The organism is Bradyrhizobium sp. (assembly GCF_027307225.1).
In the GTDB taxonomy this organism is placed as follows: Bacteria; Pseudomonadota; Alphaproteobacteria; order Rhizobiales; family Xanthobacteraceae; genus Bradyrhizobium.
The window spans coordinates 1-56,273 of record NZ_DAHUXJ010000086.1; the positions used below are offsets into that span (position 1 = coordinate 1).

General features: G+C 61.7%; 57 protein-coding genes (1 of these 57 running past the window's edge). 31 read left to right on the forward strand and 26 right to left on the reverse strand.

Annotated elements, in window-relative coordinates:
* The first annotated feature begins 413 nt into the window (after positions 1–413).
* Entirely contained in the window at positions 414–1,232 is an 819-nt protein-coding gene (locus tag M6D32_RS14905) for a tetratricopeptide repeat protein (protein ID WP_298257448.1), read from the forward strand.
* 62 nt (positions 1,233–1,294) lie between these two features.
* Here M6D32_RS14905 and M6D32_RS14910 read toward each other — a convergent pair whose 3' ends face one another.
* From M6D32_RS14910 to M6D32_RS14955, 10 genes are all read right to left on the reverse strand, one after another.
* Positions 1,295–2,269: a type II secretion system F family protein gene (locus M6D32_RS14910; RefSeq protein WP_298257450.1), complete on the reverse strand. Its 975-nt coding sequence runs from the start codon at positions 2,267–2,269 to the stop codon at positions 1,295–1,297.
* Between the two features lie 9 nt (positions 2,270–2,278).
* Positions 2,279–3,256, reverse strand: coding sequence for a type II secretion system F family protein (locus tag M6D32_RS14915; protein ID WP_298257452.1), 978 nt, complete (start codon positions 3,254–3,256; stop codon positions 2,279–2,281).
* A gap of 10 nt (positions 3,257–3,266) precedes the next feature.
* Positions 3,267–4,733, reverse strand: coding sequence for a CpaF family protein (locus M6D32_RS14920; protein WP_298257454.1), 1,467 nt, complete (start codon positions 4,731–4,733; stop codon positions 3,267–3,269).
* A gap of 23 nt (positions 4,734–4,756) precedes the next feature.
* A complete protein-coding gene (locus M6D32_RS14925) occupies positions 4,757–6,022 on the reverse strand; it encodes an AAA family ATPase (RefSeq protein ID WP_298257456.1) in 1,266 nt (421 codons plus the stop codon).
* Positions 6,019–6,765, reverse strand: coding sequence for a CpaD family pilus assembly protein (locus tag M6D32_RS14930; RefSeq protein WP_298257458.1), 747 nt, complete (start codon positions 6,763–6,765; stop codon positions 6,019–6,021). The genes M6D32_RS14925 and M6D32_RS14930 overlap by 4 nt, the downstream gene beginning before the upstream one ends.
* 18 nt (positions 6,766–6,783) lie before the next feature.
* On the reverse strand, positions 6,784–8,253 hold the full coding sequence (locus tag M6D32_RS14935; protein ID WP_298257459.1) for a type II and III secretion system protein family protein: 1,470 nt from the start codon (positions 8,251–8,253) through the stop codon (positions 6,784–6,786).
* A 17-nt stretch (positions 8,254–8,270) separates the two neighbouring features.
* Positions 8,271–9,062, reverse strand: coding sequence for a Flp pilus assembly protein CpaB (cpaB, locus tag M6D32_RS14940; protein WP_298257461.1), 792 nt, complete (start codon positions 9,060–9,062; stop codon positions 8,271–8,273).
* 127 nt (positions 9,063–9,189) lie between these two features.
* On the reverse strand, positions 9,190–9,714 hold the full coding sequence (locus M6D32_RS14945) for a prepilin peptidase (RefSeq protein ID WP_298257463.1): 525 nt from the start codon (positions 9,712–9,714) through the stop codon (positions 9,190–9,192).
* A 150-nt stretch (positions 9,715–9,864) separates the two neighbouring features.
* Complete coding sequence (locus tag M6D32_RS14950; RefSeq protein ID WP_298257465.1) at positions 9,865–10,023, reverse strand: hypothetical protein; 159 nt, start codon at positions 10,021–10,023, stop codon at positions 9,865–9,867.
* 76 nt (positions 10,024–10,099) lie between these two features.
* The gene (locus M6D32_RS14955) at positions 10,100–10,264 is read right to left on the reverse strand and encodes a Flp family type IVb pilin (RefSeq protein WP_298103890.1); all 165 of its coding nucleotides are present in this window, start codon (positions 10,262–10,264) and stop codon (positions 10,100–10,102) included.
* 312 nt (positions 10,265–10,576) lie between these two features.
* Between M6D32_RS14955 and M6D32_RS14960 the strand changes: the two genes are divergently transcribed.
* Both M6D32_RS14960 and M6D32_RS14965 read left to right on the forward strand, forming a co-directional pair.
* Entirely contained in the window at positions 10,577–11,404 is an 828-nt protein-coding gene (locus tag M6D32_RS14960) for a sterol desaturase family protein (protein ID WP_298257467.1), read from the forward strand.
* A 156-nt stretch (positions 11,405–11,560) separates the two neighbouring features.
* Positions 11,561–12,031 (forward strand): pilus assembly protein N-terminal domain-containing protein, encoded by a 471-nt coding sequence (locus tag M6D32_RS14965; RefSeq protein ID WP_298257469.1) that lies wholly within the window; start codon positions 11,561–11,563, stop codon positions 12,029–12,031.
* A gap of 201 nt (positions 12,032–12,232) precedes the next feature.
* Here the strand turns inward: M6D32_RS14965 and M6D32_RS14970 are convergent, their stop codons facing one another.
* From M6D32_RS14970 to M6D32_RS14980, 3 genes are all read right to left on the reverse strand, one after another.
* Complete coding sequence (locus M6D32_RS14970; protein ID WP_002714433.1) at positions 12,233–12,445, reverse strand: cold-shock protein; 213 nt, start codon at positions 12,443–12,445, stop codon at positions 12,233–12,235.
* A 258-nt stretch (positions 12,446–12,703) separates the two neighbouring features.
* Positions 12,704–12,994, reverse strand: coding sequence for a translation initiation factor IF-1 (gene infA / locus M6D32_RS14975; protein ID WP_298257471.1), 291 nt, complete (start codon positions 12,992–12,994; stop codon positions 12,704–12,706).
* Positions 12,995–13,017: 23 nt separating this feature from the next.
* Positions 13,018–14,442 (reverse strand): DEAD/DEAH box helicase, encoded by a 1,425-nt coding sequence (locus M6D32_RS14980; protein WP_298257473.1) that lies wholly within the window; start codon positions 14,440–14,442, stop codon positions 13,018–13,020.
* 572 nt (positions 14,443–15,014) lie between these two features.
* Here M6D32_RS14980 and urtA point away from each other — a divergent pair.
* The 14 genes from urtA to M6D32_RS15050 all read left to right on the forward strand — a co-directional run bounded on the left by urtA (position 15,015) and on the right by M6D32_RS15050 (position 28,839).
* On the forward strand, positions 15,015–16,334 hold the full coding sequence (gene urtA, locus M6D32_RS14985) for an urea ABC transporter substrate-binding protein (RefSeq protein ID WP_298257475.1): 1,320 nt from the start codon (positions 15,015–15,017) through the stop codon (positions 16,332–16,334).
* Between the two features lie 625 nt (positions 16,335–16,959).
* On the forward strand, positions 16,960–18,570 hold the full coding sequence (urtB, locus tag M6D32_RS14990; protein ID WP_298257477.1) for an urea ABC transporter permease subunit UrtB: 1,611 nt from the start codon (positions 16,960–16,962) through the stop codon (positions 18,568–18,570).
* Positions 18,567–19,736: an urea ABC transporter permease subunit UrtC gene (gene urtC, locus M6D32_RS14995; protein ID WP_298257479.1), complete on the forward strand. Its 1,170-nt coding sequence runs from the start codon at positions 18,567–18,569 to the stop codon at positions 19,734–19,736. Before urtB ends, urtC begins: the two co-directional genes overlap by 4 nt.
* Positions 19,733–20,494, forward strand: coding sequence for an urea ABC transporter ATP-binding protein UrtD (gene urtD, locus M6D32_RS15000; RefSeq protein WP_298257481.1), 762 nt, complete (start codon positions 19,733–19,735; stop codon positions 20,492–20,494). The genes urtC and urtD overlap by 4 nt, the downstream gene beginning before the upstream one ends.
* Before the next feature lie 3 nt (positions 20,495–20,497).
* On the forward strand, positions 20,498–21,193 hold the full coding sequence (gene urtE / locus M6D32_RS15005) for an urea ABC transporter ATP-binding subunit UrtE (protein WP_298257483.1): 696 nt from the start codon (positions 20,498–20,500) through the stop codon (positions 21,191–21,193).
* 41 nt (positions 21,194–21,234) lie between these two features.
* Positions 21,235–22,071: an urease accessory protein UreD gene (locus tag M6D32_RS15010; RefSeq protein WP_298257485.1), complete on the forward strand. Its 837-nt coding sequence runs from the start codon at positions 21,235–21,237 to the stop codon at positions 22,069–22,071.
* Between the two features lie 41 nt (positions 22,072–22,112).
* On the forward strand, positions 22,113–22,415 hold the full coding sequence (locus M6D32_RS15015; protein ID WP_298257487.1) for an urease subunit gamma: 303 nt from the start codon (positions 22,113–22,115) through the stop codon (positions 22,413–22,415).
* 95 nt (positions 22,416–22,510) lie between these two features.
* Complete coding sequence (locus M6D32_RS15020; RefSeq protein WP_298257489.1) at positions 22,511–22,816, forward strand: urease subunit beta; 306 nt, start codon at positions 22,511–22,513, stop codon at positions 22,814–22,816.
* A gap of 27 nt (positions 22,817–22,843) precedes the next feature.
* Complete coding sequence (ureC, locus tag M6D32_RS15025) at positions 22,844–24,559, forward strand: urease subunit alpha (RefSeq protein WP_298257492.1); 1,716 nt, start codon at positions 22,844–22,846, stop codon at positions 24,557–24,559.
* A gap of 48 nt (positions 24,560–24,607) precedes the next feature.
* Complete coding sequence (locus M6D32_RS15030; RefSeq protein ID WP_298257494.1) at positions 24,608–24,904, forward strand: putative quinol monooxygenase; 297 nt, start codon at positions 24,608–24,610, stop codon at positions 24,902–24,904.
* A gap of 12 nt (positions 24,905–24,916) precedes the next feature.
* Complete coding sequence (locus M6D32_RS15035) at positions 24,917–25,501, forward strand: urease accessory protein UreE (protein ID WP_298257496.1); 585 nt, start codon at positions 24,917–24,919, stop codon at positions 25,499–25,501.
* Between the two features lie 112 nt (positions 25,502–25,613).
* A complete protein-coding gene (locus M6D32_RS15040) occupies positions 25,614–26,267 on the forward strand; it encodes an urease accessory protein UreF (RefSeq protein WP_298257607.1) in 654 nt (217 codons plus the stop codon).
* A gap of 33 nt (positions 26,268–26,300) precedes the next feature.
* Positions 26,301–26,924 (forward strand): urease accessory protein UreG, encoded by a 624-nt coding sequence (ureG, locus tag M6D32_RS15045; RefSeq protein ID WP_298257609.1) that lies wholly within the window; start codon positions 26,301–26,303, stop codon positions 26,922–26,924.
* Positions 26,925–27,186: 262 nt separating this feature from the next.
* Positions 27,187–28,839, forward strand: a complete 1,653-nt coding sequence (locus M6D32_RS15050) for an HWE histidine kinase domain-containing protein (protein ID WP_298257611.1) — start codon at positions 27,187–27,189, stop codon at positions 28,837–28,839.
* Between the two features lie 87 nt (positions 28,840–28,926).
* On the opposite strand, the gene M6D32_RS15055 is transcribed toward M6D32_RS15050, so the two are convergent.
* Both M6D32_RS15055 and M6D32_RS15060 read right to left on the reverse strand, forming a co-directional pair.
* Positions 28,927–29,472: a sigma-70 family RNA polymerase sigma factor gene (locus M6D32_RS15055; protein WP_298257498.1), complete on the reverse strand. Its 546-nt coding sequence runs from the start codon at positions 29,470–29,472 to the stop codon at positions 28,927–28,929.
* Positions 29,472–29,669, reverse strand: a complete 198-nt coding sequence (locus M6D32_RS15060) for a NepR family anti-sigma factor (RefSeq protein WP_298257500.1) — start codon at positions 29,667–29,669, stop codon at positions 29,472–29,474. The genes M6D32_RS15055 and M6D32_RS15060 overlap by 1 nt, the downstream gene beginning before the upstream one ends.
* Before the next feature lie 224 nt (positions 29,670–29,893).
* On the opposite strand from M6D32_RS15060, the gene M6D32_RS15065 reads away from it, so the two are divergent.
* Entirely contained in the window at positions 29,894–30,694 is an 801-nt protein-coding gene (locus M6D32_RS15065; RefSeq protein ID WP_298257502.1) for a response regulator, read from the forward strand.
* Between the two features lie 96 nt (positions 30,695–30,790).
* On the opposite strand, the gene M6D32_RS15070 is transcribed toward M6D32_RS15065, so the two are convergent.
* Both M6D32_RS15070 and M6D32_RS15075 read right to left on the reverse strand, forming a co-directional pair.
* Positions 30,791–31,732 (reverse strand): hypothetical protein, encoded by a 942-nt coding sequence (locus tag M6D32_RS15070; protein ID WP_298257504.1) that lies wholly within the window; start codon positions 31,730–31,732, stop codon positions 30,791–30,793.
* 190 nt (positions 31,733–31,922) lie between these two features.
* Positions 31,923–32,267, reverse strand: a complete 345-nt coding sequence (locus M6D32_RS15075) for a hypothetical protein (protein ID WP_298257507.1) — start codon at positions 32,265–32,267, stop codon at positions 31,923–31,925.
* Positions 32,268–32,601: 334 nt separating this feature from the next.
* Here M6D32_RS15075 and M6D32_RS15080 point away from each other — a divergent pair, with 334 nt between their 5' ends.
* Positions 32,602–35,001 (forward strand): EAL domain-containing protein, encoded by a 2,400-nt coding sequence (locus tag M6D32_RS15080; protein ID WP_298257509.1) that lies wholly within the window; start codon positions 32,602–32,604, stop codon positions 34,999–35,001.
* A gap of 35 nt (positions 35,002–35,036) precedes the next feature.
* Here the strand turns inward: M6D32_RS15080 and ftsH are convergent, their stop codons facing one another.
* Positions 35,037–36,914 (reverse strand): ATP-dependent zinc metalloprotease FtsH, encoded by a 1,878-nt coding sequence (ftsH, locus tag M6D32_RS15085; protein WP_298257511.1) that lies wholly within the window; start codon positions 36,912–36,914, stop codon positions 35,037–35,039.
* Positions 36,915–37,482: 568 nt separating this feature from the next.
* On the opposite strand from ftsH, the gene M6D32_RS15090 reads away from it, so the two are divergent.
* Complete coding sequence (locus tag M6D32_RS15090) at positions 37,483–37,929, forward strand: hypothetical protein (protein ID WP_298257513.1); 447 nt, start codon at positions 37,483–37,485, stop codon at positions 37,927–37,929.
* 14 nt (positions 37,930–37,943) lie between these two features.
* On the opposite strand, the gene M6D32_RS15095 is transcribed toward M6D32_RS15090, so the two are convergent.
* The 3 genes from M6D32_RS15095 to M6D32_RS15105 form a co-directional block, all read right to left on the reverse strand.
* Entirely contained in the window at positions 37,944–38,375 is a 432-nt protein-coding gene (locus tag M6D32_RS15095) for a hypothetical protein (RefSeq protein WP_298257514.1), read from the reverse strand.
* Between the two features lie 358 nt (positions 38,376–38,733).
* Positions 38,734–39,084 (reverse strand): DUF883 domain-containing protein, encoded by a 351-nt coding sequence (locus tag M6D32_RS15100; RefSeq protein WP_298257516.1) that lies wholly within the window; start codon positions 39,082–39,084, stop codon positions 38,734–38,736.
* Positions 39,085–39,183: 99 nt separating this feature from the next.
* Positions 39,184–40,296, reverse strand: a complete 1,113-nt coding sequence (locus M6D32_RS15105; RefSeq protein WP_298257518.1) for an AI-2E family transporter — start codon at positions 40,294–40,296, stop codon at positions 39,184–39,186.
* Between the two features lie 196 nt (positions 40,297–40,492).
* Here M6D32_RS15105 and M6D32_RS15110 point away from each other — a divergent pair, with 196 nt between their 5' ends.
* The 3 genes from M6D32_RS15110 to M6D32_RS15120 all read left to right on the forward strand — a co-directional run bounded on the left by M6D32_RS15110 (position 40,493) and on the right by M6D32_RS15120 (position 42,250).
* The gene (locus tag M6D32_RS15110; RefSeq protein WP_298257520.1) at positions 40,493–41,311 is read left to right on the forward strand and encodes a L,D-transpeptidase; all 819 of its coding nucleotides are present in this window, start codon (positions 40,493–40,495) and stop codon (positions 41,309–41,311) included.
* Between the two features lie 28 nt (positions 41,312–41,339).
* Positions 41,340–41,918 carry a DUF2865 domain-containing protein gene (locus tag M6D32_RS15115; protein ID WP_298257522.1) on the forward strand — a complete coding sequence of 193 codons (579 nt, stop codon included), beginning with the start codon at positions 41,340–41,342 and terminating at the stop codon, positions 41,916–41,918.
* Positions 41,919–42,094: 176 nt separating this feature from the next.
* Positions 42,095–42,250 (forward strand): Thivi_2564 family membrane protein, encoded by a 156-nt coding sequence (locus M6D32_RS15120; protein WP_298257524.1) that lies wholly within the window; start codon positions 42,095–42,097, stop codon positions 42,248–42,250.
* Positions 42,251–42,509: 259 nt separating this feature from the next.
* Here the strand turns inward: M6D32_RS15120 and M6D32_RS15125 are convergent, their stop codons facing one another.
* The 4 genes from M6D32_RS15125 to cysD all read right to left on the reverse strand — a co-directional run bounded on the left by M6D32_RS15125 (position 42,510) and on the right by cysD (position 47,864).
* On the reverse strand, positions 42,510–42,710 hold the full coding sequence (locus M6D32_RS15125; protein ID WP_298257526.1) for a CsbD family protein: 201 nt from the start codon (positions 42,708–42,710) through the stop codon (positions 42,510–42,512).
* Positions 42,711–42,809: 99 nt separating this feature from the next.
* On the reverse strand, positions 42,810–44,972 hold the full coding sequence (locus M6D32_RS15130) for a malate synthase G (RefSeq protein WP_298257528.1): 2,163 nt from the start codon (positions 44,970–44,972) through the stop codon (positions 42,810–42,812).
* Between the two features lie 160 nt (positions 44,973–45,132).
* Positions 45,133–47,049, reverse strand: coding sequence for an adenylyl-sulfate kinase (gene cysC / locus M6D32_RS15135; RefSeq protein WP_298257530.1), 1,917 nt, complete (start codon positions 47,047–47,049; stop codon positions 45,133–45,135).
* Positions 47,050–47,069: 20 nt separating this feature from the next.
* Positions 47,070–47,864, reverse strand: a complete 795-nt coding sequence (gene cysD / locus M6D32_RS15140; RefSeq protein ID WP_298257613.1) for a sulfate adenylyltransferase subunit CysD — start codon at positions 47,862–47,864, stop codon at positions 47,070–47,072.
* 254 nt (positions 47,865–48,118) lie between these two features.
* On the opposite strand from cysD, the gene cysG reads away from it, so the two are divergent.
* The 8 genes from cysG (at position 48,119) to M6D32_RS15180 (ending at position 55,612) form a co-directional block, all read left to right on the forward strand.
* Positions 48,119–49,555: a siroheme synthase CysG gene (cysG, locus tag M6D32_RS15145; protein ID WP_298257532.1), complete on the forward strand. Its 1,437-nt coding sequence runs from the start codon at positions 48,119–48,121 to the stop codon at positions 49,553–49,555.
* Positions 49,552–49,869, forward strand: a complete 318-nt coding sequence (locus M6D32_RS15150; RefSeq protein WP_298257534.1) for a DUF2849 domain-containing protein — start codon at positions 49,552–49,554, stop codon at positions 49,867–49,869. Before cysG ends, M6D32_RS15150 begins: the two co-directional genes overlap by 4 nt.
* Before the next feature lie 12 nt (positions 49,870–49,881).
* Complete coding sequence (locus M6D32_RS15155) at positions 49,882–51,537, forward strand: nitrite/sulfite reductase (RefSeq protein ID WP_298257536.1); 1,656 nt, start codon at positions 49,882–49,884, stop codon at positions 51,535–51,537.
* On the forward strand, positions 51,524–52,036 hold the full coding sequence (locus tag M6D32_RS15160) for a DUF934 domain-containing protein (protein WP_298257538.1): 513 nt from the start codon (positions 51,524–51,526) through the stop codon (positions 52,034–52,036). Before M6D32_RS15155 ends, M6D32_RS15160 begins: the two co-directional genes overlap by 14 nt.
* Positions 52,037–52,071: 35 nt before the next feature.
* Positions 52,072–52,776, forward strand: coding sequence for a phosphoadenylyl-sulfate reductase (locus M6D32_RS15165; RefSeq protein ID WP_298257540.1), 705 nt, complete (start codon positions 52,072–52,074; stop codon positions 52,774–52,776).
* Between the two features lie 249 nt (positions 52,777–53,025).
* Positions 53,026–53,586, forward strand: a complete 561-nt coding sequence (locus tag M6D32_RS15170) for a CAP domain-containing protein (RefSeq protein ID WP_298257615.1) — start codon at positions 53,026–53,028, stop codon at positions 53,584–53,586.
* Between the two features lie 56 nt (positions 53,587–53,642).
* Positions 53,643–54,827, forward strand: a complete 1,185-nt coding sequence (locus M6D32_RS15175; protein ID WP_298257542.1) for a patatin-like phospholipase family protein — start codon at positions 53,643–53,645, stop codon at positions 54,825–54,827.
* A complete protein-coding gene (locus M6D32_RS15180) occupies positions 54,824–55,612 on the forward strand; it encodes a 3-hydroxybutyrate dehydrogenase (protein ID WP_298257543.1) in 789 nt (262 codons plus the stop codon). Before M6D32_RS15175 ends, M6D32_RS15180 begins: the two co-directional genes overlap by 4 nt.
* A 133-nt stretch (positions 55,613–55,745) precedes the next feature.
* Here M6D32_RS15180 and M6D32_RS15185 read toward each other — a convergent pair whose 3' ends face one another.
* Positions 55,746–56,273, reverse strand: the 3' end of a protein-coding gene (locus tag M6D32_RS15185) for an oligosaccharide flippase family protein (protein ID WP_298257545.1). The gene runs 855 nt beyond the window's last position; only the last 528 of its 1,383 coding nucleotides appear in the window; its start codon lies beyond the right edge, outside the window; its stop codon occupies positions 55,746–55,748.

Genomic DNA, 56,273 nt, shown 5'->3' on the forward strand with positions numbered 1-56,273 from the left:
GTTTCGCGGTAACCTCGTCATAGGAACTTCAAATTCTAAACCGCACTAGAATCATATAATTGGCTAGTGCTCCTTTGATTCCGAAGTTCGTAAACGTGGAGCCGCAATATGATACGAACTTCGGAATCGGAGCACTAGTGCGGCGAATTTGAAGTTCCTATCAGTTTCGCCGTGAGTTCGTCGGCGAGGCCATGGTGCCGATATCGCTTGTCGGTCCGAAGTCTCTCGAAGAGTTGGACGCGCGCTGGCCGCTCGAGAGCCAGTCGCCTGCTGCGATCCGATGGACTCTGGGGAAAATCACGGCGGTGGAGGGGGCGACCCGCACGGCAGCGTTAACCCGGCATTAGGGTTAACAGACTATTGCTGGGTCAATCTGGCGGGTTCCGCCGTCCACCCCCGTGAGTCATATCCCCATGCGTCAGCGATACCATGCCGCTCATTGTGCCCGGCTACTTGCATCCGTGGCCGTGACGGCGATTTTCGCGGCTGGGCTTGGCGGCTGTCAGACCATGTCCGATATCACCGGATCGATATCGCCGAAGACCTCGGCCAGCGCCGGGGCTGATCCGCGTCAAGAGGCGGAAGTCACGGGCGAACGCTACCGTGCCGATCCCAAAAATGCCGAAGCCGCGCTGGCCTATGGCCAGGCGCTACGCGCCTCCGGACAACGCAGCCAGGCGGCGGCGGTGCTTGAGCAGGCCACCATCGCCCATCCGAGCGACAAGGCGCTGCTTGCGGCGTGGGGCCGCGCGCTGGTCGACAACGGCAACTTCCAGGAGGGCTTTGACGTGCTCGGCCGCGCCCACTCGCCCGCCAATCCCGACTGGCGCATTCTCTCGGTGCAGGGAACCGCACTCGATCAACTCGGCCGTCACGAGGACGCCCGCCGCTATTACGAGAGCGCGCTCAAGATCGTGCCGGACGAGCCGACGGTGCTGTCGAATCTCGGCCTGTCCTACATGCTGTCGAAGAACCTGCCGCAAGCGGAGGAGGCGCTGCGCCGGGCCTATGCCAGCAGCCGGGCCGACGCGCGGGTGCGGCAGAATCTGGCGCTGGTGATCGGCCTGCAAGGCCGTTTTGCCGAGGCCGAGCAAATCGTGCGCGCCGATCTTCCTCCCGACGAGGCGACCGCCAACGTCGCCTATCTCAAGCAGATGCTGAACCGGAAGGGCGATCCGCGCGTCGGCAGCGCGGGCAAAATGCCCGTGGCCTCGCTCAGCCGTCCGGAGTGACGGCGTCTCCCTTTTCGGATTTCTGACTGAACCGCCGGGACGCGTTCCGCGCCCCGATCGGCCTACTGCATCGCTGCGATCTTGATGCCGGTCGGTCCGAGAATGACCACGAACAGCACCGGCAGGAAGAACAGGATCATCGGCACCGTCAGCTTCGGCGGCAGTGCGGCGGCCTTCTTCTCGGCCTCGTTCATGCGCATGTCGCGATTTTCCTGCGCCATGACGCGCAGGCTCTGGCCGAGCGGCGTGCCGTAACGCTCCGACTGTTGCAACGCGAGGCAGACCGACTTGACGCCCTCGACGCCGGTACGCCGGGCCAGGTTTTCATAGGCGACCTTGCGGTCCTGCAAATAAGAAAGCTCGGCGGTGGTGAGTGTAAATTCCTCCGCCAGTGCGACCGACTGGGTCACGATCTCGATGCTGACCTTGCGAAAGGCGGCTTCGATCGACATGCCGGACTCGATGCAGATCAGCAGCAGGTCAAGTGAATCCGGGAAGGCGCGGCGGATCGACAACTGACGCTTCGAGATCGCGTTCTTCAGGAAAAGCATCGGGGCCTGCAGGCCGAGCCAGGCCGCGCCGACGCAGATGCCGATCTTGACCGGGACTGATTTCTGCATATGCGAGATAACGAAAACGTACAGAATGGACGCAATGAACAGCACGATCGGCGTTACCAGCCGGAAAAACAGGAACGTGATATAGGGGGCCTGACCGCGATAACCAGCCTGGGTAAGCTTGTCGCGCGCAGTCTCCTGCGCAAGATATTTTGTGAGATTGAAGTCCTCGACTACCCTGGAGATGAGTTGTTTCGGCGTCTGGCGGAGCGTCACCTTCTCGGTCTTGTTGAGGCGCTCGCGCTCCCGCGCCCGGATCCGCTCGCGCTCGTTGGCGACCGCCTTCATGCGCTTGGCCAGTCCCTCGCCGGCAAACAGCGGCATAACCAGCGTATAGGCCGTGGCGCTTGCCGCGATGGCGGCGAGCAGCATGGTCATGAAATGAGCGTCGTGGAGTTTTTCGACCAGAAAGCTAATCATGCGGCACCGTCAGAAATCGAAATTGATCATTTTTTTCATTACCAGGATGCCGATCGTCATCCAGACCGCGCAACCCACCAGCATCAGCTGGCCTGTCGGATGCGTCCACAGCAGCGAGATGTAGGCGGGCGTCGTCATGTAGACGAGCAGCATGACAATCGGCGGCAACGAGCCGATGATGCCGGCCGAGGCCTTCGCTTCCATCGACATCGCCTGAATCTTCTCGGCCATCTTCTTGCGGTCGCGCAGCACCTTGGAGAGGTTGCCGAGCGCTTCGGAGAGATTGCCGCCGGACTTCTGCTGGATCGAAATGACGATGCCGAAGAAGTTTGCCTCCGGCACCGGCATACGTTCGAACAGGCGCCCGCAGGCATCGCCAAGCGGCATCCCGATCGCCTGGGTTTCGATGATGGCGTTGAATTCCGATCTCAGCGGCTCCGGCGAGTCGGCCGCAACCACCTTGAGCGATTCAAACAGCGGCAGGCCGGCCTTGATGCCGCGCACGATGACGTCAACGGCATCGGGCAGGGCGCGCAAAAAGGCCTTTTCGCGCCGCTTCTTCAGAAAGCTCAATAGCCAGCGAGGCAGCCCGAAACCGGCGGCAAAAGCCATGCCGACGGCGCCCAACAGGCCGCCCTTCACCAACATCACGCCGCCAAAGGCGACGACGGCAAGAACGCCGGATACAATCATGAATTTCTGCGGCGTCCAGTCGAGCCCGGCCTGGGTGAGGCGGGCGGTCAACGTGACCTTGGAGTCCTTCGCGCGCCGGGCTTCGGCTTCCTTGAGCGTTCCCTCAACCTGTTCGCGGCGGGATCGCTGTTCCTTTTGCGACTGGCGGGCGGCTACCGGCTCCGACTTGGCGACGGAGGCGCGCCGGCTCTCCGCCTTTCGCTCTCCTGACAGCAGCGGATAGATAAAGACCCAGGCGATGCCGCCGATTGCGGCGGCAGCGAGAAAGGCCAGCGGCAGTACTTGCATTTTCATGGCGCTCTCCTCAGTTCGGCGGGGCGGCTTCGGCCGCGTCGATGGCGGCGGCGAGCCGTTTCTCTTCGCCGTAGTAACGCGCGCGCTCCCAGAAGCGCGGCCGGCCGATGCCGGTCGAGCGGTGACGGCCGATGATCTTGCCGTTCGCGTCTTCGCCGACCAAGTCGTACAGGAAAAGATCCTGGGTGATGATGGTTTCGCCTTCCATGCCCATCACCTCGGTGATGTGCGTGATGCGCCGCGAACCGTCGCGCAGGCGGGCGGCCTGGATGATCACGTCGATCGAGGCGCAGATCATTTCGCGGATGGTTCGCGAGGGCAGCGAGAAGCCGCCCATGGTGATCATGGATTCGCAGCGCGACAGGGCTTCGCGAGGATTGTTGGCGTGCAGCGTGCCCATCGATCCGTCGTGGCCCGTGTTCATGGCCTGCAGGAGGTCGAACGCCTCCGGTCCGCGGACTTCGCCGACGATAATGCGTTCGGGCCGCATGCGCAGACAGTTGCGGACCAGCTCGCGCATGGTGATCTGGCCTTCGCCTTCAATGTTTGGCGGGCGTGTTTCCAGCCGCACCACATGCGGCTGCTGGAGCTGAAGTTCGGCGGCGTCTTCGCAGGTGATGACGCGTTCTTCGTCGTCGATATAGTTGGTCATGCAATTGAGAAGCGTCGTCTTGCCTGAACCGGTACCGCCGGAAATCAGCACATTGCAACGGACCCGGCCGATGATCTGGAGGATCTCCGCGCCCTCGGGCGAAATCGCGCCGAACTTGACCAACTGGTCGAGCGTCAGCTTGTCCTTCTTGAATTTGCGGATCGTGAGTGCGGGGCCGTCAAGGGAGAGCGGCGGCACGATGGCGTTGACGCGCGAGCCGTCGGCGAGGCGCGCGTCGCAGATCGGCGAGGATTCGTCGACGCGCCGGCCGACCTGGCTGACGATGCGCTGGCAGATATTGAGCAGCTGCTGATTGTCGCGGAAGCGGATTCCGGTGCGCTGGATCTTGCCCGCGACTTCGATGTAGACCGTGCCGGCGCCGTTGACCATGATATCGGCGATATCGTCGCGGGCGAGAAGCGGCTCGAGAGGACCGTAACCCAGAACGTCGTTGCAGATGTCGTCGAGCAGCTCTTCCTGCTCTGCAATCGACATCACGATGTTCTTGATCGCGATGATCTCGTTGACGATGTCGCGGATTTCCTCACGCGCCGATTCGCCGTCGAGCTTGGCCAGCTGGGCAAGGTCGATGGCTTCGATCAGCGCACCGAAGATCGTCGCCTTGACCTGGTAATAGTTGTCGGATTTCCGCGATTCCGCCGGTGGCGGCGGAGCCGATGGCTTGGCGGGGACGATCGGCGGTGAAGCCACGGTGGGCGGCGTTGCAGCGCGCGGAGCCGCCGCTGCGACGGCCGGCGCCTCCGGCGCGGCCGCCGGGGCCCGCATGCTTCTCGGATCGTCTGTTCCGCTACGCTTACCAAACACGACTGCACTCCAGACGGGTCAGACTACTTTGCCCGCAATTTCTCGATCAGAGGTGACAGGAACGAAGTCCGCGGCTTCTTGGTCTCGCCGCGGCCGGTGAGCCGCTGCGCGATCTGCCGGAACATCTCGGTGCTGCGGTGATTTTCGGAAATTTCCGCGATCATCTGGCCGTTATTGGCGGCCGCGCCGAACATCTGGGGATCGAACGGGATCGACACGATCGCCTCGCTTTCGATCGCCTTGGCGAACTCACCAGCGTTGATCTCCGGCCGCTTCGGAACGCCGACCTGGTTGAGGCAATAAAGCGGCGCCCGGTCGTTGGGCCTTGCCGCCTTCAGGAGATCGAAGATGTTCTTGGTATTGCGCAGATTGGCGAGATCGGGTGCCGCGACGATCAGGATGTCGTCGGCGGCGATCAGCGCACGCCTGGTCCAGCCCGACCATTGATGCGGGATATCGAGCACGATGCAAGGCATCGAGGTGCGGAGAGTGTCGAAGATGGCGTCGAAAGCTTCCGCGCCGAAATCATAGACCCGATCGAGCGTCGCCGGCGCCGCCAGCAGGCTGAGGTGGTCGGTGCATTTCGACAGCAGGCGGTCGAGAAAGGCCGTATCGACGCGGTCGGGCGAAAATACCGCGTCCGCGATGCCTTGCGGCGGATCCTGGTTGTAGTCGAGGCCGGCGGTGCCGAACGCAAGATCGAGATCCGCCACCACCGAGTCCAGCGCCAGGTCGCGCGCGATCGCCCAGGCCACGTTATGGGCGACGGTCGAGGCACCGACGCCGCCCTTGGCGCCGACGACGGCAATGATTCGACCCACAGCCTTGGCTTCCGGCGAGGAAAACAGGCCGCAGACCGACCGCACCACGTCCAGCGTATTGATGGGGGTGATCACATAGTCGCTGACGCCCCGGCGCACCAGCTCGCGATACAGCGTGACGTCGTTGATCCGGCCGATCACAACCACTCGAGTGCCGGAATCGCATACGGAAGCAAGCTGGTCGAGGCCGGCGAGAATGTCGTTGCGGCCCTCGGTCTCCAGAATGATCACGTTCGGCGTCGGCGCAGTGCGATAGGCTTCGATCGCGGCCGCCATGCCGCCCATCTGGATCTTCAGATGCGCCTTGGCGAGCCGGCGATCCTCGCCCGCCGACTGCACCGCAGCCGCGGTCTCGACCGTCTCGCAAAAGGCCTGCACCGACACCCGTGGTGCGGGCGCGATGTGATCCTCCGCGAGCGGTGTTGCCTCTGGCTGTTCTTCTGGGGTCTGACGCGCGTAACTGATCATTTGCCCGTGTCGCTGAGTTTGGCCTTATCTGCATCGGGATATTCGGTCGCGGTGCTCGTGCCCTTGCGGTATTTTTCAAAGCCTTCGGCGCGACGCGGCGCGTAAGCAGGCGTTTCCGGACGCGGCTGTACGAGGTCAGCGGGATTGTCGATCATCGCGGCCATGTTGCGCTGATAGGCGCAGCCGAAATTGTAGTAGGGTTTGTTCTCCAGATAGCCCCTGTCCTTGATCGAGGGGCCGAGGTCATCGGGCCACAATCCGCATGGGCCGGCCACTGCCGTGATCTTAGGATAGCTCAGGCGCAGCGTCGCCATCTGGCGCGGATCGCTCGGACGATAGTTGTGCATGACGATGCCGTGAGGCGGCACACCGGCGGCCGAAAGCAGCGACCGCGCTTCCCGGAACGCGTCGGCGGCGGCCCGCGCATTGGGCGTGCCGACCGGCACATCGGCCACGATCGCACCGGTGCTCTCCTGCAGCCAGACCTGGGCCAAGCCCATCACGTCGGCGCGTTGCTCTGCCGACAGGCCGCCGCGAGCCCGGCCGACGAAGATCACCACGGAGCGATTGGCTTCCTGGATCGCGATCGGATGCCTGAGACGATAGTCATCGGGGATACTCGACGTCGTCGAAGCAACCTCATCGGTGTGCATACAGGCGCCAAGCGAGGTTGCGATACCCAGAAGCGCCGCAGCGATGCGGAGGGCGCGCCGGTATCCGACGGGTGTCCTGGCTGTGATCATCTTCGTCCTTGTCCCGCCTTAGTCCGTGATAAAGCCATAGGTGCCGCGATAGTTCTGGACGGGCTCGTTGCGGCCAGGAACGCCATAGATTCGGTTGATGTTGCCGAGCAGATCGGCCTGCGGATCGGACGCCGAGGCAAATCCGTCGTCCGGACGCGACAGATCTTTTTGCGCAACTGCGCGAACGATGTACGGCGTCACAATGACCATCAGCTCGGTCTGGTTGTTTTGGTAGTCCCGGCTGCGGAACAACGTGCCCAAGACGGGCAGCTGCGAAAGCCCCGGGAGGCCGTTAATCGCGTGTTTGGTCTGGTCCTGAATCAAACCAGCCATCGCCATCGAGCCACCCGAGGGAATTTCCAGCGTCGTTTCCGCGCGGCGGGTCTTGACCGAAGGAATCGTCGTACCGCCGGAGCCGCCCTGGAGCGCATTTTCGTTGGAGACTTCGGAAACTTCGGTCATCACTCGCAGGCTGATCCGCCCTTGGGTCAGCACAACGGGCGTGAAGTTCAGTGAAATGCCGAATTTCTTGAAGCTAACGGTCTGGACGCATTGTCCGATCGCGCCCGACGTTGTCGTTTGGCAGGTGACGCCGGTCGGAATTGGAAATTCGCCGCCCGAAATAAACGTCGCGGATTCACCGGAGATCGCCGTCAAGTTCGGCTCCGCCAGCGTCCTCACCACGCCCGCGCTCTCCATCGCGTGAAGCGTCGCGGTGACCGAGGGAGTCCCTCCGAAAGAGGTCGTAATGGCATTGCCAGCAACGAGCGGCGCGTTGTTGGCGGTAAAGGGGTTGGCATTGTTGAAGTTCACGACCGCGGTGCCGTAGTTGAACTGGCCGGAGAGATCGATGCCCAATTGCTTGATGATCGACCGAGCGACTTCGGCGACCGTCACTTTAAGCATCACCTGGTCGCGGCCGCGGACCACGATGGAGTTCACTACCTTGTCGGCTCCGCCCGCCAGCCGCGCGGCGAGATCGACGGCCTGCTGCGCCTCGATCGGGTTCGCCGCCGTGCCGCTGAGAATCACGCCGTCGGCAAGGCCGTCGATCTGAATGTCGGAATTCGGCAGCATCTGCCTGAGTGCGGCGCGTGCGCCGTTGAGGTCGCGTTTGACGGCGATGTCATAGGCAGCAATCTGCTGACCCGCCGAATCGAAGAACACGATGTTGGTCTGGCCGATCGCCGCACCGATGATGTAGGCGCGCTGCGCCGAACGTACGACGGCGTTGGCAATCTTCGGATCGGCGACGAGCACGTCCTTGATGTCGCGCGGCAGGTCGATCACGATCGACTTGCCAACGCCGAGCGAAAGAAACTTCGCGTTCATCTGCCCCTCGGCAGCGGAAACTTGCGGAATCGGGCGGGAGTCGGCGGCCACAGCCGGAATCAGCGCGGGATCGAGCACCATCGCCGCCGCGGCTGAAAACGACAGGGCGCGGACCCAGACCGTTCGCATCCGAAGCTGATTTTCCCTGCATTTCATCTCGCCTGGTCCCTTGATCACTTTTCAACCGCCGTGTGGTTGCTCACCCCGTAGCGAACCACATTGATGGTGCCGGTCCGGCGAAGGTCGTCGACGGCGACTGCAACCTGGTTGACGTCGGCGATGCTGCGCAGCGCCAGCGAGAGCGTGCCGGCCTGACGCGCGCCCGCCAGCAGCGTCGCCTGTTCGGGCTTCAGTTCGAGCGTGACGGTCTTGCCAATCACGGAATTCTGGCCGTCCTTTTCCTTCGGTGCCTGGTCGATGGCGAGAACGCGAACGTTTGAAAGAAGTATCGAAGGAACGATGAGGTCGCCGGTTGCTTTGGGATCCGGGTTTTTTTCGTGGCGGGTCAGGATCACGTCCACGCGGTCGTTAGGCAGGATGAAGCCGCCGGCGCCGGTCTCCGCCGAGATTTCGGTCGACACCGCGCGCATTCCCTGCGGCAGGATCGCGGCCATGAAGCCTGATCCATCGGCCTTGATCAGTTTCGGTTCGCGGATCGGCTCGCCTGCGATGAAGGGCGATCGCGCGATCGAGCCGGTAATTTCCTTGGTTGCGTCGGGGCGCTCGTTGCGGCGGATAAAGGATTTGCTGGCCGTGGCTGCCGGCCAGGTTTGCCACGTCATGTCCTCAGGCGTGACTCTCTGGCCGAGGTTGATGTCGGCTTTGGCCACGAGAACATCGACGGTCGGAAGCTGCGCAGCCGGCGCGGCTACAGGCGGCTTGCTGTCCGATCCACTGGCGAGGTAGGCCGCCACTCCGCCGGCGCCAAGAGCGATGGTCAGGACAATTATGCGTGCCCTATTCATACGCGTCACTTTCCACATTACACCGCGACGCTTCCGCCGCCGTGACGGGAGTTGACCAGTTATTCGTCAAAGCATGGTTAATGAGGCGTATCTAAATCGCGTTAATGAGAGTTTACCTCTCTGGCGATCAGCCGATCATCAGGCGCGCCAGGTCGACGGCCCTGATCCATTCGGTCTCGGGATAGACCACCAGCGCGCCAACGGCGAGTGCGATGCCGTAGGGAATTCCGCTCTCCTTGGCGTGCAGCTTGAGCAGCCAGGTCTGACCCGCGAGCGCATAGGGCAGAGGCCATTGCCTGAATTGAAGCAACAGCAGCGTCAGGGCGCCCCCGAAGAGTGAGGCATAGACCAGATAGTTGAGCAGATGGGCGAAGCCGAACCAGAGTGCGGCTGCGGCTGCCACCTTGGCATCGCCGCCGCCGATCCATCCGAACGCGAAACAGGCAAAGGCCGCGACCAGTATCAGGCTGCCCGCCGCCAAGTGCATCAGGATATCCGACGGCGCCATGCCGCTGGCGAACGCGAGCACAAGGAAACCGGCTGCGAGCGCGAGCGAGACGCGATTGGAAATCGTCATGGTGAAGAGGTCGCTTGCGGCTGCGAACGCCATCAGGGCCGGGAACAGCGTCAGGCGGGCGATATCGATGATCATGGATGGGGGTGGCCCGCGCTGATTTCAGGGGTCGGACAGCTGCCGCCGACGCTATCGCCGATAAATGAACAATCGGGAAACGCCGAAGGATTCGTGGCGCTTCGGATTTGGCATTCGCATCGCGAACGCGCATCTACAGCGTGGCGAATGTCAAATCCACGCGACCAGCCCGCCGGCAATCTGGAAGGCGAGAAAGACGAGCGCCAGTATCAGCGCAGCACAGACAATCGCCGTTGGCGAAGCAAACCCGCTGCCCGGGCGAACCGATATCGGCCTTGCGGGAGCCGGCACGGCCGGAACGCTACGCATATGTTACGCAACTACCTGTCAGACGAAAAAAAGGCCCCGGATCGACCGGGGCCTGACGTTCAAAGTCAACCGACGCTTATTTCAGCGAGCTGTTGATCGAGCTGAACTTGGTGTTCAGGTTGCTGCCGAGGCCGTTGACGACGGCAATAATGGCCAGCGAAATGCCAGCGGCGATGAGGCCATACTCGATGGCGGTCGCGCCGGACTGGTCCTTCACAAAACGCGCAATCAGATTCTTCATAGATAACTCCATGTGACACGTGGCTGGTCGAACTAACTGTGGTCTCGCCGGCGTTCTCAGCACCGTGACCGTGGGGCACGCTACGAGGGAACCGATTTCGGCACGGTTAATTCGACTGCGCAAAACGCCGCATACGGCGCTGTTCTTGAGCACAGTAAATTTGGCATTAAGCGGCCTGCAAAGTTTCGAACAAAATAGGCCTGCGCTGATCACACCTAATTAAAGAGAGAGTTGAATGGACCAGACGCCTCATTTTACGGCTCCTTAAGCCGCAAGGCGTACGCCTTGGACAGTTGATGAAATGAGGTCGTCATGTTCAACCCAGCGATGGAAGTCGTCGAAATGCTTGGCCAGACGATCGCCAAGGTCGTTCCGATCACCATCGTTCTGGCGCTGGTGTTTTCGGTGTTGACGCATTTCTGGGCCTGCAATCCCGGAACGCCCTGGTGGCGCAAGCGGGAGATCGTCACCGACGTCTGCTACTGGTTCTTCGTGCCGATGTTTGCCCGGGTGCTGCGGATCGGCCTGCTTGTGCTCGGCGCGGGCGTGGTCTTCAACATTCATGACGCCGACGGTCTGATCGCGTTCTATGACAATGGGCACGGTCCGCTCGCGCAGCTGCCGCTCTGGATCCAGGGGCTGCTGTTTCTCGTGCTCTCGGACTTCATGCTGTACTGGCTGCACCGGCTATTTCACGGCGGCGCGTTCTGGAAGTACCACGCGATCCATCACTCGTCGGAGGAACTGGACTGGATTTCCGCGGCGCGCTTCCATCCGGTCAATCTGTTCCTGGGAACGATTGCGGTTGACGTCATCTTGCTGATGGCCGGCATCTCGCCGAACATCATGCTGTGGGTCGGCCCGTTCACCACCTTCCATTCTGCCTTCGTGCACGCCAACCTGAGCTGGACGTTGGGGCCGTTCAGATATGTGCTGGCGACACCAGTGTTTCACCGCTGGCATCACACGGCGCTCGAGGAAGGCGGCGATACCAACTTCGCGGGCACCTTTCCGATCTGGGATATTCTGTTCGGGACGTTCCGGATGCCGGACGGCCGGCTGCCGCAGGACTACGGGCAGGACGATCCGCGCATTCCTAATGAAATTGTTGGGCAACTCGCTTACCCTTTTCGCCAGTAGGCGCGCGACGTCCGGCAAAGCCGGCCTCCATTTGCAGTTCATTCACTATTTGACGTCAGATTTGCCCTGTCGGGCGCCGGCTCCGCCGCGTGTCGCTTAAGCCGGCTCGTTCGTGTCCCGGGGTATCGTATGTCGTCTCAGTTCTTGCGTTTTTCAATGCGTTCCGCGTTCCTCTCGCTTGCGGCGGGAACACTGATGTGGCCGATGGCGGCCATGGCGGAGCCCTCAATCAATACCATCTCGGTGAATGTCGACCAGGCCAGGCTCGTGAAGCTGCCGGCCCGCGTCGCCACCATCGTCGTCGGCAATCCGCTGATCGCGGATGTCGCGCTGCAACCCGGCGGCGTCCTGGTCGTCACTGGAAAAGGCTACGGCGCTACCAATTTCATTGCGATGGATCGCTCGGGCGAGGTTCTGGTGGATCGCCAGATCCAGGTCGAGGGACCGACCGATCAGCTCATCACCGTCTATCGCGGTGTGGACCGCGAGTCCTATAGCTGCATGCCGATCTGCCAGCGCCGCGTTACCCTTGGCGACGGCGATACCTTCTTCAAGACGGCGATCGACCAGGCCGGGAATCTGAGCGGCCAGGCCGCCGGCAGCGCCGCGCCAAAGCAATCGAATTGAGAATAGCGGGGGCGGACTGCGTCGCCTCGCTCAATGCGATGGGGTTACCGAAAGACTATAAGGTCGCGCCTGCCGGGCTCGGTGGCCCGTCGCGAAAACAAAAAGGCCGCGCAACGGGCGCGGCCTTTTCGTACAAGGTAGCTTCAACACACCGTGTCCGGCGGCAAGTCGTACCGCCGGGGTCTCGACGCAGGGCCGAATTCAGCCGGCTGCGCGCAGGTTGTCGGCGGAAGACTTGCCGGAACGGCGATCGGCGACGATTTCGTAGCTGATCTTTTGGCCTTCACGCAGGGTGCCAAGGCCGGCGCGCTCGACAGCGCTGATGTGCACGAACACGTCATTGCCGCCGTCATCCGGTTGGATGAAGCCGTAACCCTTGGTTGCGTTAAACCACTTCACTGTTCCCATGCTCACGGGATAGTCCCTTCTCAAGATAGACATAACGAAGCCCACTAACGCGGGCTGGTGAGATCGAATTTTTGGAAGGGTCGTCTCAGCGTCTAAACCGGCTGTACCGGTGGATAGCTAATGTCGTCCGGCCGAAAATCGATACGTCATATTATTCCAAAGTAGCGCCTCAAACAATCCTCAAGGCGCGATTTTTGACCGTGCCCGGGCAGGCGCTGGCTGGCGCGCGGCGCTGGCATGATGCTGTCAAAATTGCGGCAGGCGTTATCTGCGGCGGAACTGGCCACGCGGCGGCGCGCCGCGGGCACCTGCGCCAGGGCCAGCGCCGGGGCGCTCGTCCTTGTGGCGGAAGATCAGCCGGCCCTTTTCCAGATCGTAGGGCGACATTTCGATCGTGACACGGTCACCGGCCAGCGTCTTGATCCGGTTTTTCTTCATTTTGCCCGCGGTATAGGCAACGATCTCGTGGCCCGCATCGAGCTGAACCCGGTAGCGGGCATCGGGGAGGATTTCGGTGACCAGTCCTTCGAACTGGATTAGCTCTTCTTTAGCCATGTCTATCTCCAGGTCGATCGGCGTTAGCGCGACCGTTGGTTGCGGTTGGGTTGGGATTTCGGGCGGCTTTCGCGGTACAGAAAGGAGACGCCCTGCAACCCTTCGGCCTTGCCGCCGCCGCGTGAAGGGCGGTTCGGCTGCTGCCGATTGACCTCGTTCCCGTTGGTTTTTGAAGCGCCATTGTTACCACCGCCGCGGTGGTGTCGGCGAGGGCCTTTCGATCCTCCTCCGGCATCATTTGCGCGCGCCGCATGTGCGCGGGGCGCAGACCGCCCGCCGCGATGGGGTGCCGGGGACGGAGCCGCGTCGCGCTGGCCGGGCGTGCGTCGATCCTCTCGCGGCAATGCGATGCGGATCAGCTTTTCGATGTCGCGCAGATAGCCAAGTTCCTCACCACCGGCGACCAGCGAGATGGCAACGCCTTCGGCGCCGGCACGCGCGGTGCGACCGATACGGTGGACATAGGTCTCGGGAATGTTGGGGAGGTCGAAATTCACCACATGCGAGATGCCGTCGACATCGATGCCGCGGGCGGCGATGTCAGTCGCGACCAACGTGCGGATCTGCCCGGTGCGGAATGCCGCCAGCACCCGCTCGCGATGATTTTGCGACTTGTTGCCATGGATGGCATCGGCAGTGATGCCGGCCCGTGCGAGGCCCTTCACCACCTTGTCGGCGCCGTGTTTGGTCCGGGTAAAGACCAGTGACCGATCGACCGGCTCCTGTTTCAGAAGTTGGGCGAGAACCGCGGGCTTGGCCGAGTGGTCGACCTGGATGATGCGCTGGGTAATGCGCTCGACTGTCGAGGCCACCGGCGTTACGGCAACCCGCGCGGGATCGCGCAGCATGGCCTCTGCAAGTTCGGCGATATCCTTGGGCATGGTCGCGGAGAAGAACAGCGTTTGCCGCCGGACGGGCAATTTGGCGACGATCTTCCGGATGTCGTTGATGAAGCCCATGTCGAGCATGCGATCGGCTTCGTCGAGCACGAGAAACTCAACCTGGCCGAGCTTGAGCCCGTTGCTTTGTACGAGATCGAGCAGGCGGCCGGGCGTAGCCACCATGACTTCGACGCCTTGCATGACCGAGCGGACCTGACGTCCCATCGGAACGCCGCCGATCGCCAGCGCCGAAGTCAGACGGATATGCCGGCCATAGGCGTTGAAGCTATCGAGAATCTGACCGGACAATTCACGGGTGGGGCTGAGGACAAGCACGCGGCAGGTCTTGGGCTGCGGCTTGATGCGGTTGGCCAGAATGCGGTGCAGGATCGGCAGCGCGAAGGCAGCCGTCTTGCCGGTGCCGGTCTGGGCGATGCCGACCACATCACGGCCGGAGAGTGCGAGGGGAATGGTTTGAGCCTGGATGGGCGTGGGCGTCAGATAATTTTCTTCCTTGAGCGCACGGGAAATGGGATCGGCGAGGCCGAAATCCTGAAAGGAGGTCAAAATAGGGTACTTTCCATTGTGAGACGCCAGCTGCCCGGCCTTGCGGGGCCAGCAACGCGCCAATTGCCTAGAGACGCCCGCGTGCATGGGGCGTCGGTTTTAGGGGGTGAAGGGGCAAGCCTGAAGCCGTTGCAGTATCGCAAGGGCCAAAGAAACACGCAGCTCGCGCAGGCCCGATGATTCGGGCTTCCTGACGCTGATATGGCCTATCGACGCGGCGCTTTCAAGGTCGATCGAGGCTGTTTCGCTGCATTGCCGAAAATCACCTCGAAAAAGGTTGATGAAGCCTGCCGTCCGAAAAGCAGCCATCTGCCAAAATTTTGTGCCAGTACCCGACCATGGCGCCAAGTATGCCTATAAATTAATCAATTTGTAGAAAACGCATACATTTGTTCTGCATAAAACTTAGTCGCGGGTGGCACTTCCCGCGGACCGGAATGTCATATTTTCTAATGAAACCATCAGTTTAACCCTCGAAAAGGGCGTGGCACGGTTCTTGCGATTCCCTTAACGCAGGCGGCCGTGGGGCCGTTTCGCAAGCGTCAACGCCTGCGTCAGGGAGATGACATTTCATGCCTACACACTTTACGCACGATATCGCGACGCTGAGCCGTCGCCGGTGGCTCGCAGCAGCCGCGGGACTGGTTCTGGGTCTGGCTGGATTTTCCAACGCGAAAGCTGCCGACGACACCATCAAGGTCGGCATTCTTCATTCGCTCTCCGGTACCATGGCTATCAGCGAAACCACGCTGAAGGACACGATCCTCTTCTTGATCGACGAGCAGAACAAGAAGGGCGGCTTGCTCGGCAAGAAGCTCGAGCCCGTCGTCGTCGATCCCGCATCGAACTGGCCGCTGTTTGCGGAAAAGGCGCGCGAACTGATCACCAAGGACAAGGTTGCCGTCGTGTTCGGCTGCTGGACCTCGGTCTCGCGCAAATCCGTGCTCCCGGTGTTCAAGGAGCTGAACAACATCCTGTTCTATCCGGTGCAGTATGAGGGCGAAGAGAGCGAGCGCAACGTGTTCTACACCGGTGCGGCGCCGAACCAGCAGGCGATACCGGCCGTCGATTACCTCATGAAGGAAGAGAAGGTGAAGCGCTGGGTGCTGGAAGGCACCGACTACGTTTATCCGCGCACCACCAACAAGATTCTCGAAGCCTATCTGAAGTCGAAAGGCGTCGCGCCCGAAGACATCATGATAAACTATACGCCGTTCGGCTTCTCCGACTGGCAGACCGAGGTTTCCAAGATCAAGACCTTCGGCTCGGCCGGCAAGAAGACCGCGGTGGTCTCCACCATCAACGGCGACGCCAACGTTCCCTTCTACAAGGAGCTCGGCAACCAGGGCGTCAAGGCGACCGATATTCCGGTTGTCGCATTCTCGGTCGGTGAGGAAGAACTCGCCGGCCTCGATACCAAGCCGCTGCTCGGCCATCTCGCGGCCTGGAACTACTTCGAATCGATCAAGACGCCGGCCAATGAGAAGTTCATCAAGGAATGGCAGGCCTACACCAAGAATCCGAAGCGCGTGACCAACGACCCGATGGAAGCCCACTATATCGGCTTCAACATGTGGGTGAAGGCAGTTGAGAAGGCGAAGTCGACCGATCCTGACAAGGTGATCGACGCGCTGCCCGGCATCGAGACGCCGAACCTGACCGGCGGCGTCGCCAAGATGCTGCCCAACCACCACATCACCAAGCCGGTGTTCATCGGGGAGATCAAGGGCAACGGCCAGTTCGACGTGGTGTGGAAGACGCCTGGCCTCGTCGCTGGCGATGCCTGGTCGAAGGAGCTTCCGGGCTCCAAGGACCTGATCGGCGACTGGGTCGGCAAGAAGTGCGGCAACTTCAACACCAAGACCAACAAGTGCCTCGGTTCGCAGTCTTGACCTCCGAGCGGTGATCTGACCGGGCGGCTTGCTCAAGAAGAGCGCGGCTCGCCCGGCCGATCATGCTGGTACCAGCGAGGCGGAAAGGCGGCGCCGCCGCCGCCTTTCACTAGTGCTCCGATTCCGAAGTTCGTATCATATTGCGGCTCCACGTTTACGAACTTCGGAATCAAAGGAGCACTAGCCAATTGTATGATTTCTAGTGCGGTTTAGAATTTGAAGTTCCTATGACGAGGTTACCGCGAAACTGATAGGAACTTCAAATTCACCGCACTAGTGTCCCGGTTCTGACATTCGTACGCTGTCGCGGCGGGTTTCCTTTACGAATGTCAGAACCAAAGGGACACTAGCAAATATAGATATGTAATGCGGTTTTGGATTTGACATTCGCTTGGAGGAGTTGCGGCGCTGCTGAAGCGAATGTCAAATCCACCGTACAATTTATTTTCTGCCGGGGTTGTCTAGTGCGGTGAATTTGAAGTTCCTATCAATGTCGCGGCAAGTTCGTAATAGGAACTTCAAATTCAAAGCAGCACTAGAATCATAAGTTGCTGGAGCTCCCTTGATTCCGAAGTTCGCATCAGAGGCGCCGCGAAAGCTTGCGAACTTCGGAATCGGAGCTCCAGTGGCCGCTAACGCCTTCGACCGTCTTCGTTCGATCGTTCTCTCTGTCTTCCTGATTGTCGTCCTGACTTTGCCGGCATTCGCCGGCGCCTTCGACGATGCGGTCGCCAAATTCGCCAACGACGAGTTTTCCGATACCGAAGAGGCGATCGGCATGGTCGCGAGCTCCGGCAATCCGCTGGCCTTTCCCATCATCAGCGCGCTTCACGATGATCGGCTGTCGGCCGATCCGGACACCAAGAAGGTCTACATCACCCAGCAGGATGGCAAGATCATCGATGCGGCAACGGGGACTCCGGTCGCCAAGCTGCCGGACAACGCCGCCTCCGTTCGGCTCAATAACCGTCTGCGACGCAGCGTCGAGGCCGCGCTCGGCAGCCTGACCTTGCTGTCACCCGATCCCGCCAAACGGATTGCGGCAGCACAAACCGTTTTCAAGTCGCACGAGGAAAGCGCTCTGCCGGTCGTCGAAGGGGCGCTGGCGAAAGAGACCAACAACGCGGTGAAGGCCGCGTTTGCCGAGGCGCGCGCGGCGATCCTGCTCAACAAGTCCGGCACCAGCGATGCCGACAGACTGGAGGCCATCGCCACGATCAAGGCGAGGGGCGATCAGGAAGCCCTTGCCTTGCTCACCGACCTTTCCGATCAGTCGCCATTGGTGGCCAAGGCGGCGGCGACCGCAGTGTCCTCGATCCAGAGCCGGCTTGCGATCTGGTCCGCGGTTCAGAACGCCTGGTACGGCCTGTCGCTTGGCTCGGTTCTGCTACTCGCTGCCATTGGCCTTGCCATCACCTTCGGCGTCATGGGCGTCATCAACATGGCGCATGGTGAGATGGTGATGCTCGGCGCCTACACCACCTTCGTGGTGCAGGACATCATCCGCACGAGTTTTCCTGGTCTGTTCGATTATTCGCTTTTCATCGCCGTGCCGCTGGCCTTTCTGGTAGCGGGCGCGATCGGCGTCTTGATCGAGCGGACGATCATTCGTTTTCTCTACGGACGGCCGCTCGAGACGTTGCTTGCGACCTGGGGCATTTCGCTGGTGCTGCAACAGGCGGTGCGCACGGCGTTCGGTCCCACCAACCGCGAAGTCGGCAATCCCTCCTGGATGAGCGGCGCGTTCGAGCTTGGCCAGATCACCATCACCTATAACCGGCTATGGATTCTGTGTTTCACGCTTGCAGTGTTTGCAATCCTGCTGGCGATGCTGCGTTACACTGCCCTCGGGCTCGAGATGCGGGCGGTGACGCAGAACCGCCGCATGGCGGCCTCGATGGGGATCGCGACCTCGCGGGTCGATGCGCTGACCTTCGGACTTGGTTCAGGCATTGCCGGAATAGCCGGCGTGGCGCTGTCGCAGATCGACAACGTCAGTCCCAATCTCGGCCAGAGCTACATCATCGATTCCTTCATGGTCGTGGTGTTCGGCGGCGTCGGCAATTTGTGGGGCACGCTGGTCGGCGCCTTCACGCTCGGCATCGCCAACAAGTTCCTTGAGCCCGTTGCGGGCGCCGTGCTCGCCAAGATTGCCATTCTGGTCCTGATCATTCTCTTCATCCAGAAGCGGCCGCGCGGCCTGTTCGCGCTCAAGGGACGGGCGGTGGAAGCATGATGCCGCACGTCCTCACGCGCTCGCTGGATCGCGGCACGACGCTATTCGTCATCCTGGTCGCTGCTTGTGGCGTTCTGATTCCGCTGTCGAACCTGTTGTTGCCAACCGGCTCGATGCTGCAGGTGCCGACCTATCTGGTGGCGTTGTTTGGCAAATATGCCTGCTACGCGGTACTCGCGCTCTCGATCGATTTGATCTGGGGCTATTGCGGCATTCTCTCACTCGGCCACGGCGCATTCTTTGCACTTGGCGGCTACGCGATGGGCATGTACCTGATGCGCCAGATCGGCAGCCGCGGCGTATACGGCAATCCGGTCCTGCCCGACTTCATGGTGTTTCTGAACTATCCGAAACTGCCTTGGTACTGGCACGGCTTCGACATGTTCTGGTTTGCCGCGTTAATGGTCGTTGTGGTGCCGGGGCTGCTCGCGTTCTGCTTCGGATGGCTGGCGTTCCGCTCCCGCGTCACCGGCGTATACCTCTCGATCATCACCCAGGCGATGACGTACGCCTTGCTGCTGGCGTTCTTCCGTAACGATTTCGGATTCGGCGGCAACAACGGACTGACCGACTTCAAGGATATCCTGGGTTTCAACGTGCAGGCGGAGGGCACCCGCGCTGCGTTGTTCGCGCTGAGCTGTCTCGCCATCATCGTCGCGTTCCTGACCTGCCGCGCCGTCGTCACCTCCAAGCTCGGCAAGGTGCTGATCGCGGTGCGCGATGCAGAATCTCGTACGCGGTTTCTCGGTTACCGTGTCGAGTCCTACAAGCTGTTCGTTTTCACCCTTTCGGCCTGCATGGCGGGCGTGGCGGGAGCGCTCTACGTGCCGCAGGTCGGCATCATCAACCCGTCAGAATTTGCGCCCGCCAACTCCATCGAGGCCGTGATCTGGGTCGCGGTCGGTGGTCGCGGCACGCTGATCGGCGCCGCGATCGGCGCGGTGGTGGTCAACTACGCCAAGACCTACTTCACATCCGGTCCGCTTGCGCCCTACTGGCTGTTCATGCTCGGCGCGCTTTTCATTCTGGTGACGTTGCTACTGCCCAAGGGCATCGTCGGCACCTTCAATCCGTGGTCGGAGCGGTGGAAGGCGGATCGCCTGACGGCGAATAGCGAAAGCGCGGCAGCCGAAGACGGCGTCAGCGAACCTCGTTTGGCGGAGTGAGAGCGATGGACGTCAGAGCCACTTCCGCATTGCTTTATCTCGACGGCGTGCACGTCTCTTTCGACGGCTTTCACGCGATCAACAATCTATCGCTGACGCTCGAGCCCGGCGAAATGCGCGCGATCATCGGACCGAACGGCGCCGGCAAGACGACGATGATGGATATTATCACCGGCAAGACCAAGCCGGATGAAGGCACCGTGCTGTTCGACGGCGTGACGGATCTGACGCGACTCGACGAGACGCGAATTGCCGAACTCGGGATCGGCCGCAAATTCCAGAAGCCGACTGTGTTCGAAAGCCAGTCCGTCGAAGACAATCTTCTGCTTGCACTCAATGTCGATCATAGCGTCAAGGGGACGCTGTTCTGGCGCGGCGGCAAGGCCGAGGCCGAACGGATCGAGCGTGTGCTCGAGACCATCCGCCTGAAGGACGCGCGCCGCCGATTGGCCGAAAGCCTGTCGCACGGCCAGAAGCAGTGGCTCGAGATCGGGATGCTGCTGGCGCAGGATCCGAAGCTGCTCCTGGTCGACGAGCCGGTGGCAGGCATGACGGATGTCGAAACCCATCAGACCGCCGAGCTGCTCAAGGAAATCAACAAAGAGAAGACCGTGATGGTCGTCGAGCACGACATGACCTTTGTGCGCGAACTCGGCGTCAAGGTGACATGCCTGCACGAAGGCACGGTGCTCGCCGAAGGCACAATCGATCAGGTGTCGGCGAACGAACGCGTGGTCGAAGTGTATCTGGGACGATGAGCCATGCTGAAGGTCGACAACATCAATCTTTACTACGGCGCGGCGCAGGCGCTGCGCGGAGTCTCGATTTCGGCCGAGCCCGGCAAGGTAACCTGCGTGTTGGGGCGCAACGGCGTCGGCAAAACCAGCCTGTTGCGCGCGATGGTCGGCCAATATCCGATTTCGAGCGGATCGATCGTGTTCGACGGCGCCGACATCACCGCTCTCAAGCCCTATGAACGCGCGCGCAAGGGTATCGGCTTCGTGCCGCAGGGGCGCGAGATTTTTCCGCTGCTGACGGTGGAAGAGAACCTGAGAACCGGCTTCGGGCCGTTGAAACGCGAGGACCGCAACATACCCGACGACGTGTTCTCGCTGTTTCCGGTGCTGCAATCGATGCTCGGGCGCCGCGGCGGCGACCTTTCCGGTGGACAGCAGCAGCAACTGGCGATCGGCCGCGCACTGGTGATGCGGCCGAAGCTGTTGCTGCTCGACGAGCCGACCGAAGGTATCCAGCCGTCGATCATCAAGGATATCGGGCGCGCGATCACCTATCTGCGCAGCCTCGGCAACATCGCGATCGTGCTGGTCGAGCAATATCTCGACTTTGCCTGCGATCTCGGCGACAATTTTGCGGTCATGGACCGCGGCGCCGTGAAATATGCCTGTGATCGAGCCCATCTCGATCAAGGCGAAATCAGCCGTCAAATGGCCTTGTGAGCGGGCTCGACGAAGCCGCCGTTGGTGTAGGGTGAAGGCGGATGCAGATCGATACGACGGGCCAGAGCGCGGCGCTTTTTGCGGCCAACCGGGCCAGGGGCGTGGTGCGGTTCGATGTGGCTGATATCAACGGGGTGACCCGCCGCCGCGAACTGCACGAGGCAGGATCTTTGCGGGTGCGCTTTCCCTCGCCGGAAGATGACGGGCTTTCGGCCGTGCTGGTCAATACCGCGGGCGGTATCGCCGGCGGAGACCGCTTTGACATCGATATTGCAAGCAAGGCAGATGCGCGGCTGACCGTTACGACGGCCGCGGCGGAAAAGATCTACCGGGCGGAAGGGGCCGCGGCCGAACTGAATGTCACGCTCAAGGCCGAAGGCCGTTCGCGTCTCGCGTGGCTGCCGCAGGAGACGATACTGTTTGACCGGGCGCGAATCCGCCGCCGGTTCGAGATCGACTTGTCCGATGCCGCTTCGCTTCTGCTCTGCGAAATCGTCGTGTTCGGCCGCATCGCCATGGGCGAGCGAATTCGAACCGGGGAATTTGTCGACCATTGGCGGCTACGCCGTGGCAGCCGGCTGGTCTTCGCCGAAAATATCAGGCTCGGCGGCGATATCGGCAGCAAGCTCGCAAGTCCTGCGATCGCCAAGGGCGGTGTCGCGATCGGCACCGCGCTGATCGTGCCCGGCGACGATGCGCTGGTGGAGCGGATCCGCGAGATTTCGCAGACGTTCGGCGGCGAGGTTGGCATCTCCGCATGGAATGGATTTGCAATGGCGCGCTTCTGTGCCCAAGATGCGGCCCGGCTGCGCGCCGATATGATGGCGGTGCTCCGCCGTGCCAGCGGCTCGGCCTTGCCGCGGCTATGGCTCAACTAATCGGTGTGTTGGATCGGCTTTAAGACAATCAGAGTGCTCGCATGAATCTCTCTCCCCGCGAAAAGGACAAGCTGCTGATTTCCATGGCCGCGGTGGTGGCGCGGCGGCGCCTCGAACGCGGCGTCAAGCTCAATCACCCAGAAGCCGTGGCGATCATCTCGGATTTCATCGTCGAAGGCGCGCGCGACGGCCGCACGGTGGCCGAATTGATGCAGGCGGGTGCGCAGGTCCTCACCCGAGCGCAGGTGATGGATGGCATTCCGGAGATGATCCACGACATTCAGGTGGAAGCGACGTTTCCGGACGGCACCAAGCTTGTCACCGTGCATGAGCCGATCCGGTGACGTCAGTCATTCCGGGATGGCGCGAAGCGGCAGATGTCTCGAGATTCCGGGTTCAATGCTTTCGCAACGCCCCGGGATGACGGAGGAGAGAAACGATGATCCCCGGTGAACTCTTCATCAAGGCTGGCGAGATCGAGCTCAATGCCGGCCGCAAGACGGTGATGCTCTCGGTCGCCAATAGCGGCGACCGCCCGATTCAGGTTGGGTCGCACTACCATTTCTTCGAAACCAATCCGGCGCTGAAGTTCGATCGCAAAAAGGCGCGCGGCATGAGGCTCGATATCGCCGCCGGCACCGCCGTGCGGTTCGAGCCGGGCCAGACTCGCGAGGTGCAACTCGTTGCGCTGGCCGGCAAGAAGACCATCTACGGCTTCCGCGGCGACGTGATGGGCAAGCTTTAAGCATTTGGGAGTGTCGGGGGCCAGATCATGTCTGTGAAAATCAAGCGTTCCGTCTATGCCGACATGTTCGGCCCGACCACCGGCGACAAGGTACGGCTCGCCGACACCGATTTGATCATCGAGGTCGAGAAGGATTTCACGACCTATGGCGAAGAAGTGAAATTCGGCGGCGGCAAGGTGATCCGCGACGGCATGGGGCAGTCGCAGACGACCAACAAGCAGGGCGCGGCCGACACCGTCATCACCAACGCGCTGATCGTAGATCACTGGGGCATCGTCAAAGCCGATGTCGCGATCAAGGAAGGCATGATCTCAGCGATCGGCAAGGCGGGCAATCCCGATATTCAGCCGGGTGTGACGATCGTGATCGGTCCGGGCACCGACGTGATCGCGGGTGAAGGCAAGATCCTCACCGCCGGCGGCTTCGATAGCCACATCCATTTCATCTGCCCGCAGCAGATCGAGCACGCGCTGATGTCTGGCGTCACTTCGATGTTAGGGGGCGGCACCGGGCCATCACACGGCACCTACGCTACGACCTGTACGCCCGGCCCGTGGCACATCGCGCGGATGCTGCAGTCATTCGATGCGTTTCCGGTCAATCTCGGCATTTCCGGCAAGGGCAATGCGTCGCGCCCCGCCGCGCTGGTGGAAATGGTCAAAGCCGGCGCCTGTGCGCTGAAGCTGCACGAGGATTGGGGGACGACGCCGGCGGCAATCGACAACTGCCTTTCTGTTGCCGACGACTACGACGTCCAGGTGATGCTGCATTCGGATACGCTCAACGAATCCGGCTTCGTCGAGGATACGGTGAAGGCCTTCAAGGGCCGCACCATCCACGCCTTTCACACTGAAGGAGCCGGCGGCGGCCATGCGCCCGACATCATCAAGATTGCCGGGTTGAAGAACGTGCTGCCGTCGTCGACCAATCCGACGCGGCCGTTCACCCGCAACACCATCGATGAGCATCTCGACATGCTGATGGTGTGCCACCATCTCGACCCGTCGATTGCGGAAGATCTTGCCTTTGCCGAGAGCCGCATCCGCAAAGAGACGATCGCGGCCGAAGACATCCTGCACGATCTGGGCGCTCTCTCGATGATGTCGTCGGATTCGCAGGCCATGGGCCGGCTCGGCGAGGTCATCATCCGGACCTGGCAGACGGCCGACAAGATGAAGAAGCAGCGTGGCGCACTCCCGGAAGATAAAGGCAAGGACAACGACAATTTCCGCGTCAAGCGTTACATCGCAAAATACACTATCAACCCAGCGATCGCGCACGGCGTATCCAAATTGATCGGCTCGGTCGAGAAGGACAAGCTTGCCGATCTCGTGCTGTGGTCGCCGGCATTCTTCGGCGTGAAGCCGGAATGCATCATCAAGGGCGGCTCGATCGTGGCAGCGCCGATGGGCGACCCCAATGCCTCGATCCCGACGCCGCAGCCCGTGCATTACCAGCCGATGTTTGCCGCGTTCGGCAAATCGCTTACCGCGTCCTCCGTGGTCTTTGCGTCGAAGGCCGCCGTCACCGGAGGGCTCGCGCGCAAGCTCGGCACCGACAAGAAACTCTATGCAGTTCAAAATACCCGCGGCAAGATTTCGAAGAAGAGCATGATCCATAACGGCGCGACGCCGCACATCGAGGTCGACCCCGAAACCTATGAAGTGCGCGCGGACGGCGAGCTTCTGACCTGCGCGCCGGCTGAAGTGCTGCCGATGGCGCAGCGCTACTTCATGTTCTAAGGTCGGACGCTTGTGATCTGATTTTGAACGAGAACCGGGAGGACGTTCGTGATCTACGTTATTGCCACCACCCAGATGAAGCCGGAGGGGCGTGAGGCCTTTCTTGCGGGCCACAAGGCATGCATCGCCGAGACGCTGAAGGAAAAAGGCTGCCTGTCCTACGAGGGGCATATCAGCATTCATGATCCGAACGTCTATGTTGTCGTCGAGCGCTGGGAAGCCCGCGACGATCTCAATTCGCATGCGCGCGCGCCGCACATGAAGAAGTGGCGGGAGATATCGACGCCGTTGAAGGTCTCGACCGTGATCGAGATCCTTAGCGACGCCAAGGTCGAGAAGTTTTAGGGGAACTGAAGAATGATCCGCGCGACGCAGGTCAAGCCGCAGCATCGCTGGACGAACGCAGCCGCCGACACGGTCGTGCTCGATTTCGACGATCGCCACCGTCGGAGGTCGGCGATGACGGGCACGCGTGGACTGGAATTCCTGCTCGACCTCGAGAATGCGGTGGCCTTGCGCGGCGGCGATGCGCTGGTGCTCGACGATGGCCGGCTGGTCGAGGTGGTGGCGGCGCCGGAGCCGCTTCTGGAAATCCGCGGCCACGACCCGCAGCATCTTGTTCGCCTCGCCTGGCACCTGGGCAATCGTCATCTGCCGACGCAGATCATGGGACGGGGCTTGCGAATTCGCCGCGACCACGTCATCGAGGCGATGGTCAGGGGATTGGGCGCGCGGGTGGTCGAAATCGAAGCGCCGTTCGACCCGGAGGGCGGCGCCTATGCCGGTGACGGTCACGCGCGCGCGGCCCGTGAATCGCACGATCACATCGTGCACGGCCACCCGTCGCACGATCATCACCACGACCACGACCATCGCCATCCCGATGAACATTGTGGTCACGACCATCATCACGGCCATCCCCATGCTCATGAAGACAAATGAGCCGCCGCGCGATGGTCGGAGCGCGCCGGTCCAAGCTGCCACGGCGAACGAGCCGGCCGCGTCCAGTTCGTCCGGTCTATCCGAAAGCGAGGCCGCGGCGCTTTACCGGTTGATGACGTGGCTGTCGCCGTCGTTTCCGGTCGGCGCCTTCTCCTATTCGAGCGGCATCGAATGGGCGGTCGAGGCCGGCGACGTCACGGATGCTCGATCGCTTCGGCGCTGGCTCGGTTCCATGCTGGCGGACGGCCCCGGCGTTTGCGACGGCATCTTTCTGGCGCATGCGCACCGGGCCGCGGCGTCAGGCGATGACGCACGGCTCGCAGAAATCGCCGAACTTGCTTCTGCTTTTGTCGCCTCGCGTGAGCGCCACCTCGAAACTACGGCGCAGGGCAGGGCGTTCATCGAGATCGCGCGCGCCGCATGGAATTCCCCATCGCTCGATCGGCTGGTCACGGCTTGCGGGGCGGTTATCGTCTATCCAGTTGCGGTCGGTCTGGTCAGCGCCGCGCACGCGGTTCCGCTTGTGCCGACGGTTCATGCGTTTTTGCATGCGGTGGTCTCGAACTGGATATCGGCCGGCGCGCGCCTGGTTCCGCTCGGACAAACCAACAGCCAGCGTGTGCTGGCGGAGCTTGAGCCGGCCGTGTCGGCGGCCGCGAAGCGCGCGCTCGGGGCTTCGGTCGATGATCTCGGCAGCGCAACCTTTCGCGCCGATATCGCCGGCATGCGGCATGAGACCCAGTACACGCGCTTGTTCCGGTCATGATATATCGAGGGGCGGAATTTAAGGATGATCAAGATGCCTAGTTCACACGGTCCGCTTCGCGTCGGCATCGGAGGGCCGGTTGGGTCGGGGAAAACCGCGCTGATGGATCTGCTCTGCAAGGCGATGCGCGAGCGCTACGACATCGCGGCGATCACCAACGACATCTATACAAAATGGGATGCCGAATTTCTCGTTCGGTCGGGATCGCTGACGGCGGATCGAATCGCAGGCGTCGAGACCGGCGGCTGCCCGCATACCGCCATTCGCGAGGACGCCTCGATGAACCTGGCGGCGGTGGCTGATATGCGCGCCAGGTTTCCCGGTCTCGACGTGGTGCTGATCGAATCCGGCGGCGACAACCTCGCCGCCACCTTCTCGCCGGAACTGGCTGACCTCACCATCTACGTGATCGATGTGGCCGCCGGCGACAAAATCCCGTCCAAGGGCGGCCCAGGCATCACCCGTTCGGACCTTCTTGTGATCAACAAGATCGACCTCGCTCCTCATGTTGGCGCCTCGCTGGAAAAGATGGATACCGATGCCAAGCGGATGCGTGGCGAGCGGCCCTTCGTGATGACGAACCTGAAGAAGAGCGAGGGCCTGGATCGCATCGTCGGCTTCATCGAGGCCAAGGGCGGTCTTAAGGCGGCGAATTAAGGTTAGCGCCCCAATCAGCGGCAGCCCACGGAACAAAATCGGCTGGTGTCGGTTAACTTCCTTCGACGCATTAACCTGTTTTGCGTGGTAGTCAGTTTGCCCGCCGTGTTAGACCCCGTTCGCGAACCGTTGTTACAATCGATGAATACGGCTTCTGTCACCGGATGGTTGGCTCGCACAACGTTCGGGTTTTTGGACCTTGCGGCCCGCCGTCAGACAGCCATTCAATTTATTTGCCAACGCTTTCTGTTTGAGTGAACGAGTGGTTCGGCTGGGTCTCATCACCGGTTTTATCGCGCTGATCGGAGTTCTGCTCTCCGGCCTTGCGGCCTATCGCGTCCATGATCAGGAGCTGACGGTCGATGGCATCGCGCTGGCGCGGGCGATCGATGTTCATGCGAGCCTCGTCCAGGAGCGCTTGACGGAGCGCGAGCTGTTGGCGCGCGTGGCGTCAGGCCTCTTTCGTTCGCCGTCGGTGATCAAGGCCAATATGCTGCAGCCGCTGCGCTCGTCGATCTATGCCTTCAAGACCGATTTCTTGGTGGCGTCCTGGGTCGCGCGGCTCAAACCGGAAGAGCTTTCCGCCGCGCATACCGAACTTGCCAATGCAGGATTCACAAACCCGACCATCCGCGGTAACGGCAACGTGCCGCTGCAAGCCTCGAACCTCACCCAGCCGGTTGACGTCGTGATGGATGTCGAGCCGCGCAACGCGGACACGATGGGCTTTCCGGGCCGCAGCCTGAATCAGGATCCCATCCTCGGGCCAATGCTGGATCGCGCAATGTCCGATCTGACGCCAGTGGCGTCGGATCCGCTTCCGTTGTTGCGCAAGGATGGACCGGTCGGCGTCGTGCTCGCAGCACCGGTGCTCCAGGACAATGGCACGCAGCCTGCGGGATTCGTGACTTTCTCCTACGAGCTTGCTCCCTTGATGCTGACCAACAACGACCTGTCGCTGTTCTCGGTGGCGCTGAAGGATCCGCGCCGCGACAACAGCGAATTGATCGCAACCGAGCGGGGCAACGTCGTCTCGCGACCGCTCGCCTCGCAAGGCCCGATCTTTGTCCGCAAGGTCTTCTTTGGCGGGCAGGACTGGACGCTGACTTACCATGCCAAGACCAACACCATGAACCGCGCCATGCAGACGGCGGCGATCGTGGCGGCGATCGGTCTTGCGCTGACCGCGATCGTCTGCGGTCTGTTCGGTTACGTCGCCTATAACAACTTGCGCCTTAGTCGTGAAATCCAGGTGCGGATCGGCTTCGAGCGGCGCCTGACCGCGGTCATCGATGAGCTGAACCATCGCGTCAAGAACATTCTCGCGGTGATCCAGTCGATCGTGACGCGAACCCTTCGTCACGGTTCGGATATCGATACCGCACGCGAACTGCTGATCGGCCGGATTCACGCGATGTCGAACGTGGTTTCGCTGCTGAGCGAAAGCCAGTGGCAGGGCGTCGACCTGAAGGGGTTGTTCGAAGCGCGCGCGATGCCGCATGCCGACCGGATTGCCATTTCCGGCCCGGAGATCGTCGTCAGCGCTCGCGCCGCGCAGTCGTTGTCGCTGTTGTTCTTTGAGCTGGCGTCACATTCCGACGAGGGTCTTTCCCTGGTCGGCAAGCATCCGCACATCGTTGCGCATTGGGAAATCACCGGCGAAGGGCCGGAGAGCGTGTTTCATTTCCGCTGGGAAGAATTCAATACCAGTGAGGCAACGCGCCGCCCGGACAGCGATTTCGGCCTCATCCTGCTCGACCGCGTGGCGCCCGAAGCGCTCGGTGGAACGTCCAAGCGATATTTCACCGAGGTGAGCTACGTCTACGAATTGACGGCGCCGATGGAGACCGTTGTCGACATGTCGGAAAGAGGCCGGACCGAGCAGCTTTCAGCGCCGCTCAAGCCGATGCGCTAGCAGTCAAAAAACTCATTCCGATCCGGTGCTGACCGCCACCCCGGAATGTCGATATCCGCTGACGACAAGTGTTAGTGACGACAAGCGCTAGCCGCTGCCGCCAATCACGGCGCGTACGGTCTCGTCAGGACCAAAATCCTCGGCACCGTCGACATAGAGCAACGCCGAGAGTTTTGAGCGAGCCCGATTAACCCGGCTCTTGATGGTGCCAACCGCGCAACCGCAGATCGCCGCCGCGTCTTCGTAGGAGAAGCCGGACGCGCCGACCAGTATCAACGCTTCGCGCTGATCCTGCGGCAACTTGTCGAGCGCAGCGCGGAATTCCTCGAACTCCAGATGAGCGCTTTGCGCCGGCTGCGTCTTCAGCGTCTTCGCATAACTGCCCTCGGCGTCCTCGACTTCGCGCCGCCGCTTCCGGTAGTCCGACCGGAACAGGTTGCGAAGAATCGTGAACAGCCACGCCGGCAGGTTCGAGCCCGGCTGGAAAGAATCGATGTTGGCGAGCGCGCGCAGCAACGTCTCCTGCACGAGGTCGTCGGCACGGTCACCGTTACCGGAGAGTGAAATTGCAAAGGCGCGCAGACTAGGTACCGACGCCAGGATGTCGTCGCGAAGTTGATCGGTGAGAGGCATTATTCCCCTCCGTCATTTTTTTCGCCCGCATTTCCCAATTGGGGGCTGCCCTCGGGAACATCAAGCCTGCGGATCAAGTCTACAAAACGGTCGGGGACGCCCTGGCGAACGACATCATCGTACATGGCGCGCAGCTGGTGGCCGATTCTGGACTGAATCTCGGCATTCAGCCCGCCTTGTTTTTTTGCTTCCTTCATGTCCTGTCCCGCGCTCCCCCGAGTGTTAAGCTTTTGTATTTTCACGGCTAATCCTCGAAATCACTGAAGCGTTCGCCTTCTCTGCCAAAGGCCTAATTCCAACTCCGCATAAAAGTTCCTTAAAGAGTGGGAACTTTTCGTTTGTCCAAGCGTAGGTGTCGGACGTGGGGAGTGTCGGGTCGACCCCCATCACGAAGGTTCGACCCAGGAAAGATGGAGTGGGGATGTCCCGTTCACAGCTTGTTGCCGAACACTTACCGTTGCTGCGCCGCTATGCTCGTGCGTTGACCGGAAATCAAGCCTCGGGCGACGCGTATGTTGGCGCCATGCTTGAGGCCCTGCTTCAGGACCAGTCTTTGCTCGACGAAAGCCACGGCGCGCGCGCCGGGCTCTTCCGGCTGTTCACGCAGATCTGGAATTCGGTCGCAATCAACGAAGATCCCGATGTCGCGACCTTGCCGATGCCACCGGAGCGACGGCTTTCAAACATCACGCCTCTGCCGCGGCAGGCTTTCCTGCTGCTGTCGCTGGAAGGTTTTTCCGAGGAGGAAGTCGCCTTCGTACTCGGCGTCGATGTGGCAGAGGCCCGCAAGCTCGCCGATACGGCCGGACGCGAAATGGCGGCCGAGATCGCTACCGATGTGCTGATTATCGAAGATGAAACCTTCATCGCGATGGATCTCGAGAGCCTCGTGAAGAATCTTGGCCATCACGTCATCGGCGTTGCCCGCACCCACACTGATGCGGTGGCGCTGGCCAAGAACAAGCGGCCGGGCCTGATTCTCGCCGACATTCAGCTCGCCGACGGCAGTTCGGGTCTCGACGCCGTCAACGAACTGTTGCGCACCTTCGAAGTGCCGGTGGTGTTCATCACCGCTTATCCCGAGCGCTTCCTGACCGGTGAACGGCCGGAGCCGGCGTTCCTGATTTCGAAGCCGTTCCAGCCGGCGATGGTTTCTGCGGTCGCGAGCCAGGCGCTGTTCTTCCAGCGCAACTCACGCAACCGTTCTCCCAAGGTGGCCTGATAAGAACTAACGATCCAAGGAAGGCAAGGCGGACGGACGCGCCAGAAGCGCGTCCGTTTTCGTGTGCGACCGATCGATTAGCTTACATGGATTGGCTTACTTCCGCGCGGAATGGCGTCCGACCAGAAGCAGGATCCCACCGATCTGCGGCAGCAGCGCCAGCAGGACAAGCCGAAGCATGGCGAAATCTTCCATGGTCGGCCGCAGCATGCCGCCGGAAACCCATGTCACCAGCTTGATGGCTGCGTCGCTCTGGGGGTCGGCGGTTCGCCCGACCGCGGCCGCCGCAGCATCGAGCATCTGGCGGCGCTCGACCACGGCGGCTTCGCGCTCGCGGCAGAACTTGCCGACACCGCTTTTGCATTCACGGTCGCGGGCGGTCATGGCGTCGGTTAGCGCCGCCTGCGCGTTCGCGATCGCCGGTGTGACACGCGATGCACGCGCCATCGTCACGTCGCTGATATTGATGGATGCAAAGCCGATCCCCGCCGTGACCGCGAACACGAATGTCATGAGCCAGACGGCCCAGCCGACCGCCGCCGTCGCGCGCTGACCCGTTTGCCACAGGGAAGCGGCACAGGACGGCATCACCAGGGCGACCAGATCGGCGGCGACCCCAACGGCGAGGAAAAGCCATCCCGCGATATCGCTCGAACCCAACGAGCGTGCAAACCAGCCGTTGATCGTGAGGCCGACACTTGCCAGCGCAAGCGCGGCGATCGATAGCAGAACCGGCGCAAACTGTCTGCGCGGCGTTGGTGCGGCTTCGTCCGGCGGGCCTGCAGCCATCGATGGCGGGGCCACTGGCGGCTCAGCATCCACGTCGTTTGCTGGCAGGAATTCCGGCGGGATCAAGAACTCCGCCGGCAACAATGATGCGGATGACGAAGATTCGGCCTCACCAATGGCAAGTGCTGCGGCCTTCGCCGCTCGCTTGCGCGGGCGGTTGGTCCTGGCGCGTCCGGATCCTTTTCTGTTGCGCTTTTTCAGCGGCGCATGGCGAAGAGGAATCACTGAAGCAAGGGTGTCGTCAGCCATGGAACCGCTCCTGCCGGTTGCAATGGAAAGGCGCAAGCGAGTCGTGCCGCCGCGCCGACACCTAAAGTCAAGAGTGAGTCATCGTCTAGGAAAGAGGCGCAACACTTGCAAATTCATTTTCGCGGTCGTTCATTTTAGGCCGCTTCGCGCGTTTTCGGGGACAGAAAACGGTGGAAAACGCGCCTGGAATTCATCGAGGCTTTTTGGAACCAGATTTCATCTCGTCTTGCATCTGGATGCAGGTGAGAAGATCGAGATAACTCGTCGTGCCTAACAAGCGGGCGTCGGATTGGCATCGGTTTCGTATTGCGGCGGAGGTCGATGCCCAGACGCCAACGAGCTGCTCTTTTGCGGTCTGCTCGTCGTGCTCGCAGTCCGCACGGCTCTGCGCCGGAGTTGAGCGCAACAACCTGGCGTCGACCTCCCTCGACTGACAGATCGCCTTGACGTTCAGCTTTGGCTCCCGGCCGAACGAGGGCGACGCAACGAGGGTGAGCAACACGGCGAAAGCGAGCGACGCTGGAGGCTCTTTCATTTCAACCCCTCATGTATGAGGAATCCAGGAGAACCGGCCGGCGGCTTTTCGGTTCCGCTGGCGACGAAAACGCCGGCAGCGGCGAGCGATGGTTTAAAGATTCCTAACCTGGCGAGCGGGGACGTGCCGCATCGCCCTGGAAAACGAACGATTGGTCTTGGTACGAAGTAAATGTCGCGTGTCATAAACCGGATCGACGGCCAAATTCGCCCGTTTCGCTTCAAATTCTAGTGTTTCCTCGAGAACGGTAGCATTGCATCTACGATGCAACCCCTCCCGAAAGGTCTCCTTAAGTCATTTGACCGATCATCCGCCGCCCAAGAGAGGATGGCAGATGAGTGAGCTATCGCAGTTCTGGCGATTTGTACGGTCGCGATCCGGCCGTGGTTTTCTCGTGCACCTGGCCATTTGCGCGGCACTGTCGGTCGGGGTCGGTTGCAGCTACTACTATCTGAGCCTCAACTGGTTCATGCAGCACAAGAGCAGCGAAAAGATCACGGCGCTTCAGCTGGTCGACGCCTTTGTCACCAACTACTCGGCCATCCGATCGCAGTTCGGAGATGCCGCACCCGTCCCAGCCTCGTTTCGCGCGCATGCGATCGCGGCGTTCAACAAGCAGAACCGCGACAATTCCGAATTTCGCCTGGCTTCGGTTGGCCGGCCCGGCCGCGAGATCGTAACGGCTCCGACTGACGCCCGCATGGCCGAAGTCATCGAGAAGCTCGCAAACAGCTCAAATCCAAAGCCCGTTTCGGAAATGCTTGACGCGAACGGCGCTCGGGTGTTCCGCACCATCTATCCGAGCCTTGCGCAGGAGCAGAGCTGCGTGAGCTGCCACAACTCCCTCCAGCCTGACCAGGCGCAGTGGCATCTCCACGATATGATGGGAGCTTTCGTCATCGATGTTCCGGTGTCGGCTTTCCTTCATACGATCCTGTGGCAGGGCATCGGCATCGGATTGGGCCTGTTCCTGGCTCTTGCGCTGGCAGGCCTGACGATCTCCCTGATTCATTTCCACCAGCTTGAAGCGCTCGATGCGTCCGCGGCAAAACTCGGCCGCACCCAGAAATTCCTCGACACCATCATCGAGAACATGCCGGTTGCGGTTGCGGTCAAGGATGCCCGCGATCGGTGCTACATTCTCATCAACCGGACCGCAGAGGCAATTTTCGGAATCTCGCGCGGCGATTTGATCGGCAGAAATTCGCACGACGACAAGGAGACGGCGGAGACGCTGTTTCCGCTCGCGGACGAGGCGTTGCACACAAGAGAGCTGCAGACCATTGCCGAGCAAACGGTCCACACGCCCCACAATGGCGCGCGCATCCTGACAACGCGGAATCTTTCGATACCGGACGAGACCGGTGAGCAGCGTTATCTCTTGAGCCTTGCGGAAGATATCACGGAGCGCAAGGAGGCGCAGGCCCGCATCGAGCACATGGCGCATCATGATGCCTTGACGGACTTGCCCAACCGCGCCGCGTTCACGGAGCGCCTCGCCCGCGCCATCGATGCGGCGAGCGCGGGTAGGGAATCGTTTGCGGTGCTGAGCCTCGATCTCGACCGCTTCAAGGAGATCAACGATACATTTGGCCACGCGATTGGCGACGATTTGCTGCGCGAGCTGGCTTCCCAGCTGAGCGCCCTGGCCGGCGAGGCTTATCTCGCGCGGCTGGGCGGCGACGAATTCTGCATGATCACGCCGACCGGCGATCAGCCGGCGCTTGCCGAAAGCCTTGCCAGACGCATGCATTCGGCCACTGCCATCGACCGCGAACTGGGCGGCGAGCATCTGCGCGTCGGCATCAGCGTCGGAATTGCGATTTTTCCCGCCGATGGATCAGACGCAACGACGCTCCTCAACAATGCCGATGCCGCTCTTTACCGCGCCAAGGCCGCCGGCCGCGGCAAGACGCGCTTTTTCGAAATCGAAATGGACAACAAGCTCCGCGAGCGCAGGGCGATCCAGCACGAACTCGCTACCGCGATCGAGCAAAACCATCTCCGTCTGCACTATCAGCCGCTCGCCAAGATCGATGGCGAGGTGGTCGGCTTCGAGGCGCTGATTCGCTGGCACAACCCGGCGCGCGGCATGGTCTCGCCCGGGACCTTCATTCCGGTTGCCGAGGAAAGCGGCCTGATCATGCGGATCGGCGAATGGGTGCTTCGCGAAGCCTGCCGCGAAGCGGCGGGTTGGGCCCACCCGCTCCACATCGCTGTCAACCTGTCGCCAATTCAATTCCGCCACGGCGATCTCCCGGGACTGGTCCATGCGGTGCTGCTGGAAACCGGCCTTGCGTCGAACCGGCTCGAACTCGAGATCACCGAGGGCGTCATGATGGAGGATTTCGGCCGAAGCCTCTCGATCCTGCGCCGCTTAAAGGCTCTTGGCGTCCGTATTGCGATGGACGACTTCGGCACGGGCTACTCATCGTTGTCCTATCTGCAATCGTTTCCGTTCGACAAGATCAAGATCGATCAGTCGTTCATTTCCAACGTCAAAAGCAATCCGCAATCGGCGGCGATCGTGCGCGCCGTCATCGGCCTCGCGCACGGACTCAATCTGCCGGTGCTGGCGGAAGGGGTCGAGACCAGGGATCAGCTCGAGTTTCTCGCAGCCGAATCCTGTAACGAAGTGCAGGGCTATCTGATGGGACGGCCGCACCCGATCCTGGAATATTCGAAGCTCGTCGGCCGCCCCGACGCTGCGGCAGAACAACAGCTCATCGCCTGATCGCCGGCCGAAGCGCCGCGATCCGTCTGACCCCATCAGGGCCGAGTTGAGGCGAAACGGGGCTTCTCCCTGTCGCTGGCATCTGCGCCGGTTGCCGCGGCGACGGCTGTGATCTGCGACCGGAGCGTCACGATGTCCTCGTCTTCAAGCGTCTCTTGTTGCAGCAGCAGCGCCGCCGTTTTTTCATGGAGCGCGCGGTTGGCGGTGACGATCGCAACGGCCCGTTCCAGGGCGCGTCCGACCAGGTCGCGGACAGCATGGTCGATCAGCCGCTCCGTCTCGTCGCTTAGCTCGCGGCCCTGGCCGCTGCGAGGGTCCTGGCTTGCGAACATCGGCGGACGCTCGCGGTCGTAGGCGACGTGGCCGAGCTTCTGGTCCATTCCATAGCGCAACACCATGCTTCGCGCCGTGTCGGTTGCCTTCACGAGATCGTCGGCGGCGCCGGTCGACAGATGATGGAAGAACACCAGCTCGGCGGCGCGGCCGGCCAGCAGGACCGCCATGCGGTTGTCGAGTTCTTGTTGGGTCATCAGGAAACGGTCCTCGGTGGGACGCTGGATGGTGTAGCCGAGCGCGCCGATGCCGCGGGGGATGATCGATACCTTGTGGACCGGGTCCTGGCCGGGCAGGCTCATCGCCACGATGGCGTGACCGAGTTCATGATAGGCAACGATCTGCCGCTCCTTCGGGATCAGGATTCGGTTTCTTTTTTCAAGGCCGGCCACGATCCGCTCGACCGCTGCGGTGAAGTCGCGAAGCTCGACGCTGTCGGCGCGCCGCCGCGTCGCGAGCAGCGCCGCCTCATTGACGAGATTGGCGAGATCGGCGCCGGTGAAACCTGGAGTGAGTTCCGCAACCTTTTCAGGGTCGGCGTTGGTCGCGAGCACGGCCCTCTTCATATGGACCCTTAATATGGCGATGCGGCCCTTCTTGTCCGGACGGTCGACCAGAACCTGGCGGTCGAAGCGTCCGGCCCGCAGCAAGGCGGGATCGAGAATTTCGGGCCGGTTGGTTGCACCTATGAGGATGACGCCGATCGACTGATCGAAGCCGTCCAGCTCCACCAGTAGCTGATTGAGCGTCTGCTCCTTCTCGGCGTGACTGCCGAATGCATAGGCTCCGCGGACCCCACCGAGCGCATCGAGCTCGTCGATGAAGATGATCGCCGGCGCTTCCTTGCGGGCCTGCTCGAACAGGTCTCGCACCCTGGCGGCACCGACGCCGACAAACATCTCGATGAATTCGGAACCGGAAATCGAAAAAAACTTGACACCGGCCTCTCCGGCGACGGCGCGCGCCAGCAGGGTCTTGCCCGTACCGGGCGGGCCCACGAGCAGCACGCCCTTAGGCACCCGGGCTCCCAGCCTGCCATAGGTCTTGGAATCGCGCAGGAAGTCGACAACTTCCTTCAGCTCTTCCTTGGCCTCGTCGACGCCCGCGACGTCGGCGAAAGTGACCTTGGTATCCTTCTCGACGTAGATCTTGGCGCGGCTCTTGCCGATCGACATCAGTCCGCCGCCGCCCTGCCGCGCGAAGCGCCTTACGAACAGCATCCAGACGCCGAAGAACAGCAGCGTCGGGACGATCCAGGACAGAATGTCCGGCAGCCAGGTGTTCGGCGCCTCGCCGAAATAGGTCACCTTGTGCTTTTCGAGCTCGCCCGCCAAAGTCGGGTCGACCCGGGTCGTGTCGAAGCGCTTGTTGCCCTTCTTGTCCGGCTGCTTGAGAATTCCCTCGATCTTGTTTTGCGCGACCCAGACCTTGTCGATCTTGTTCGCATTGAGAAGTGCCTGAAACTCGCTGTAGGGAATCGCCGTGGTTTGCTTGCTCGCCTGATAGAAGGTTTGCAGCAGCGAGATCGCGATGAACGTGGCGATGATGTACCAGATGCTGATCTTGGTTCGCGGTTCCATCTCGTTTGCCTTTCAGCCTCTCACCTGAAAGATCGAGCACCGATAATCTCGCGAGCTCGCTCAACGGCGTCCCGACCGCGCCTCTGGCTCGGGAAACAACCCGACGCAACAACCGGCTAATGGGGCGTATGTTGCATGCGCCGTGTCATTCAAGCCGAGGCTGGGTGGAAAATTTGCCTTTGGCCGCGTGCAGGCGAAAGCGGTAGCGATCCTCGCTGTAATCGCGAGCCCTGCGTGTGTGCAGTCCAATGAATTGAACGGGGGCAATGCGCCTCCGTTTCTAACGGGCCTGCCGGCCTCTCGTTTGGGACAACGTTCTCGGTCCGAGCGCGAAAGCCAAAAAATTGGGGGCGCGACTGGCATCACCACAGTCGCGCCCCGCATCGCCGGTCAATGGGGCAGGGGGGATAACCGGCTGCGGTGATGACGCGCGGCCCGAAAGATCGTTCCAGGCGCACCCGACTTTTTTCGAATTTTTAGCTGACATGGTTGCTGGAGCACGAAACCTTTTCGGGTGTGAACGGGTTGATAGGCTGCCATCAGGTCATTGAACCGCACGGGACAAGAAATGTCGCGGCTTATCATGGGGATAACGAGCGTGGTCGCGCTCTCGCTGGTTTCGGGCGCGGCGGAATTTGCACGTGGTCGCGACCTGCCGCTGATCGCAGGTAATCTGGCTGCTGGTAGGCACGCACCAATCACGCAGGGAATATCCATCTCATCCAATGTATCCCGGGAAGGTGCGTCTCGGGTCAATCGCGCCTCCAAGGCGGACCGCGCGGCGACGCAGGTTGGTGTAGTAGCATCGACGCGAACCGTTTCGTTGCAGCTCAACGGCTTCGCAGACACGAGCTTCCTCGTTCGCATTCCCGTGGCCATTGCCAGTCCGCCGGCAGCGGCTGCACCAACCGAGCCCGCCGCCATCCGCAGCAAGCTCGCGGTCGCGTGCGAGCCTGTCGTCAGCATCCTGACCGACGTCGCCAAGCGTCTTGGGCCCGGCCGCTGCATCACCTGACGCGAATAAATTACCTATTCAGCCGGCGCCTGATGCGAGGACGGCCGCTTGGCGAGCAAACCCAGCGCCAGGCCGCCTACCGCCAGAAGCGGCACCAGCCGTTTCACGCCGATGGCGCGGGCCGCCTGGATTCCGGCGGCAAGCACCATGGGATCGGCGAGCGCCGTCTGCAGCCCGGATTTTGCCGTCTCCTCGGCGTGGTGCCGGTCCTGGCTTTTCCGGATCGCGTAAATCACGATACCGATCACGGCGAGCACGAAGAAAATGGCCGCGCCTGTGAGACAGGCTGCGATCAGCCCATGGGTTTGCAGGACGTAGACGAAGGCCGCCGCACAGAGAAATGAAATCGTGACGAACGCGGCCAACGCGATCGCCGCGGCAAGCGACGTCATTCGGATCGCCACGCCCGTGGATTCCTTCAGGTCGTCGATCATGCGCACCAGCATTGATTGCCCTCGCCGACTAGAGCTCCGATTCCGAAGTTCGCAAGCTATTGCGGCCCCTCCGATGCGAACTTCGGAATCAAAGGAGCTCTAGCAACTTATTAATTCTAGTTCGGCTTCGAATTTGAAGTTCCAGTAACGAACTCACGGCGAAACTGATAGGAACTTCAAATTCGCCGCACTAGTGCTCCGATTCCGAAGTTCGTATCATATTGCGGCTCCACGTTTACGAACTTCGGAATCAAAGGAGCACTAGCCAATTATGTGATTCTAGTGCGGTTTAGAATTTGAAGTTCCTATGACGAAGTTACCGCGACACTGATAGGAACTTCAAATTCACCGCACTAGGCTGATCCTCGCTTTAGCGGCGCCACGTCATGCCAATCAGAAAACCAAGTCCGAGCGCAAGGCCCACCGTCGCCAGCGGGCGCTCCGCAATGACATCCTCCAGCGATTCCTCGGCCGACATGGCTGCGTCCTGGGCGGCGTTCAGCATCGCATTGCCGCGGTCGGAAAGATCGTCAACGGCCTGGTCGACACTGGCGCGGGCCTGCTTGTAGCCGCTGCGTGCCTGTTTGCGCGCAGAGCCTGCGATGGTGTTGAGCGCGTCGGTGATTTGTTCAGCAAGGTCGCTGATGTCATCCTTCACCTTCGCCACATCCTTCTCCAGGCGTTCGTAGCTTGCCTTATCCATCATGTCCTGCATTCCCATTTCTCCGTCGATGCTCCACCTTCGGATTGATCTCGAGATGAAAACGCTTCTCGCGTGACGAAGTTCCCGTAACGAAACTTCGTATGCATTTATGTTGGCCTACGGCAGCTGCGGCGAGTTCGACGTCGACAAGTGATCGCGCAGGATCAGCGACACGATCAGAAGCGGAGACGACAGAAACGCGCCCATCGGCCCCCACAGCCAGGTCCAGAACGCCAGCGACACGAAGACGGCGAGCGCGTTCAACTCGAGCCTGCGACCGATGATGGTCGGCGTGACGAAATGGCCTTCGAGAAACGTGATCCCTGCAAAAGCGAGCGGCGCAATCAAGCCCGCCCCTATCGTCGGCATGGCCATCACGCCCACCAGCGCCAGGACCGCAAACATCGCGACCGGCCCGAGGATTGGAAGATAATTTAGCGTTGCAGCGAGCGCGCCGAGCCCGGCCGGATTCGGCATGCCGGTCACCCAGCAGATCAATCCGGTCGTTGCGCCGACGCCCATATTGATCAGCGTCACCGTCAAAAGATAGCCACCGAGATGCTCTTCGATGGCGTTGAGAACGCGAAGCGCGCGCAGCCGCGACTCGTGGCTGGTGAAGGTCATGACCAGAGCCCGCCGCAGGTCCGGCCAACTCGCGATGAAGAGAATGAGGGTTGCGATGAACAGCAGGAATTCCGTGAAAGTCGGCGGCAGGAATTCCACTGCCGATTGCATCCATTCGAGTTTGGGCATCTGAAATGGCGCCGTCGAGAACGTATCCGTCACGCCGAGCATGCCCTGAAACTCGTGCCAGAGCGCGAGCGGACGGTCGAAGATGTGGAGCTTGTCCTTGAGCAGGTTGGCGAGTTCGGGCAGCCGCCCGGTCCATTGCATCACCGGCGACGAAATCAGTCCGACGATGAAGGAGACGCCGGCACCGACGGCGCCCACGATCAGAACGGCCGACAAGGCGCGGGGCATTCGACGCCGTTCGAGGAAGCTAGCCGCCGGCGACAACATGGTGCCGACCACGAACGCCGCCACCAGAGGCAGGAAGAACGCCTTGGCGACGTAAAGGACGGCCACGACGCTGATGACGAGCAGCGCGACCAGAACAAATGCAATGACGTCGGTGCGTCGAATTCTCGGCGACGGCTCGGTGTCGTGATCCGGCCCAGATGGGCGCGCGGCGTCGCTGGCCGGCGCACGTTCGTTGGGAAGCACACGCAACTACAGCTCCGATCCCGCACGCAGCGTTTGAGCGAGACAAAGCGTCCGCCGGCTAAAAGTTCCATCGCGCAGATGTGAGCCGTCGAATTCTTGACAGCGGCATCTGGCCATGATCGGCGGCGGAACCGGACTTCGCGATCCGCGTTTGTTGAGGCGAACAATATCTGCGCGACACGCGCCACAGCGGGGGCAAATCATGACACAGCGATCCGAACGGACCCGTCGGCCGATGCCCGAGCCGCGGCTTCGAATTTCCAGCTTGCTTCTGATCGCAGGCGCGCTTGCATGCGCGCCGTCGCTTCTCGTGAGCAGGGCCGATGCCCAGGTGCTGAACTATGCGCCGCCGTCTTCATCGGCTTTTCCGTCGGATGATGTCTCGGCTGGAGTTGTGGCAGCGCCGGACGATTTTGCAGAAGCTGGCCCCTCCGCGCTTCCGGAGCGGCTGCGCCGAACGACGGTGGATCTCAATACCAGAGAGGCGCCGGGCACGATCGTCATCGATACCGGCAACACCGTGCTCTATTACGTCCTTGGGCAAGGTCGCGCGATCCGCTACGGGGTCGGCGTCGGCCGCGAAGGATTCACCTGGTCTGGCGTGCAGACCATTTCCAACAAGGCGGAATGGCCGGACTGGCATCCGCCGGCGCAGATGATTGCCCGCCAACCCTATTTGCCGCGCTTCATGGCCGGCGGCCCCGGCAATCCGCTCGGCGCCCGTGCCATGTATCTCGGCGCCAGCGAATACCGCATCCACGGCACCAACGATCCCACGACCATCGGAAAGTTCGTCTCCAGCGGCTGCATCCGCCTGACCAATGAGGATGTGACCGATCTGTTCAATCGCGTCAGCGTCGGCACCAAGGTGGTGGTGATGCCGAAAAACGCCATCCATCTCGTATCCAGGCCGCTCGCCGGCCGCAATGCGGCCTCGTTCGCTTCGCAGCCTCGGGCGGAGGTGACGACCTTGCGCACCGGGCGCCAGGCGCTGAACCTTTCGACGGCCACCATCTACTGAAGACGGGCCCGCACTCGGAGGCGAACCCATGAGCAAGCGGAAGATGGCATTGGGCGGCGCGGTCGCTCTGGTCGCAGTGACTGCTGCGCCGGCAGCGCTGGCACAGGACTTTTTCTCGGCTCTGTTCGGCGCGTTCGGCGTTCAACGTCCGCAGCCGCGAGTCCAGAGCTATGGTGGCACGCAGGCCTATTGCGTGCGGACTTGCGACGGACGCTATTTTCCGATTTCGAGCACTGGCAACCAGAGCCGTGCAGCTTCATGCAAGAGCTTCTGTCCGGCCAGCGAGACCAAGGTGGCTTATGGCGGCACTATCGACAATGCCGTCACCGAAGACGGCAAGCCCTATTCCGAACTGCCCAATGCCTTCCGTTATCGCGAGGAGTTCGTCGCCGGCTGTACCTGCAACGGCAAGGATACGGTCGGTCTTGCCAAGGTAGAGATCGAGGACGATACGACCCTGCGCAAGGGCGACTTTGTCGCCGGTCCGGACGGGCTGATGGTGGCAGGACACGGCCCTGACCGGCGCGGCGCCTCGCTCAGCTTCTCACCTGCGCCGGACTCGATCAGGTCGCATTATCAGCGCATGCCGGTGGTCGCGAGACAGTAGCGTCGTTCAAGCCGCGCGGACCGCCTTCTGGCGCAATGCAGCGCCTTCGTTGCGCTCATGCGACTGATCCTGCTGGCATATTCGTATGCTGTTCCAGGCGCGGAACCGGTCAACTGGCTTGCGCGTTGAAGCCGGCGACCGACGTCTTCATCTCGCGTGTATCCAGGGGAACTTACATGCTCATCAGTGCGCTTGTGACCTTCGTTGTCATCATTCTGATCCTGTATCTCGTCAACCTCTTGCCGCTCGATGGCCGCGCCAAGCAGATTGTGCGCGTCATCGTGGTGATTATCGGCATCCTGTCGCTGCTCAAATATATTGCGGTGTTCTAGCGGTCCGATTCTAACATTCGCATTCCTTCTCAGCGGGCACCATTGCGAATGTTAGAATCAAAGGACCACTAGCAAATTCAACATGCTAGTGGAGTTTAGGATTTGACATTCGCTATGCGGGTTCGCGGCAAGGCGGGTAGCGAATGTCAAATCCACTCCACTAGCGTTTTTGCTTCGACGGATATGCCATGACCAAAAGCCCCGGTGAGGACCGGGGCTTTTTCGTGGGCTCTTCAAGCAGGCCGGCTTGCAACGAGCGCTACTTCAGCGTCCTGAACCAGTCGTCGACGTCCTTGTGGATCTGTTCTTTGGCGAAGCCATAGCGTTGCTGCAACTTGCCTTCGAGTTGTTCGCGGCGGCCTTCTATGACGTTGAGATCGTCATCGGTGAGCTTGCCCCACTTTTCCTTCGCCATCCCTCTGATCTGCTTCCAGTTACCCTGGACCTGGTTCCAATCCATCGCCATCCTCCGCTGTTGTCTGGGATGGCATCTAAACGAATATGGGTGTCACTCGTTCCACTTTGCTATTCCAGGCCATGTTCGGCCAGTTATTGAATCTCAGCCCGCCGCCTTGGCCTCGCGCCGCCGCGCGGTGAGAATGTATTCGGTGTAGCCGTTCGGCTGTTCGCGGCCCTTGAAGACGAGATCGCATGCCGCCTTGAAGGCGACACCATCGAAGCCGGGCGCCATCGGCTTGTAGAGCGCATCGCCCTTGTTCTGACCGTCCACGACCACCGCCATGCGCTTGAGCGAATCCATCACCTGCTCGCTGGTGACGACGCCGTGACGCAGCCAGTTTGCCAAATGCTGGCTCGAGATGCGCAAGGTCGCGCGATCTTCCATCAGGCCGATGTCGTGAATGTCCGGCACCTTCGAGCAGCCGACGCCTTGATCGATCCAGCGCACGACGTAACCGAGAATGCCCTGGCAATTGTTGTCGATCTCCTGCCGGACGTCATCGGGCGCCCAGTTCGATTTCGAAACCGGGATGGTGAGGATATCGGATAGCCTGGCGCGCGGGCCGCCCTTGGTGAGCTCCTGCTGGCGCGCCAGCACGTTGACCTGATGGTAATGCAGCGCATGCAGCGTCGCCGCCGTCGGCGAAGGCACCCACGCCGTGGTCGCGCCGGCCTGCGGATGGCCGATCTTCTGCGCCAGCATGTCCGCCATCTTGTCGGGCGCCGCCCACATGCCCTTGCCGATCTGGGCGTGGCCGGGCAAGCCGTCGATCAATCCATTGTCGACGTTCCAGTCCTCATAGGCCTTGATCCAGGGCTGCGCCTTCATCTCGTTCTTGCGGATCATCGGACCCGCTTCCATCGAGGTATGGATCTCGTCGCCGGTGCGGTCGAGGAAGCCGGTGTTGATGAAGACGATGCGCTTTGACGCCTGCTGAATGCAGCCCTTGAGGTTGATCGTGGTGCGGCGCTCCTCGTCCATGATGCCGACCTTCAGGGTGTTTTCCGGCAAGGACAGCATTTTCTCGACGCGCGCGAACAGTTCGCACGTAAATGCGACCTCGTCCGGCCCGTGCATCTTCGGCTTGACGATATAGACCGAGCCGGTGCGGCTGTTGCGCAGTTTGGAAAAGCCCTTGAGATCGTGGATCGCAAGCAGGCCGGAGACGGCGGCATCCAGCATGCCTTCGGGAATTTCCGCGCCCGACGCATCGAGGACCGCATCGGTAAACATGTGGTGGCCGACATTGCGCATCAGCAGCAGGCTGCGGCCGTGGAGCTTGAGCTCTTTGCCGTCGCCCGTCGTGTAGACCCGGTCGGCGTTGAGCGAACGCGTCAGTTTCTTGCCGCCTTTTTCAAACTCAGCCGACAGCGAGCCATTCATCAGGCCGAGCGTGTTGCGATAGACCTCTACCTTGTCCTCGGCGTCGACGGTGGCAACGCTGTCTTCCATATCGAGAATGGTGCTGACCGCAGCTTCCATCATCACGTCGGCGACGCCTGCAGGATCGCCCTTGCCGATCATGTGGCTGCGATCGATCTGGAGCTCGATGTGCAGGCCGTTGTTGACCAGCAGGATCGCCGAAGGCGAAGCGGCATCGCCGCGATAGCCGGCGAACTGAGCATTGGACTTCAGCGTGGTGGCGTTGCCGTCTTTCAGCTTGGCCGAAAGTTTGCCGCCGGCGACAGAATAGGCGACGATGTCGGCGTGGCGGCCGGCCGCGAGCGGGGCGGCCTGGTCAAGGAAGGTCTTGGCCTTCGCCACCACCTTGTCGCCGCGCGCCTGGTCGTAGCCCTTTCCGCTTTCGCTTGCGTCATGCGGAATCGCGTCGGTGCCGTAGAACGCGTCGTAAAGGCTGCCCCAGCGCGCGTTGGCGGCGTTCAGCGCATAGCGCGCATTGGTGAGCGGCACCACGAGCTGCGGTCCGCAGATCTTGCCGATTTCCTCGTCGACATCAGTGGTCTCGACCTTGTGCGTCGCCGGTTCCGGCCGAAGGTAGCCGATCTCCTTCAGGAATGCCGTGTAAGCGTTGAGGTCGAGCGGTTTGCCCTTGTGGGCGCGGTGCCAGTCGTCGATCTTCGCCTGCAATCCGTTGCGGATTGCGAGAAGTTCGCGATTTTTCGGCGCCAGACCGCGAACGATGGCGGCAAGCCCGGCCCAGAACGCATCGGCTGCGACACCGGTTTTCGGGGCGGCCTCTTTGGCGATGAAATCGAACAGAACGGGGGCAATCTTCAGGCCGTGGGCGTCGATACGCGTCATGGATTTTTCCCGCAAGAGACCGCGCCGGGAAGCGCCGTCGATTTTGTTAATTTCAGGAACAAAAAAACGCGCAAAAAGGCGCGAAGTTCGACGCCTTTTAGCGCTAAAGCAGGTCTAAAGAAAAGCCTTTCGGCGGCTTCTCAGGCCGATCCTGGCGGGCTCAAATATTAGCAGCCAGATCAATGACTTCGTCAAACAGGACGCCGGTCTCCAGCAACATGCGCTCGACCGTCTCGGCCGCTTCGGCTATCGCCTGGCCGGAGGTATCGATGACAAGCTCGCATTGGGCCGGTGGCTCATAGTCGTTGGTAATGCCGGTGAATGCCGGCAAATTGCCCGCTCGCGCCTTGGCATAGTGGCCCTTCGGATCGCGGCTTTCGCAGACCTCGGCCGGCGTCGCGACGTGAATTTCGCGAAACGCGGTGTCGGCGATCCGGCGCGCAGCGTCGCGGTCCTCGCGCGAGGGCGAGACGGCGGCGACGATCGCGATGTGCCCATTGCGGGCGAGATGGGTGGCAACCTCGGCGAGCCGTCGGATATTCTCGCTGCGGTCCTGTGCCGAGAAGCCGAGGTCGCGGTTGAGGCTGGCGCGCACGGTATCGCCATCCAGCAGAATCGGCGAGCCGCCGCGGTCGAACAGTCGCCGCTCCAGCGCGCGCGCCAGCGTCGATTTTCCGGAAGCCGGCAGGCCTGTCAGCCAGACCACCGCGCCGTGGTGGCGATAGCGGGCCGAGCGCTCGTCCGGCCTGAGAGCCGATTCCACCGGCACGATATCGACCGGCACCGCGCGCTGTCCGGCATCCACCGACAGCACCAGTCCGCCGCCAGCGATGCGGCCGTTGACCTCGATCACGAGGCGGCCGGTCCGTGGATTGTCGGCATAGGCGTCGGCGGCGACCGGTTGCGCCAGCGCGATATCGATCTCGCCGACATGGTTGCGCGCAATCGAGGTGTTCTCGACGCTCGACAACGCGCCGGGATCGACCGCCTTGTCGATCGCCACGACGCTTGCGCGGCTTTCGCGCGTGTTCAGCCGCACCAGGATCTGGTCGCCTTTGCCAAGCGGCTTGTCGTGCAGCCAGAAGATGCGCGCATGAATTCGCCGTGTGTCGCGCGGGGCCGATGCGGTGTGCGCGATGACATCGCCTCGCTCGAGGAACAGTTCACGATCGAGCGTGATGCCGACCGAGCGGCCCGCGGTCTGGACGCCTTTGACGGGCGTCACCGGCCAGCTTTCGACGGTCTTGATCTTGGCGATCTTTCCCGCCGGCATGATGACGATCTCGTCGCCGCTCGCCAGCCGCCCGGATTCAATCCGTCCCGCCACGATGCGGCGGTCGTCGAATTTGTAGATCGCCTGGACAGGCAGCCGCAGCGCCAGTTGTTCCGGCGGCTGGGCGGGCTGAAGCGCGTCGAGCGCCTCGACCACGGTGGGCCCGCGATACCAGCGGATTCGCGGCGACAATGTCGCTACGCCATCGCCGTCGCGCGCGGAGATCGGGATGACCGCAAGCGGTGTGACGCCAAGGCCGGTCAGATGCGCGGAAATCTCGTCGCGGATCTCACCAAACCGTGCCTCGCTGAAATCGACCCGGTCCATCTTGTTGACGACGACGGCGACCTGTTTGACGCCGAGAAGATGCAGGAGGTAGCCGTGGCGCCGGGTCTGGTCGCGCACGCCTTCCAGCGCATCGATGATCAGGACCGCGCCGTCTGCCTGCGAGGCACCGGTGATCATGTTGCGCAGGAATTCGGCGTGGCCGGGGGCATCGATCAGCACCACATCGCGCGAGCGCGTGCGGAAGCGGATCTGCGTGGTGTCGATGGTGATGCCCTGGTCGCGCTCGGTTTGCAATGCGTCGAGCAGGAACGACCATTCGAACGGCATGCCGCGCCGCGCGCTGACTTCCTTCAGCATCTCGAGCTTGCCGTCCGGCAGGCTGCCGGTTTCGTGCAGCAGCCTTCCGACCAGCGTCGACTTGCCATGATCGACATGGCCGACAATGACGATGCGCACCTGCGCACGGGTGATGCTGTTCGGAAGCGTCGACAACTCGGCAAGGGCGGGCATATTCATGGCAAATCCAGCGTAAGATTCTACAGATAGCCGGCGACGCGCAGCCGCTCGAAGGCGTCCTCGGTCTCGTGGTCGAGCGAGCGGCCCGCGCGCTCCGGCACCTTGGTGCTTTCGAGTTCGAGCAGGATTTCCTCGATGCTCGACGCAGTCGAAGCCACCGGAAAGGTGATGTCGGCATCGCCGAGCGAGCGATAGCGCTTGCCGCCTTTGGCGAGATAAAGCGGAATGATCGGAATGTTTTCGCGCTTCGTGTAGGCCCAGATATCGGCCTCGGTCCACTGCAGGATGGGATGGATGCGCAAGTGTGCGCCCGGCGGCGGCGAGGCGTTGAACTGGTCCCAGAATTCCGGCGGCTGGTCGCGCACGTCCCATCCGCCTTCAGTGCCGCGCGGCGAAAACACGCGCTCCTTGGCGCGCGTCGCTTCCTCGTCGCGGCGAATGCCGGCGATCAATCCATCGAAGCCATACTTGGCGAGCGCAAGCTTGAGGCCTTCGGTCTTGCGGGCGGCTGATCGCGCTGCCGGCGGCAGCGTCGGATCGACGGCATCGATCGGCGGGCAGGGCTCGATTTTAAGATCAAGTCCCCATTCCTTGCCGTAGATGTCGCGGAAGGCGTACATCTCCGGAAACTTCTTGCCGGTATCGACGTGGAGCGCTGGAAACGGCACGCGGCCGAAGAACGCCTTCCGTGCAAGCCAGATCATCACGTTTGAATCTTTACCGAGCGACCACAGCAGCGCGAGCTTCTTCAGCCGTGCAAAAGCCTCACGGAAGATGTAGATGCTCTGCGCTTCGAGCGCGTCGAGGTGATCCATGGAGGGCGCCAGAGCCGGCTTTTGGCTCGAATTTTGCGTGAGCGAGAGGGCGTTGGCCGGGAGCTCGCGATGCACCCTGTTTTGCACGTAACTGTCTTCGAGAAGATGCATCTACGAACCCTTGGCCTTACGAAGTGAAAATTCTATAGTGGCGTTGCTCAAGAGAAGAAAAAATCTTCTCTTTGCGAGCCGTAGATGACACATATATAGAAAATAATTCCAGTCAACCGGGAAGTTCCGGAAGCGGGCACAGCATGCGATTTCTGCCGGTCTTTCTCGATGTGCAACGCGGCGTGGTTTTGCTCGCAGGCGCGGGCGACCTGGCGCGCGCCAAGCTGCGTGTGCTGGCGTCTGCCGGCGCGCAAGTTCGCTGGTACACGACCGATGGCAACCATGACCTCGGCGGTCTTGGCGCGGACGAGGCCGCGCGGGTTGAACTCGCGGCGGGTGATCCGCTGACCGCCGAATTGAGCGGCGTTGTGGCTATCGTTTGCGCCGGCGCGGGCGATACGGGTGCGGCGTTGTCGTCGCGGGCCCAGGCTTTGGGGCTGCCCGTCAACGTAATGGACGATCTCGAACATTCCACTTTCATTTTTCCGGCGATCGTCGATCGCGGCGATGTCGTGGTCGCGGTCGGCACCGGTGGCACTTCGCCGGTGGTGGCGCGCCGCGTGCGCGAGCGTATCGAAGCGCTGCTGCCTGCCCGTCTCGGTGAACTCGCTTCCTTCGTTGGCCGCTGGCGCAAGGCGATCCATGATGTGATTCCGGAGTTCGGGCTGCGCCGCCGATTCTGGGAGCGCGTCGTCGACGGCCCGATCGGCGCGCTTGTTCTTTCCGGACGCGCGGACGAGGCGGAAAGCGCGCTGAAGAATATTAGCGATGCGTCTGCGTTCACCGGCCGTCTGGCGTCGGGTGACGCGGCGGGAAGCGTGACGCTGGTTGGTGCTGGTCCCGGCGACCCCGATCTGCTCACCGTCAAGGCGCTGCGGGCGCTGCAGGATGCAGACGTCATTTTCTACGACGAACTGGTCAACCCGGAAATTCTCGACCGTGCCCGCCGCGATGCAGGCCGTATCCCGGTAGGCCGGCGCGTCGGCAAACCGGGAATTGGCCAGGACGCCATCAACCAGCTTCTGATCGAAGCGGCGCGCGCAGGTAAGCGCGCGGTGCGGCTGAAGGGCGGCGACTCTTTCATCTTCGGCCGCGGCGGCGAGGAGGTCGAGGCACTGCGCCAGGCGAACGTCGCCTATTCGGTCATTCCAGGAATCACCGCCGGTCTTGGCGCTGCCGCGCAATTCGAAGTGCCGCTCACCTTCCGTCACGAAGCGCTGCGCGTCACCTTCCTGACCGCGCACAAGGCCAGCGACGCCGAGATGGTTGATTGGTCGACCTTAACCGATGTCGCGATGACCATCGTGGTCTATATGGGCATGACAGCGGCGCCGTCGGTGCGCGCTGGACTGCTGGCCGCCGGACGCTCGCCGCAGACCCCGGTCGGGGTGTTCGCGCGCGCCACCCGCAGCGACGCCGCGGCCGCGATCGGCACCCTTGATGAATTGCCAGGCCTCATCGAAAAGGTCGTCGGCGGTCCCGCCATCCTCATCATCGGCGACGTGGTTGCGCATTCGGCGCCCGCACGTCGTCAACAACTCACCCAACTTGCCTCCTTTTTTCAGGTTGCCGCCGAATGACATCTCCGCTTGAACAAAAAATCCGGATCACCGGACCCTCGATGGTCACCGCCAACCGCACTGCTGACGGCGCGGTGATTTATCGCAACGCTGCCCAAGGCTGGTCGACCGACCTGTCGGATGCCGCGATCGTGCGTAACGTCGACGAGGCGCGGGCGTTGCTGGCCGAGGCGGTCGCCGACGACGTCGGTGCGGTCGGGCCCTATATCGCACCCGTCAGCGTCAAGGACGGCGAGACCGTCAAGCCCGGCAATTTGCGCGAACATATCCGGCAGAGCGGCCTCACCATCGATCTGCTTCCGGTTTCGGCATAGGACCCGTCTGTCATGTACGCGTATGACGAACTCGACCGAACGCTGCTCAACGAACGTGTTGAGGAGTTTCGCGACCAGGTGAAGCGGCGCCTGTCGGGCGAACTCACCGAGGACGAATTCAAGATGCTGCGGTTGCAGAACGGCGTCTATCTGCAATTGCACGCCTATATGTTCCGCGTTGCGATTCCCTACGGCACCCTGTCCTCAAAGCAGTTGCGGGGCCTGGCGCATGTGGCGCGAACCTACGACCGCGGGTACGGCCACTTCACCACGCGGCAGAACATCCAGTACAACTGGATCAAGCTCGCCGAACTGCCGGATGCGCTCGCCTCTCTTGCCGAAGTCGGCATTCATTCGATGCAGACCTCGGGCAACAACACGCGCAACGTCACGTCCGATCAGTGGGCGGGCGTGGCGCCGGGCGAGATCGAGGATCCTCGCATCTGGTCGGAATTGCTGCGGCAATATACGACGTTGCATCCCGAGTTCTCGTTCCTGCCGCGCAAGTTCAAGTTTGCGATCACGGCTTCGGCACACGACCGCGCCGCGATCAAGATTCACGATATCGGGCTGCGCCTGCATCGCAATGCGCAAGGCGAGATCGGATTCGAGGTTCTGGTCGGCGGCGGATTGGGCCGCACGCCGTTCATTGCCAAGACGATCAGGCCGTTCGTCCACGGCCGCGATCTGCTCAGCTACGTCGAGGCGATCCTGCGCGTCTACAATCAATACGGGCGACGCGACAACATCTACAAGGCGCGCATCAAGATCCTGGTGCACGAGCTTGGTGTCGAGAAATTCGCCGCCGAAGTCGAGGAAGAATGGCGCGCGATGGGCGAGAGTGCGCTGACGCTGGACGATGGCGTCATCGAGGAAATCCGCTCGCGTTTCAGTTATCCGGCTTATGAGAAACTGCCGCACATGCCGGAAGAGCTGAAGAAGGCCGCGCAGGTTCCGCCGTTCGAGCGCTGGCGGCGCAATTCCGTGTTCACGCACAAAGTGCAGGGCTATTCGATCGTAACGATATCGCTCAAGCCGGTGGGCGCGCCACCCGGCGATGCCACGGCCGAGCAAATGGACGCATTGGCCGACCTTGCCGACAAATACTCGTTCGGCGAGATTCGTGTTGGCCATGAGCAGAATCTGGCGCTGCCCCATGTCGCCAAACGCGACCTGCCGGCCTTGTGGAAGGCGCTGGACAAGCTCGGGCTGGCGACGCCGAACGTCAACCTCGTCTCCGACATCATCGCCTGTCCGGGCCTGGATTACTGCTCGCTGGCGAATGCGCGCTCGATTCCGATTGCGCAGGAACTGACGCGCCGTTTCGCCAATCCCGACACTGCCGAGCTGATCGGCCGGCTGCACATCAACATTTCCGGCTGCATCAATGCCTGCGGCCATCATCACGTCGGCCATATCGGCATCCTTGGCGTCGAGAAGAACGGCGAGGAATTTTATCAGATCACGATCGGCGGCCGTGCCGACGAGCATGCCGAACTCGGCATGCTGATTGGTCCCGCGGTGCCTTACGGCGAAGTCGCCGACGTGGTCGAGGACATTGTCGAAGCTTATCTCGCGCTGCGCGAACGCCCCGACGAGCTTTTTGTCGATACGGTGAAACGGCTCGGCGTCGAACCTTTCAAGGAGCGGGTCTATGCCACTCGTTAAGAACGGAAAAACCGCAACTGACATCTTTGTCCATGTCGCTGACGGTGCGCAATTGCCGGGCGACGGTGCCGTCCTGGTTTCGGCCGCGCGGTTTCTCGAGGACCCGGAAGGGATGTTGAAGCGCGCCGGCAAACTCGGCGTTATCTGGCCGAACAATCGCGACGTCGACGATCTCGTGCCCTATCTCGACCGGCTTGCGGTGGTCGCGCTGGTATTTCCGACTTTCCGCGATGGCCGTGCCTACAGCCAGGCCCGCCTCCTGCGCGAGCGCTATGGCTATGACGGCGAGTTGCGCGCCACTGGACAGGTGCTGCGCGACCAGTTCATGTTCATGCTGCGCGCGGGCTTTGACGCGCTCGAAGCCAAAAAGCAAAGCGACGTCGAGGCGTTCGCGCTCACATCGAAGCGTTACTCGGTATTCTATCAGCCGACCGGCGACGGCAGGCTCACCGCGCTGCACCGGCGGATGCAGCAGCGTCACTCGGAGAGCGCGCGCTAATGGCGATGACGGTGAGTGAGCTTGCGGAGCCCATCATGGACGAGACTGCGGCGGCAAAAAAGGCCGCGACGCTCGACGAGGCGCTGCATCGCGCGACCCCCTCGGAAGTGATTGAGGGCGCGCTCCGCATCGTCGGCCGCGAGCGCCTGGCGGTGGTATCCTCGTTCGGCACGGAATCGGCGGCGCTCCTTAAGGTCATGGCCGATGTCGACCCGGCGATCCCCGTGATCTTTCTCGACACCGGGTGGCTGTTCGAGGAGACGCTCGCCTATCGCGATACGCTGATTGAAAAGCTCGGCTTACGCGACGTCCGTTCAATCAAGCCGCTGGAAGAAACCTTGCATCGCGAGGATCCGGACAAAGAACTATGGTTTTCCGATCCCGATGCATGCTGCCGGATTCGCAAAGTAGAACCGCTGCAGCGCGCGCTGGCGCCGTTCGATGCCTGGATCAGCGGCCGCAAGCGTTTTCAGGGCGGCCTGCGCGCGGCCATGCCGATGGTCGAGGCCGATGGCGTCAGGCTCAAATTCAATCCGTTTGCCACGATCTCGCCGGCTGAGATCGAGGCGATCTACGCTGGGGCGAAGCTGCCGCCGCATCCGCTGGTGGCTTCCGGCTTCCGATCCATGGGGTGCATGCCCTGCACCAGCCGGACGCTGCCGGGCGAGGACGGCCGCGATGGGCGCTGGCGTGGCAGGTCCAAGACCGAATGCGGGATCCATACCGTCACGACGGGCTGAAGCTCGCATTGCAGCCCAGCTAACCGCAAAAAGGCCGCGCCGTTCACCTTTCAGCCACGGTTGGCATGCAACAACCCCCGAAACCTTTGGGGGATTCTTAAGAGAATGCGCGTGCCAGCGCCCACTTTCCGAAGTTCTTGTTATACCTCAGCACCCACCTTCCACGAACTTCGGAAAGTTATGGGCTCTGGCATATCTGTGATCCCGGTGCCGCTTTCCCATTTGAAGTTCCTGGACGGAATTCGCCGCTTGTTCTGCAGCAACTTCAAATGGACGGCACCGGCCGCGGTGATCGGATTATTGGTGCTTGGCGGCTGCGCATCGGAGGCTCCGGTGGAGCAGCCGAGCATGTATCTCAACATGACCGAACCCGGTGCGAAGCTCGACGCCGAGGCCGCAGCGACGATGATTTCGCTCTATCGCAAGAACAACGGCGTCGGCGCCGTCGTCATCGATCCCGAGTTGATGAGGATCGCGGAAGCCCAGTCCGACGCCATGGCAAGCCGCAACAAGCTTGATCATGACGTCAAGGCACCGTTGCCGAAACGCCTGCAAGCGGCCGGATATCCCTCGACGCTTGCGGTCGAAAATGTGTCAGCCGGTTACCATACGCTGGCCGAGGCTTTTTCGGGTTGGCGGGATTCGCCGCCGCACCGGGCCAATATGCTGCAAAACGGTGTCACAAAGATGGGCATCGCGGCGAGCTATGCTCCGAATACCAAATACAAGGTGTTCTGGACGCTCATCCTTGCAACCACTGAGCCGCGCGAACAGGTTGGCATACCAATTCCTACCCGCCGCGCCAATTGACGCGGTCGCGAACTGACGGTACGCCGCAGTTCTCCGGATGACCCAATGGAGTGGATTTGACATTCGCTTCTGATGCAACGTCGGCAGCAACGCCCGCTAAGGCCCAGCGCGTGCTGGTCCTGCAAGGCGGCGGCGCGCTCGGTTCTTATCAGGCCGGGGCGTATCAGGCGCTCAGTCATTTCGATTTCGAGCCGGACTGGATCGCAGGCATCTCGATCGGCGCGGTCAATGCTGCGCTGATTGCCGGCAACGAGCCCGCAAAGCGGATCGAAAGGCTCAAGGAGTTTTGGCAGACGGTATCCTCCGCCGCGCCGTGGGTTCCAGTTCCGATCACAAAAGGCGAGCAGGAGCGATCGTTCTATAATGAAACCAGCGCAGCGCTGGTTGCGACCTTCGGCGCGCCCGGCTTCTTTGCGCCGCGAATACCGCCGGCGCCGCTATGGCCGAAGGGGAGCCCGGAATCGGAGAGCTATTACGACACCTCGCCCTTGCGCAGGACGCTGGAGCGGCTGGTCGATTTCGACCGCATCAACGATTTGAAATGCCGGCTCAGTGTCGGCGCGGTCGGCGTGACCTCGGGCAATCTCCGGTATTTCGACAATGTCGAATTCAAGAGGGTCGGGAAACGGATCGGCCCGGAACATATCATGGCTTCCGGCGCGTTGCCGCCGGGCTTTCCGTCTATCGTCGTCGATGGCGAGCATTACTGGGACGGCGGCATCGCCTCCAACACACCGCTCGACTTTGTGCTGGACACCGAGACCGACGACGATCTCCTGATTTTCCAGCTCGATCTGTTCAGCGCCCGCGGGCCATTGCCGCAATCCATGCTGGAAGCCGCCGAGCGCGAAAAGGACATTCGCTTTTCCAGCCGCACGCGCATGTCCACCGACAAGAATCGCGAGCTTCATAACACGCGCAAGGCGGTGCGCGACCTGATCGACAAGTTGCCGGACGATCTGAAAAGCGATCCTTCCGCGGTCTACTTGCGTGAAACGACGCGCGAGAACGCCGTCACGGTGGTCCACCTGATCTACCGGAGCAAGAATTACGAGACTTCCTCGAAGGATTACGATTTCTCTCACGTCGCCATGGTCGAGCATTGGGAAGCGGGCGTGCGCGACGTCCATCGCTCGATGCAGCACAAGGATTGGCTGGAGTGGCCGCAAAACGGCGAGACCATGGTGACTTACGATCTCTTGGGCGATGAAAGTCCCCCCAAAAAGGAGCAAGCGAAATGACCAATCTGAAAGGCAAGACGGCGGTAGTGACCGGTTCGACTTCCGGCATCGGGCTCGCTTATGCGCGCGCATTCGCGGGCGCCGGCGCCAATGTCGTGATCAACGGTTTTGGCGCGCCGGCCGATATCGAAAAGGAACGCTCCGCCATCGAGGCCGATTACAAGGTCAAGGCGGCCTATTCGCCGGCCGATATGACCAAGCCGGGTGAGATCGCCGACATGGTTGCGCTCGGCGAAAAGACCTTCGGTTCGGTCGACATCCTCGTCAACAATGCCGGCATCCAGTTCGTCTCGCCGATCGAGGAGTTTCCGATCGAGAAATGGGACGCGATCATCGCGATCAACCTGTCGTCGGCGTTTCACGGCATTCGCGCCGCCGTGCCGGGCATGAAGAAGCGCGGCTGGGGCCGCATCATCAACACGGCGTCCGCCCATTCGCTGGTGGCCTCGCCTTTCAAGTCGGCTTACGTCTCGGCCAAGCATGGCATCGCCGGCCTCACCAAGACGGTGGCGCTCGAGGTCGCGACCTTCAAGATCACCTGCAACTGCATCAGCCCCGGTTACGTCTGGACGCCGCTGGTCGAGCGCCAGATTCCGGATACCATGAAGGCGCGCAACATGACCAAGGAGCAGGTCATCAAGGACGTCTTGCTGGATGCGCAGCCGACGAAAGAGTTCGTGACTTCGGAGCAGGTCGCGGCACTGGCGCTGTTCTTGTGCGGCGACGATGCCGCGCAGATCACGGGCGCCAATCTCTCGATCGACGGCGGCTGGACGGCGGAGTGATCGGCTCTTCGTGTCATGCCCGCACTTGATCCGACTTGATCCGGGCATCCATCCATATTGATGCGTTTTCGATGGATTGCCGTGTCATCTAGCGCGAAGACGCGCTTCGCGCTTTTGCCCGGCAATGACAAGTTCAGGACCGTTTCCCAAACGCCAGCACGTGCAGCCCGAGCCGTTGGCGCACGATGTAGAACAACAGCACCGTCTCGAAGGCAAGCGAGATCGAAGTTGCCGCCGCAGCCCCATAGCCGCCGAAGCGCGGCACCAGCGCGACGCAGGCCACGACGTTCAAGACAAATGACAGGCCATAGGCCAGCGCGCACACATATTGGTGGCCCAGCATGTTGAGCAGTCGCTCGACCGGGCCGACCGCAGCTCGCACCACGAGGCCGATTGCGGCTACGAACATGATGTCGTAGCCGACGACGAATTTCGGTCCGAACAGCCAGAGCAGCGGCTTGCCGAGCGCGAGCAGCAGGATGGTCGCGGCGAGCGAAGGCCAGAACGTCCATTGGATGGCGTGCGCGACATAGGCCGAGAGCCTCTCGCGATCGCCGAGCGCGTGATATTCGGCAAAGCGATGTGCTGTCGTCGCCGACATCGCGTAGTGGATGAAGGAAACCAGCGCCAGCGTCTTCACGACCGCAAAGTAGACGCCAAC

Bases quoted from the DNA above. Each gene is read 5' to 3' on its own strand.
- M6D32_RS14905 (WP_298257448.1), top strand. From the start codon at position 414: ATGCGTCAGCGATACCATGCCGCTCATTGTGCCCGGCTACTTGCATCC.
- M6D32_RS14910 (WP_298257450.1), bottom strand. From the start codon at position 2,269: ATGATTAGCTTTCTGGTCGAAAAACTCCACGACGCTCATTTCATGACC.
- M6D32_RS14915 (WP_298257452.1), bottom strand. From the start codon at position 3,256: ATGAAAATGCAAGTACTGCCGCTGGCCTTTCTCGCTGCCGCCGCAATC.
- M6D32_RS14925 (WP_298257456.1), bottom strand. From the start codon at position 6,022: ATGATCAGTTACGCGCGTCAGACCCCAGAAGAACAGCCAGAGGCAACA.
- M6D32_RS14930 (WP_298257458.1), bottom strand. From the start codon at position 6,765: ATGATCACAGCCAGGACACCCGTCGGATACCGGCGCGCCCTCCGCATC.
- M6D32_RS14935 (WP_298257459.1), bottom strand. From the start codon at position 8,253: ATGAAATGCAGGGAAAATCAGCTTCGGATGCGAACGGTCTGGGTCCGC.
- cpaB (WP_298257461.1), bottom strand. From the start codon at position 9,062: ATGAATAGGGCACGCATAATTGTCCTGACCATCGCTCTTGGCGCCGGC.
- M6D32_RS14945 (WP_298257463.1), bottom strand. From the start codon at position 9,714: ATGATCATCGATATCGCCCGCCTGACGCTGTTCCCGGCCCTGATGGCG.
- M6D32_RS14950 (WP_298257465.1), bottom strand. From the start codon at position 10,023: ATGCGTAGCGTTCCGGCCGTGCCGGCTCCCGCAAGGCCGATATCGGTT.
- M6D32_RS14955 (WP_298103890.1), bottom strand. From the start codon at position 10,264: ATGAAGAATCTGATTGCGCGTTTTGTGAAGGACCAGTCCGGCGCGACC.
- M6D32_RS14960 (WP_298257467.1), top strand. From the start codon at position 10,577: ATGTTCAACCCAGCGATGGAAGTCGTCGAAATGCTTGGCCAGACGATC.
- M6D32_RS14965 (WP_298257469.1), top strand. From the start codon at position 11,561: ATGCGTTCCGCGTTCCTCTCGCTTGCGGCGGGAACACTGATGTGGCCG.
- infA (WP_298257471.1), bottom strand. From the start codon at position 12,994: ATGGCTAAAGAAGAGCTAATCCAGTTCGAAGGACTGGTCACCGAAATC.
- urtA (WP_298257475.1), top strand. From the start codon at position 15,015: ATGCCTACACACTTTACGCACGATATCGCGACGCTGAGCCGTCGCCGG.
- urtC (WP_298257479.1), top strand. From the start codon at position 18,567: ATGATGCCGCACGTCCTCACGCGCTCGCTGGATCGCGGCACGACGCTA.
- urtE (WP_298257483.1), top strand. From the start codon at position 20,498: ATGCTGAAGGTCGACAACATCAATCTTTACTACGGCGCGGCGCAGGCG.
- M6D32_RS15010 (WP_298257485.1), top strand. From the start codon at position 21,235: ATGCAGATCGATACGACGGGCCAGAGCGCGGCGCTTTTTGCGGCCAAC.
- M6D32_RS15015 (WP_298257487.1), top strand. From the start codon at position 22,113: ATGAATCTCTCTCCCCGCGAAAAGGACAAGCTGCTGATTTCCATGGCC.
- M6D32_RS15020 (WP_298257489.1), top strand. From the start codon at position 22,511: ATGATCCCCGGTGAACTCTTCATCAAGGCTGGCGAGATCGAGCTCAAT.
- ureC (WP_298257492.1), top strand. From the start codon at position 22,844: ATGTCTGTGAAAATCAAGCGTTCCGTCTATGCCGACATGTTCGGCCCG.
- M6D32_RS15035 (WP_298257496.1), top strand. From the start codon at position 24,917: ATGATCCGCGCGACGCAGGTCAAGCCGCAGCATCGCTGGACGAACGCA.
- M6D32_RS15040 (WP_298257607.1), top strand. From the start codon at position 25,614: ATGACGTGGCTGTCGCCGTCGTTTCCGGTCGGCGCCTTCTCCTATTCG.
- ureG (WP_298257609.1), top strand. From the start codon at position 26,301: ATGCCTAGTTCACACGGTCCGCTTCGCGTCGGCATCGGAGGGCCGGTT.
- M6D32_RS15055 (WP_298257498.1), bottom strand. From the start codon at position 29,472: ATGCCTCTCACCGATCAACTTCGCGACGACATCCTGGCGTCGGTACCT.
- M6D32_RS15060 (WP_298257500.1), bottom strand. From the start codon at position 29,669: ATGAAGGAAGCAAAAAAACAAGGCGGGCTGAATGCCGAGATTCAGTCC.
- M6D32_RS15065 (WP_298257502.1), top strand. From the start codon at position 29,894: ATGTCCCGTTCACAGCTTGTTGCCGAACACTTACCGTTGCTGCGCCGC.
- M6D32_RS15070 (WP_298257504.1), bottom strand. From the start codon at position 31,732: ATGGCTGACGACACCCTTGCTTCAGTGATTCCTCTTCGCCATGCGCCG.
- M6D32_RS15075 (WP_298257507.1), bottom strand. From the start codon at position 32,267: ATGAAAGAGCCTCCAGCGTCGCTCGCTTTCGCCGTGTTGCTCACCCTC.
- M6D32_RS15080 (WP_298257509.1), top strand. From the start codon at position 32,602: ATGAGTGAGCTATCGCAGTTCTGGCGATTTGTACGGTCGCGATCCGGC.
- ftsH (WP_298257511.1), bottom strand. From the start codon at position 36,914: ATGGAACCGCGAACCAAGATCAGCATCTGGTACATCATCGCCACGTTC.
- M6D32_RS15090 (WP_298257513.1), top strand. From the start codon at position 37,483: ATGTCGCGGCTTATCATGGGGATAACGAGCGTGGTCGCGCTCTCGCTG.
- M6D32_RS15095 (WP_298257514.1), bottom strand. From the start codon at position 38,375: ATGCTGGTGCGCATGATCGACGACCTGAAGGAATCCACGGGCGTGGCG.
- M6D32_RS15100 (WP_298257516.1), bottom strand. From the start codon at position 39,084: ATGGGAATGCAGGACATGATGGATAAGGCAAGCTACGAACGCCTGGAG.
- M6D32_RS15110 (WP_298257520.1), top strand. From the start codon at position 40,493: ATGACACAGCGATCCGAACGGACCCGTCGGCCGATGCCCGAGCCGCGG.
- M6D32_RS15115 (WP_298257522.1), top strand. From the start codon at position 41,340: ATGAGCAAGCGGAAGATGGCATTGGGCGGCGCGGTCGCTCTGGTCGCA.
- M6D32_RS15120 (WP_298257524.1), top strand. From the start codon at position 42,095: ATGCTCATCAGTGCGCTTGTGACCTTCGTTGTCATCATTCTGATCCTG.
- M6D32_RS15125 (WP_298257526.1), bottom strand. From the start codon at position 42,710: ATGGATTGGAACCAGGTCCAGGGTAACTGGAAGCAGATCAGAGGGATG.
- M6D32_RS15130 (WP_298257528.1), bottom strand. From the start codon at position 44,972: ATGACGCGTATCGACGCCCACGGCCTGAAGATTGCCCCCGTTCTGTTC.
- cysC (WP_298257530.1), bottom strand. From the start codon at position 47,049: ATGAATATGCCCGCCCTTGCCGAGTTGTCGACGCTTCCGAACAGCATC.
- cysD (WP_298257613.1), bottom strand. From the start codon at position 47,864: ATGGATCACCTCGACGCGCTCGAAGCGCAGAGCATCTACATCTTCCGT.
- cysG (WP_298257532.1), top strand. From the start codon at position 48,119: ATGCGATTTCTGCCGGTCTTTCTCGATGTGCAACGCGGCGTGGTTTTG.
- M6D32_RS15150 (WP_298257534.1), top strand. From the start codon at position 49,552: ATGACATCTCCGCTTGAACAAAAAATCCGGATCACCGGACCCTCGATG.
- M6D32_RS15155 (WP_298257536.1), top strand. From the start codon at position 49,882: ATGTACGCGTATGACGAACTCGACCGAACGCTGCTCAACGAACGTGTT.
- M6D32_RS15160 (WP_298257538.1), top strand. From the start codon at position 51,524: ATGCCACTCGTTAAGAACGGAAAAACCGCAACTGACATCTTTGTCCAT.
- M6D32_RS15165 (WP_298257540.1), top strand. From the start codon at position 52,072: ATGGACGAGACTGCGGCGGCAAAAAAGGCCGCGACGCTCGACGAGGCG.
- M6D32_RS15180 (WP_298257543.1), top strand. From the start codon at position 54,824: ATGACCAATCTGAAAGGCAAGACGGCGGTAGTGACCGGTTCGACTTCC.